Below are 57,671 nucleotides of genomic sequence, written 5' to 3'. Positions count from 1 at the left end.
CAGCTCTTTCTCACCCTGTGGACGGGCGCGTTTCGCCAGATCGGTCAGGAAGTCGAGGACCTGCTGCGGATTTTCCGCCATTTTGGTGGCCAGCGATTTAAAGGCGTAGCTTTCAAAGCCCAGCAGCTGTGCCAGTTCGTGACGCAGCGCGAGGATCTCTTCCATTATCGGGCTGTTATCCCATTTACCTGCGTTTGGCCCCTGGTCAGACGCGCGGGTGGAGTAAGCGCGGTACATCTCTTCGCGCAGCCCCTGGTTATCACAGTAGGTCATCACCGGCAGGTAGCTTGGGATATCCAGCGTTAACAGATAGCCTTCCTGCTCTTTGGCTTCCGCCTGAGCCTTCGCCGCAGCCAGCGCGCTTTCCGGCATACCTGCCAGTTCGGCTTCGTCGGTGACTAACTTCGTCCAGCCCATCGTGGCATCAAGGACGTTATTGCTGTACAAGTTGCCGAGCTCAGACAGGCGGGTGGCAATTTCACCATAGCGCTGCTGTTTTTCCTTCGGCAGGCCAATACCAGAAAGCTCAAAATCGCGCAGCGCGTTATCAACCGCTTTTTTCTGTGCGGTGTTCAGGGTGGCGTAATGATCGCCATCGCGCAGGTCGCGGTAGGCTTTGTACAGCCCCTCATGTTGCCCAACCCAGGTGCTGTATTCAGACAACAGCGGCAGCGTTTGTTCGTAGGCTTCGCGCAGCTCCGGGCTGTTTTTCACCGAATTCAGGTGACTGACCGGAGAGAAAATACGTCCCAGGACATCGTCCACTTCCGCCAACTGCTGGCAGAGATTTTCCCAGGTATACGGCGCGCCCTGCGCAACCACGCGTTCAACGTTTTCGCGGCAATCGTTTAGCGCCTTAGTCACAGCGGGCACGACATGCTCAGGCTGAATTTTAGAAAACGGTGGCAGTTCGAAGGGAGTCAGCAATGGATTGGTCATTAGCGCGGTCCTGTTGAAAAGAGTGAATGAAGCGCGTATCCGGCGCTGTACATATTATTTGTAGAATGGGGTTAAGTGTAGAGGATTTCAATGCTAACCGTGACGGAAAGACGCCCGGTGGTGCTGCGCTTACCGGGCCTACGGGTAATCTGTGCCAATCTGCTGTAAACTGTGGCAAATCGTCATTTCAGCGGAATTTCATTACCCATGCTCAGTTATCGCCACAGTTATCACGCAGGCAACCACGCCGACGTCCTGAAACACACCGTCCAGAGCCTGATCATCGAGTCGCTCAAAGAGAAAGAAAAACCGTTTCTCTATCTGGATACCCATGCTGGCGCTGGCCGTTATCAGCTGAGCAGTGAGCATGCCGAACGTACCGGTGAATATCTGGAAGGGATCGCCCGTATCTGGCAACAGGACGATTTGCCAGCCGAACTGGAACCCTACATTGGCGTGGTGCAGCACTTCAACCGCAGCGGTCAGCTGCGCTACTACCCGGGTTCTCCGCTGATTGCCCGCCAGTTGTTGCGTGAGCAGGACAGCCTGCAATTGACAGAACTGCACCCGAGCGACTTTCCTCTGCTGCGCGGCGAATTCCAGAAAGATGAGCGCGCGCGCGTGGCCAAAGCCGATGGTTATCAGCAGTTAAAAGCGAAATTACCGCCGGTTTCCCGTCGCGGGCTGATCCTTATCGATCCACCCTACGAAATCAAAAGCGACTACCAGGCGGTGGTCACCGGTATTAACGAAGGCTACAAGCGTTTCGCGACCGGCACCTATGCGCTGTGGTATCCGGTGGTTCTGCGCCAGCAAATCAAACGTATGATTCATGATCTGGAAGACACCGGCATTCGCCGCATCCTGCAAATTGAGCTGGCGGTGCGCCCGGACAGCGATCAGCGTGGTATGACGGCTTCCGGCATGATTGTGATTAACCCGCCGTGGAAGCTGGAACAGCAGATGAACAACGTCCTGCCGTGGCTACACAGCAAACTGGTTCCGGCAGGAACCGGGCACACCTCCGTCAGCTGGATCGTGCCGGAGTAATCGCAGCCATCGGTGGAACCTTTTAAATTCAGGTATACAATCGCGAATATTTTGGCGGATGGCATAACGCTTCTCCGCCCTACAATGAACATGAAGGAGCGGTCATGACCAAGCACTATGATTACATCGCTATCGGCGGCGGCAGCGGCGGTATTGCTTCCATTAACCGTGCGGCAATGTACGGCCAGAAATGCGCACTGATTGAAGCCAAAGCGTTAGGCGGCACTTGCGTCAACGTTGGCTGCGTACCGAAGAAAGTGATGTGGCATGCCGCGCAGATCCGCGAAGCTATTCATATGTATGGCCCGGATTATGGTTTCGACACCACTATCAATAAGTTTGATTGGGATAAACTGATCGCCAGCCGTACCGCCTATATCGATCGCATCCATACCTCTTATGATAACGTGTTAGGTAAAAATAACGTCGATGTCATTAAAGGCTTTGCCCGCTTCGTTGATGCTAAAACCATTGAAGTGAACGGTGAAACAATCACTGCCGATCATATTTTAATTGCGACCGGCGGCCGCCCAAGCCATCCGAATATTCCGGGTGTGGAATACGGCATCGACTCCGACGGTTTCTTTGAGCTGCCCGCGCTGCCGAAACGCGTGGCGGTCATCGGCGCTGGCTACATCGCCGTTGAACTGGCTGGCGTGATTAACGGTCTGGGCGCGCAAACACATCTCTTTGTGCGTAAACACGCGCCGCTGCGCAGCTTTGATCCGATGATTGTCGAAACCCTGGTTGAAGTGATGAACACTGAAGGCCCGACCCTGCATACTCACGCTATTCCAAAAGCCGTGGTTAAAAATGCAGACGGCAGCCTGACTCTGCAACTGGAAGATGGTCGTAGCGAAACGGTAGATTGCCTGATTTGGGCGATCGGTCGTGAACCGGCAACCGACGACTTCAATCTGGCTGCAACGGGTGTGAAAACCAACGAAAAAGGCTACATCGTCGTGGATAAATACCAGAACACCAGCGTTCCGGGGATTTATGCCGTCGGCGATAATACCGGTGCCGTTGAACTGACGCCGGTTGCGGTTGCCGCAGGCCGTCGTCTGTCCGAACGTCTGTTTAATAACAAGCCGGACGAGCATCTGGACTACAGCAACATTCCAACCGTGGTCTTCAGCCATCCGCCAATTGGTACTGTAGGGTTAACCGAGCAGCAGGCACGCGAACAGCACGGCGATGACCAGATAAAAGTGTATAAATCATCGTTTACCGCGATGTATACCGCCGTTACCTCTCACCGCCAACCGTGCCGCATGAAGCTGGTCTGCGTTGGGCCAGAAGAGAAGATTGTCGGTATTCACGGCATCGGCTTTGGCATGGACGAAATGCTGCAAGGCTTCGCGGTGGCACTGAAAATGGGCGCCACCAAGAAAGACTTCGATAACACCGTTGCCATTCACCCGACGGCGGCAGAAGAGTTCGTGACCATGCGTTAATCGCACTTCATGAGTGTTAAAGGGCAAAGAGAGGTTAGCTCTTTGCCCTTAGTTACGTTTCCGCTATCAGTTCAAAAGTTGCAGCAGATAGCGGATCAGCTCCAGCAACGCGATTAACGCTCCCAGAACGATGATTGCTTTATCAATCACCCGTTTTCTCCATCAGATGGAGTGAGAATGCACCCGCTTACTCATCCATTGCCTGTCACGGGGCATGCTCCATTGTTAGATGATAACTATCTCACCCCGGCCAGAGCATCGGCCAACGGCACCACCCGTTTCGCCGATCAGGACTTAGAAAGCGTTTAGCGCGCGTCCGGAAGGGATAAGTTACAGAGCCAACTGGATAAGTATACAGTTCTTTTAATCGTAACTGCCAGCGCATTCTTGCAATAGTACCGTTAAGGTAATAGGATTGAAGCGTTAGATGATAACTATCTCACTCCGGCCAGAGCCACCAACTCGGGCTGAAGCGTAAAAAAACCGACGTGAAGTCGGTTTTTTTACGTCCGAATCAGGACCAGGGCAAAGTCTATTTACCCTGCATATACGGCGTATACACCCCATTCAGACTCTCAAGGAATGCCACAATATCGTCGATATCTTCCTGCGGCAGTTCCTTACCGACCTGATAACGCAGCATCAGTTTTACCGCGCCATCGAGCGTCGGTACATCGCCACGATGGAAATAAGGTGCAGTTAGCGCAACGTTACGCAGACCAGGCACTTTCTGACGCAGCTTGTCACGTAATTCATTCGTAACGTTCATCCGGCCAATATCTGCCGCAGTGACTTCACCAAAATTAAAGTCCTTTTTCAGCCCCAGGGGCTCAAATGAGCGTCCGCCTAAAATAATACCACCATGACAGGTCGCACACTTATTATCCTTAAACAGCTGATAACCCTTTTTTTGCTGGGCAGTTAACGCCGTTTCATCACCACGTAGCCATTTATCAAACGGCGAATTTGGCGTAATCAGCGTTTTTTCAAACTCAGCAATCGCATCAGTAATATTGTCACCACTAAATCCCTGCGGATAAACCGCGATAAATTGTTGCTTCAGAAGCGGATCTTTATCCAGTTTCTGGATAATTTCATCCCAGGATTTCGATGCCATTTCAATGGGATTTAACGGCGGGCCCCCCGCCTGAGCTTGCAACGTCGGCGCACGCCCATCCCAGAATTGCTCCACATTAAACACCGAGTTAAATACCGTCGGCGCATTAATAGGACCGACAGCGCCCCCCACGCCGATTGACGTTTTTCTGCCATCCACGCCGCCCGCATTCAGGGCATGGCAATGCGCACAAGAAATCGTGCTATCACCGGAAATCCGTGGGTCATGATAGAGCGAGAAACCGAGCGCCACTTTACGGGCATCTGTCGGGATACTTTCCGGTATCGGTTGAACCGGTTCATTGCGATGTTGAGCTGCCGTATCACTGCTGGCGTAGTACTGCTCACGTTGTTTTGCTACCCAGCCAAGAATCTCTTGGCGTTCAGCATCACTAATCTTACCGGCCCAGTGCAGCGCGGTATAACGCGTCGGCGGCATAGTATCGTACTGCATCACCCATTCAATTTTATTCAGATCGCTTTGCGAAACGGGTTTATCCGCGACCAGTGCCGCACGTACGGCTTCAAGATTGAAGGATTTATATCCCAGTTGAATATCGTAATTCATCAACTGTTTAGCGACAGGAAAAGAAGAATAGAAAGGTAATTCCGCTGAAGGGGTATGACAATAATCGCATCCTTTTTCGCGTAAAAACCCTAATACTTTATTATTTTCTTCCAGCGTAGAAGCCTGGACATCAGCTTGTTTACTACGTTGATTATCGTGATACCACACATAACCGGATAATCCAAAATAACAAATCACGATGCCTGCTATAGCCATCGCGGTAAGACGGGTAATGGTTTTCATTATTTTACCCTCACCGTTGTGAGTTATTGTGACCCAGAAAATTAGAATAATTAATGCACCGTCTTTGTCAGACCTGACCATCATAGGAAATAGGGGGATTACTTTTTTGATAAGTATCAATCAATTACATGGGCGGGAACTATCGATAGAATAGCCTGCGCCTATTATAAGAATGAGCCGTTACCTGGTTCTATTCACACCTCGTTGCAATCGAATGTTCTGAAAATGAAATAGTTTTAGATTGTGAATAATTATAAATTTCTCATTGTTATCATTGGGATAGTTTTATTTCTTTATTGTTGGAAAGCATAAAAACGTGATCGACCGCACGCTTTACTCACCCGGCATCGAAGCGAATGTCTACGCTTAACAGACAACCAGGCAATAGCCTTAGCATTTCAACAGTTACCGGAGGTCTTTCTCATTATGCTCAACCAGAAACTACCCCACGCCCCTTCAGAAGAACTGACGATCGACGTCGATCTACTTTATGAAATGGATCCGTGCGAGTTAAAGCTGGATGAAATGATTGAGGCGGAGCCTGAACCGGAAATGATTGAGGGACTTCCCGCCTCGGACGCGTTAACCCCCGCCGATCGTTACCTTGAGCTTTTTGAACACGTCCAGTCATCAAAACTGTTTGCTGATAGCAAAACCTTTCCAGACTGCGCACCCAAAATGGACCCGCTGGATATTTTGATTCGCTATCGCAAGGTTAAACGCCACCGGGACTTTGACCTGCAACGCTTTGTCGAGAACCATTTCTGGCTGCCGGAAACCCCCACCAGCGAATATGTTTCGGACCCTGAAAGCTCGCTGAAAGAGCATATTGATCAACTGTGGCCCGTGCTGACTCGCGAGCCGCAGGATCATATTCCCTGGTCTTCGCTGCTGGCGCTACCGCAGTCATACATCGTGCCAGGCGGACGCTTTAGCGAAACCTACTATTGGGATTCCTACTTCACCATGCTGGGTCTTGCGGAGAGTGGCCGGGAAGACTTACTGAAATGTATGGCAGATAACTTTGCCTGGATGATCGAAAACTATGGTCACATCCCGAACGGCAACCGCACCTACTATCTGAGCCGCTCCCAGCCACCGGTCTTCGCGCTAATGGTCGAACTGTTTGAAGAGGATGGCGTACGCGGTGCGCGTCGTTATCTTGAACATCTCAAAATGGAGTACACGTTTTGGATGGATGGCGCCGACTCGCTGGTGCTTAATCAGGCGTACCGCCACGTGATCAGAATGCCGGACGGTTCTCTGCTCAACCGCTATTGGGACGATCGTGATACCCCGCGCGATGAGTCCTGGCTTGAAGACGTAGAAACGGCTAAGCATTCAGGCCGACCACCTAATGAGGTTTATCGGGATCTGCGTGCAGGTGCGGCCTCCGGCTGGGATTATTCATCACGTTGGTTGCGCGATGCCGGTCGCCTCGCCAGTATCCGCACCACCCAGTTCATCCCGATTGACCTGAACGCGTTCCTCTACAAGCTGGAAAGTACGATTGCGAACATTTCTGCATTAAAGGGAGAGCGAGATACCGAAGCGTTGTTTCGCCAGAAAGCCAGCGACCGCCGTGCCGCCGTGAACCGCTATTTGTGGGACGACGAAAATGGCTGCTATCGCGATTACGACTGGCGACGTGAGCAAATGGCCCTCTTCTCTGCCGCCAGCATCGTTCCGCTGTATGTCGGCATGGCGACCCACGAACAAGCTGACCGACTCGCCAACACGGTACGCAGTCGCTTACTCACGCCAGGCGGCATTTTAGCAACCGAGTATGAAACCGGTGAACAGTGGGATAAACCCAACGGCTGGGCACCGCTGCAATGGATGGCGATTCAGGGATTTAAACTGTATGGCGATGACCATCTCGGCGATGAGATAGCCCGTAACTGGCTGAAAACGGTTAATATTTTTTATCAGGAACACCACAGGCTAATCGAAAAATACCATATCGCTGACGGCACGCCGCGCGAAGGCGGCGGTGGGGAATATCCGTTGCAGGACGGCTTTGGCTGGACGAATGGCGTGGTGCGCCGATTAATCGGTTTGTACGGTGAACCGTAAATGTCTGACGGCCTGATGCCACGAAATGCATCGGGCCGTTAGTTAATGGCATCGTACAGCGCGGTGTGGATTTTCTGCCATTTCTTGTTCTCTGCATTTGGATCTGCACGCACACGCAGTTGGGCCTGTTCCACATCATACAGCTGACGAGCAACGACCTCCGGTGTCGAGCAGAAACTTTGTAGGTAGCTTTTATGCAGTGACGTCAGTGATGCACCATTCGACATGGCATGACTGATCGTAGTCATAAACTGCTGGCAGGGTTTAGCCTCATCCATCTGTGAGGGATACCGCAGCAGCAGCTTCAGAACTGCGGTGTTCCCTGCGGAAAATGCCTGCTCCGTCCACGCCAGCTTCCAGTCCATCCCCCCTTGCAGGAACAGTGACGTGACGCGGGTATCGTTGCGATCGATAGCCGCTCGCATATTAAAGGTATCCCATGTAATGCCCATTCGGGTCACCGAGTCTCGCGCGGAAGGCGCATCACGCCGCGGCTCTTCCTGCACTATCTCAACAGTTTGCCCTGAAGATGCTTGCGGTGCAGGTGCATTAAATAGCCAGAAAGCGCCCAGCGAGATCGCCAGAACCATGACACCGACAGCCACCCACAGCATGCCGGAAATCAGCTGTTCACGCTCTTCGGCCGTGCGCTGCGCTCGCTTTTCAGGAGGATCGATACTGTCGGCAATTTCCTTTTTATCGCCTCCAGCCTGCTCGTCTTTTTGCCTTGCCGTTTCCCAGAATTGACGAACCGTCGGCTCATCAGATTCCAGATACGATGCAGGATTGATACGCGTTCGGCGCTCTTCAAACGCCCGCTGCACAGAATGCGTAATTTGTTGGTACTGGTAATTTAACAGCATCAGCTGTACTGACGTCAGCGGTTGCTGAGCAATGACAGCGTTTCGCGCCAGTCGGCAATCATCCAGAAACATTCGCAGCGTTAAGCGCGGTTCGACAAACAGCATCAACACTGACGTATCATTAAAAATCTGCGTAAAGTGGCGAACAAATAGCTTCTTATCGACCACCATCAACGCCAGTTCGCTAAACAACATGCCGTCCAGCGCATCACGCCCTTCGCCCAGCTTTAACCAGCGACGCAAGCGTTCGGCGCCAAAGTGCTGCTTCAGGAAACTGTTTAGCGGATGCTGATCTGGCCATACCCGGGCGACGAGGGCTTTGAGCGTTAACTCTATTGCGCGAAGCTGACGCTGCGCCCGCATCTGCGCATCCGGCTCCCCGATTTCGATATCGGTTTGATAGTTCAGGAGCGGCTGTTGCTGGCGTAATTGCTCCAGTGCTGCCACAAAACGCAGCGCGGAAATCAGCTGGTTTTCACTGACATCCTGACCGCTTTCATACTGAGGCACGCTCTGTTGAAGATGGCGTAAACGCAACGTGAACTGGCTGAGTTGTGCATCATTCATCTGCAATCGTCTGGCGACAGCCCCCCAACCGCCCAGGTTCAGTCGGGCCTGATCGAGTTGCTCCAGAAACCAACGCGGATCTTTGCCCTCTGCCACATGTACGCCTAACAGAAGCAAAATTTCCACCGACGCCTGACGGATGATCCCCAAACAGTGTTCAAATGGCGCACATGTCGCCTGTAACGCGCTATTGGTCATTATCTTCCCTAAAAGAGCCCAGAAAGGTGCAGCCTCACGATGTATTTCGTTATCTTTTTATAAACGTGGCACAGCGCAGAATTGTGCCGCTGTAGACCAGAATACATTCATATAACAAATAAATGCGTTTTACAGTGACAACGGCAAAATCATTGAAATTTATTCTGGAGATAAACCCGTGTCTGTGTGGAAAACAGCGCGACAATCCCCAATGACGAAGGGTGACTGGCTATGTCTGGTAAGACGCAGCAACGTATCGGGAAAAGTGCCTGAGATGACAGGATGTTCAGCCGGTTAAAACGTGAATGCCGCCCCTTAAGTCGTAAGACGTTTATGGCCAAAAATGGCCATATGGCAACTACGTCTGTTGATAATTATCTTTATACTGTTTTTCTTTTAAGAGAAATCATTATGCCGCATTGCGCCGCTCATTTTACCTCCGCCGGTATTGGATTTATCAAGCAATGGCAGGGCCTGTCGCTGGAAAAGTATCAGGATAAAAATGGTGTATGGGTCATTGGCTACGGGCATGAAATTACACCCGATGAAACCTTTGTTACCCCCATTTCAATGGCGCAGGCAGAATCTCTGCTGCTCACGGATCTGGATATCTGCAAAGCATTAATACGCACAAATAAACCTCAACTTAACGACCCGTTTCAACAAGAAGTCTTTATTGCGTGGATGTTAAGTGTTGGGATAACGCGCTTTTGTCACGCAGAAATGTGGTCGGTTAATATTTCACAGCCAGATAGCGTCTGACCGTGAAATAAATATCAATTATAGAAATTCATTTAACATCATTGCCGCCTGAGTACGGTTTTTAACTTCCAGGCGCTGATAAAGTGACTCAAGGTGGGCTTTTACCGTTCCGGTACTGATATTTAACAGCCGACCAATTTGTTTATTTGACTCACCAGCCGCCAGCATGGTCAGGATCTCTCGCTGGCGGGCGCTTAATGTTTTTATATTTTGCCTGCTGCTATCGTTTGTCGCTAAGTGATCCCTGGGAAGAAACATCATGCCCATCGCAACGCTGTTAAGCGCCAGAATAAAGGTTTCTGCATCAGAGTCACGTGGTACAATGGCCAGCACGTTTAATTGCATCACATCCTGCAGCCATTTCTTACTGCAATCAGTGGCTGAGATCAGCACCTTCACCGTTGAAAAAGAGTGTGCAATCTGTTGCAACAAGCTGCAGCAAAACTCACCGTCGAGATCACCGTCCAGCATAAGTAGCGCATCCGGGGTGTTTTCCAGTTTTTGCCAAAGGTCATCTGCCTGACTGACACCCTGAACATTCACTCCTGGAATTCGTTGCTGCAAACTTACATTCATTCCATGAATAAATATTGACTGCCTGTCAAACATTATTACCTGCATTATTAACTCTCCGTCTAAAAAAATAGTAGCCTTGAGACGCGAAAGGGTATTCTTCATAAGGAAAAATAAGAACTCACCATTTGGCAGGGGTCATTCTACCGATAAGCAAAGAATAGAAAAGCAAGAGTTATGAATAGTTACAGCTCAAGAAAAAGGATTACACAAAGCGGGCAGAACAGGATAGATTTCTGAGACATTCCTCATTTATCGAGGGTCAGAATTCCTTATTAATATTATTTTTCAAAGAATACATTTTTAGCTTAAAATAAGACATCCTGAACAAATAATAAATATGTTACAAATTACAATATAGCATTAAGTGCTTATTCAACAGCTACCGCAGTCTATTGAATAAGCACGTTGCCGCATTACAGGAACATCCCGCCAGATACCTCAATACGCTGTGCAGTCATCCAGGCGAGTTCATCGCTGAGCAACGCGGCGATGGCATCACCGATGTCATCCGGTAGCCCGACGCGTCCCAGCGCCGTTTGCGAGGCAATATACGCATTCAGTTGCGCGTTATCACGCACATTCCCACCGCCGAAATCAGTTTCAATCGCGCCCGGCGCAATAATATTCGCCGTAATACCGCGTTCCCCCAACTCTTTAGCCTGATACCGGGTAAGCACTTCCATCGCCCCTTTCATGGCGGCATAGGCGCTGTAGCCCGGTAGGGCAAAACGCGCCAGACCGGTCGAGACATTGAGGATCCTTCCCCCTTTGTTCATCAGCGGAAGAAGACTCTGCGTCAGGAAAAATGGCCCCTTAAACTGGATGCTCAGCAGTTGGTCAAATTGCGCTTCGGTGAATGCAGAGTACGGCGCAGTAATGCCGATTCCGGCGTTGTTCAATAAATAATCAAACCCTTCGTTTTGCCACTGCGTCTTTAAGGTTTGCTTCATCTGTTCAACGAAGGATGGGAAAGTTGAAATATCTCCGACATTTAACGGTAATGCCGCTGCTTTTCCACCAGATTGCCGAATTTCATCCACAACCTGCTGCGCCTCTTTTTCATTACTGTTCCACGTCAGGACGATACCCATTCCTTTGTTCGCCAGCTTAAGTGCCGCGTTTTTACCGAGCCCACGACCGCCACCGGTCACTAATGCGATACGTTGCGTCATAAGAAACCTCATTTCAGGTGTTGTGATGATTGAGACAAAGCTTATTAGGTGGTAGAAGAACAATAAATATCGCTAATTGCGCATTACTGTTTCATTCAGAACAACAATAGGGCATGGAAATGGATAAAATTCACGCAATGCAGTTGTTCATCCGCGTCGCAGAACTGGAGAGTTTTTCGCGTGCGGCAGACACCCTTGGACTTCCTAAAGGTAGCGTATCGCGCCAAATTCAGGCCCTGGAAAATCACCTGGGCACGCAGCTTCTGCACCGCACCACCCGGCGCGTTCAGCTGACGCAGGACGGCATGATCTATTACGAGCGTGCAAAAGATCTGTTGAGCAATCTGGATGAACTGGATGGGTTATTCCATCACGATCCAGCCAGTATCAGCGGTAAGCTGCGCGTCGATATGCCGGTTGGCGTGGCGAGAAATCTGGTCATGCCCCGCCTGCCCGCCTTTTTGCATCAATATCCCGGGCTGGAGCTCGAACTCAGCAGCAGTGACCGCCTGGTAGACTTAATTCGTGAGGGTTTCGACTGCGTTGTCCGCGTTGGCACGCTGAAAGATTCAGGCCTGATTGCGCGTCCGCTGGGAAAACTCACGCAGATCAACTGCGCCAGCCCGCAGTATCTCGCCAGATTTGGGTATCCAGAAAGCCTGGAGGATTTAGCCTCGCACGCGGTGGTGCACTATTCGGTCAATTTGGGAACGCGTGCGCAAGGCTTCGAAGTGGCAACAGACAGCGGCGCTAAATGGGTCAAAACCGGCGGCATGCTGACGGTGAACAGCACCGAAACCTATCATGCCGCATGCCTTGCCGGGCTGGGCATTATTCAGGTACCACGCGTCGGGGTGCGTGAAGCCCTTCGCGCCGGTACGCTGGTTGAAGTGTTGCCGCAATATCGGGCCGAACCCATGCCCGTTTCTTTGCTCTATCCACATCGCCGTAACCTTTCCCGCCGGGTACATCTGTTCATGGAATGGTTGACCGGTGTGATGAAAGACTATGTGGATTAGCCCATTTTTCGGGAAGTGGGTGTGAGCGGCTATAATGTCATGAGTAAACAAAATAAGGACTACCGATCGGATGACGCAGGAACACGACGCAAAGCACCCTACGCCTGAACAACAGCAAACCACCACAACGCCGGTGAAAAACGCCACAGCGAACCAGGCGCTGAAAACGGCCATAACCTTCGCAGATAAAATTCAACGTCAACCTGTTATCGCCCACCTGATCCGCGCAGCAGAGCGTTTTAATGACCGAATGGGGAATCAGTTTGGCGCAGCCATCACGTATTTCTCGTTCCTGTCGATGATCCCTATCCTGATGGTGTCGTTTGCGGCGGCCGGTTTTATTCTCGCCTCACACCCCACGTTATTACAGGATATCTTCAGCAAAATATTGCTCAACGTTAGCGATCCGACGCTGGCCTCGACGCTGAAAAACACCATCAATACTGCCGTTCAGCAACGTACCACCGTGGGTCTGGTGGGACTTGGCATCGCCCTCTACTCTGGTATTAACTGGATGGGAAACCTGCGTGAAGCTATTCGTGCACAGTCGCGGGACGTCTGGGAACGCACACCGCAGGATCAGGAAAAAATATGGGTTAAATACCTGCGTGATTTTGTCTCATTGATTGGATTACTGATTGCGCTGATCGTTACGCTGTCGATTACCTCCATTGCCGGTTCTGCCCAGCAAATGATCATCTCGGCACTGTATCTCGACGGTATTGAATGGCTGAAACCCGCGTGGCGATTGATTGGCCTGACGATCTCCATTTTCGCCAACTATTTGCTGTTCTTCTGGATTTTCTGGCGTCTGCCGCGCCATCGTCCACGCAAGAGAGCGTTGATTCGTGGCACATTTATCGCCGCGCTGGGCTTTGAAGCGATCAAAATGATTATGACGTATACGCTGCCATCGTTGGTGCAATCACCGTCGGGCGCAGCATTTGGCTCTGTACTTGGGCTGATGGCATTTTTCTACTTCTTCGCCCGTCTGACCTTGTTCTGCGCAGCCTGGATTGCCACCGCTGAATACAAAGATGACCCGCGCATGCCGGGGAAAACGCAATAGCCACCGCCGGATGAGTTGTGAATTGCCGGATGGCGACGCATGCGTCTTATCCGGCCTACGGGTGAGTTTTGTAGGCCGGATAAGCGCAGCGCCATCCGGCAATTATAATGCCGCCTGCTTTCACCGATTTAGTGAATAAATCCAACCTGTAACTTTTATTTAACCCAAAACCAGTTTTATCATCCAGGTTTTAAATTATGTGAAGCATTTCATAGAAGTGAAAACGCCAGCATAAAAATTATCCCCTTTTTGACTTTATTTTGACCAGACTCAGCGTTTGTTACAGATTGAAATGTCTCTTTTGCTGTGCGTAATATGACCTTTCGTTCGACCCAAAATAAGAAAATATTATGCAAGCAACCGCCACAACACTCGATAACGAACAGGAACACGCCCCGGTCAATTCGCGCAATAAAGTCGTCGTCGCTTCACTCATCGGCACTGCCATTGAGTTCTTCGACTTCTATATTTACGCGACCGCGGCGGTGATCGTGTTCCCCCACATCTTCTTCCCGCAGGGTGACCCCGCGGCGGCAACGTTACAATCGCTGGCTACCTTTGCTATCGCCTTCGTGGCTCGCCCGATCGGCTCCGCCGTATTCGGCCATTTCGGCGATCGTGTTGGACGTAAAGTCACGCTGGTTGCTTCACTGCTTACCATGGGGATTTCAACGGTCGTCATCGGTCTGCTACCGGGTTATGAAACCATCGGCATTTTCGCCCCGTTGCTGCTGGCGCTGGCGCGTTTTGGCCAGGGTTTAGGCCTGGGAGGTGAATGGGGCGGTGCTGCACTGCTGGCGACGGAAAACGCGCCACCGCGTAAACGCGCGCTGTACGGTTCATTCCCGCAGTTGGGTGCGCCTATCGGTTTCTTCTTCGCTAACGGCACGTTCCTGCTGCTCTCCTGGCTGTTGACCGATGAGCAATTTATGAGCTGGGGATGGCGCGTACCTTTCATCTTCTCTGCCGTACTGGTCATTATCGGTCTGTACGTCCGTGTTTCGCTCCACGAATCGCCGGTATTTGCCAAAGTCGCCGCAGCGAAAAAGCAGGTAAAAATCCCGCTGGGCACTCTGCTGACAAAGCATGTTCGCGTAACCATCCTCGGCACGTTCATCATGCTGGCGACCTATACGCTGTTCTATATTATGACCGTCTACTCGATGACGTTCAGTACCGCCGCAGCCCCCGTAGGGCTTGGCCTGCCGCGTAATGAAGTGTTGTGGATGCTGATGATGGCGGTGATTGGTTTTGGCGTTATGGTACCAGTGGCAGGTCTGCTGGCCGATGCGTTTGGTCGTCGCAAAAGCATGCTCATCATCACCACGCTTATCATTTTGTTTGCACTGTTTGCCTTTAAGCCGTTGCTGGGTTCCGGTAACCCGGTGCTGGTGTTCGCTTTCCTGTTGTTGGGATTGAGCCTGATGGGGCTGACATTCGGCCCGATGGGGGCACTGCTGCCGGAGTTGTTCCCGACCGAAGTTCGCTACACGGGCGCATCATTCTCGTATAACGTCTCGTCGATTCTCGGTGCCTCTGTTGCCCCTTATATTGCCGCATGGCTGCAGGGGAACTACGGTCTGGCGGCGGTAGGAACCTATCTGGCATCAATGGCAGCGTTAACCCTGGTCGCCCTGCTGTTAACCCATGAGACACGGCATCAATCGCTGTAATTTGATTGCCTGATGGCGCTATGCTTATCAGGCCTACAGACTGCAATCCCCCGTAGGCCGGATAAGGTGTTTACGCCGCATCCGGCGCTCTCATCACTTCTTCATCTGCGACAGGATCGTCCGGCACTGATTCGCATCCCCCTCTGACGGAGAAATTAGCGCCAGCAGCGCCGCCGCTGGCGTAACCAGCGTTGCCAGCGCGGCAGCCACCGCACCGCGTGCAATCAACGGCCCAGCTTTTACCCCGGCCTGTGGGTTCTTAAATGTCCCGCGAACATACAGCGGTGAACGCAGGGTAATAATACGAATACCCTTGCTCTCCGGGTCGATGGTTAAATCCAGTTGCTCCGATGCAAAGCTTGCCGTACCGGTGACATTGATGACCGCGTTTTCGGTGTCGAAAGCAAAAATTTGTGGACGCGCAACCCCGTTAACAATATCCAGATTCGCTGCCGCGCAGTTTACCCGCACCTCATCATCACCAAATATCTGTCCGACGATATAGTTGCCCAGATTCAGCCCAACGATCTCCATCAGATTGCGACTGACCAATCCATCATTCATCAACAACTTCAGGTTACCGTTGCTGTTACCCAGCAGCGCAGCCACTGAATTTCCGCTACCGCTCAACCTGGCGTCACCGTTCATCTCACCGAGCGTTTTCTGCATCAGCGCCACATCCGGCATCAGCGCTTTTAGCTTCAGGCGGCGAGCCTGAATGTCCGCCTGCCCCCGCATCGGCTTTTTGTCCCCTTCCAGGTGGATGCTGGAGACAATGCTGCCCCCCGCGAGGCCAAATTTCAGCGGCTGTAGGCGCAGGTCGGCATTTTTCAGGATGATATGAGTGGAGAGATCGCTAATCGGCAGACTACTGCCGTGTTCGATACGCCGCCCTTTGAAACGTACGTCGGCGTCCATCACGTTCCATTTGTCGGTTTCAAATCGGTCATACGGCAAGACCTTGTCCGCTGGCTGGACGTTCTTCTCGCCTTTACGCTGCTCAGCGCGTTTTACCCGCTCCGCCCCTTTGCCTGAATCCACACCGATCAGCGGCCCCAAATCTGCCAGCCTCAGTTGGCGCGACTCAACGTCCCCCTTCAGCATGGGTCGCGGTTTACCGGTGGTATAGGTCAACGTTCCGTGAATATCGCTGTCGCCAATGCGGCCATTGAAATCGCGATAATCAAAAACAGAGGATTTTTCCGGATCAATTTTCGCAATCAGACGCCCGTCAGTTTCAAACGGTGGTGTATCCGGGAGCAGCACGCCGGTCAAATCATACAAATCCCCTAGCGAATCTCCCGAGAATTTCAGCCGCAGATCCGCCCCACCCATATTCATCGGATCGTTTATCGTGCCCATAAACGCCACGCGCGTATTGCCCGAACGGAAATCAGCCTGAATCGGGAAAGGGGTTCCTTCGCCGCGCAGCGCCAGCATTCCGCCAATTTTTCCCGTTCCGGTTAGCGGCTCACCGTTGTAGCGGCCCTGGGCTTTCAGACCAAAAATGTAATCCTCAACGCTGGTGCCCCCTTCTTTGCTGTTGGTGCCTGTCACTTCGCTAAACGGTAGCGGCTTGCCTAGTGGATCGACCAGGATCTCAAGCTCCGACTTCGTCACCTTATCGTTAATGGCGATCCGCCCTTGATCGAACAGAATGTTATCCAGCCTGAAAGACCACGCGGGTGGCGGCGCATTGGGATCGCGTTTTTCATCCCCAGCAAAGTTAAAGGTCCAGTTGTTGTTTTCCTCCGACAGCCGAATGAGCCGCGCATCGGGTTTCACCAGCTTGACCCACGGTAACCAGACGGTTTTTGTCAGCAGCGCCAACGGGGCAAGCGTCGCTTCAACACGGGGGAGATGTACCATTGTGACGTCGGGAATATCTGGCGGGTTGCCGAGGATAATATCTTCAGCATGAACATGCGGCCACGGAACCCAACTGCGCCAGCCGGTTTCCTGCTTCTGGCGTTCCCAGACGACGCCCAGATCACCGCGTATGGCGAATGGACGGTTGAGTTCAGTAGAGACTTTCTGGTTGATGGTCGGTTTGAGCCGGTTCCAGTCAAATGTCGCAATCACAATGATGAGCACGACGATCAGCAACAAGAAAAACCCTACTGTAGATATAGCTATTTTGCTTGTTTTTGTCATGTTTTCCTCCTGACTTCCTCCCTTGCCAGTCCTAAAGATAGTCCAGCAGGGCGAAAAGGAGGCACGCTACATCCGCATCAAAGCGACAGAATCACCTCTTCAAGGGTACTCAGCGGTACCGGACGAGAGAGGAAATAGCCCTGAGCAGCAAAAGCCGGTGAGTTTTGCACATCGCGCCACTCTTCCAGGGTTTCAACACCTTCGACAATCACGCCACGGCAATAGCGGTTCATAAGCTGGAGCAGCAAAGTGAAGAGGTTACGGCCTTCCGGCGTCTGACGCAGCATGACAAACAGATCCCGCGCCACTTTAATGTAGTCGTAGCTCACTTCGCTAAGGGCCGAGAAATTGGCCATCCCGGTACCAAAATCATCCAGCCAGAGCGGGCCGAACTCGCACATCGAGGCAAATGACGATCCCTTCGGTAAGCGGATATGCTCTACCAACTCAAAGCGTAACCAGGGCAGGCATTCAATGATTTTCAGGATCTCGGGGTCCTGGCGCATCGCAATGAGCGTCGGGCCATCGACATTGACGGAGGCCAGCAGATCGTGGGCTCTGAAAAAATCACTTTTCAGTTCAAGTTGTTCAAGCTGCTCTTTCACTACCTCAACGCGATGCCGAACAGCAACTTCAGCAAAATAACGGTCTGGCGCAATGCGTTGAGCAGGGTTATCAGGATGGCTCACGACGGTTAGCAGCTCGACGGCCATCAGCCGACCATTGGTCTGGTAAATGGGCTGATAAGTGTAAGCACGCTCGCACTGCAGCCAATAGCGTCGCTCCTGCAAGCATTCGATACTCGCATCTGGCGTAATTAGCTGCTGGGTGACCTGCTTTATCATCTGAGGTGTCCTGTAAATAAGAGTGTGACTGACCGGACTCGTCAAAGGTTATCGGCGCTCAGGCGCAGAACTTTACGTTCAGCAGTACGCAAAATAAAAACAGCGGCAAAAACGACACAGAACACGTTCTGGCTCAAAAAAATAATGGAACGTTGTTTTAATATAGTTGACCACTTAACACCCACAGCGCACACTAGCGCTAATTTTTTCAGAGCAGGTTACGACTATGTCCAGGAAGATTGCCGTGATTGGCGAATGCATGATTGAGCTGTCACAGAAAGGCGCTGACGTTCAGCGCGGATTCGGTGGCGACACGTTGAATACATCCGTTTATATTGCCCGTCAGGTCGATTCTGCGGCCCTTTCCGTACATTACGTCACGGCGCTGGGCACTGATAGTTTCAGCCAGCAAATGCTGGAATCCTGGCAGGGCGAAAACGTCGATACGTCATTAACCCAGCGTATGGAAAACCGTCTGCCGGGTCTCTATTACATTGAGACTGACAGTACTGGCGAACGCACCTTCTATTACTGGCGTAATGAAGCGGCGGCGAAATTCTGGCTGGAGAGCGAACAATCCGACGCCATTTGCAAAACGCTGGCGACATTCGACTACCTGTACCTGAGCGGAATCAGCCTGGCGATTTTAAGCCCGGCCAGCCGTGACAAACTGCTGTCGCTGCTGCGCGAGTGTCGCGCCAACGGCGGCAAGGTCATTTTTGACAATAACTACCGCCCACGTCTGTGGAGCAGCAAACAAGAGACGCAGCAGGTGTATCAGCAGATGCTGGAATGCACCGATATCGCGTTCCTGACGCTGGATGATGAAGACGCGCTGTGGGGTGAAAAACCTGTTGCCGAGGTGATGGCTCGCACTCACGCGGCTGGCGTGCAGGAAGTGGTAGTGAAGCGCGGCGCAGACTCTTGCCTGGTTTCCATCACTGGTGAAGAACTCATCGATGTCCCGGCCGTAAAACTGCCGAAAGAGAAGGTGATCGATACCACCGCTGCGGGAGACTCCTTCAGCGCAGGGTATCTGGCGGTACGTCTGACCGGCGGTGATGCCGTTGATGCCGCAAAACGCGGCCACCTGACAGCAAGCACCGTTATTCAGCATCGCGGAGCGATTATCCCACGCGACACCATGCCGCAATAACGTCGATTATCCGGTCTGCATACCGTAGGCCGGGCAAGCGAAGCGCCCCCGGCATCTCCAATGCCGGATGGCGGCGTAACCGCCTTATCTGGCCTACAGATTATTGTACCGGCGGGATATCCGTCACTTCAGGATGTGATTCATCCGTTTCAACCGACGTTGCCGCTGCGGTAACCGGCACCATAATGCTATCCCATGTCGCCTGCAGATCCTTCATATTGAATTCAGGCTCACCCTTCGGTTGCAGCAGAATTAACGCCATATCTTGCGACAGTTGTTGACGCAGATCCTGGTTCAGCATCTCAACGCTCAGGCCATTAAGGAAGTTCTGGCGTAAACGCTGATACTGTTCCGGCGCAATATCCACAACCTGGTTTTGCAACGAACGCAAACGCTGGCTGATCAAGATATCGGTGTCGGTGCGGCCATAGGTGGCAAACAGCTTTTGCAGCTCCAGATTCTTTTGCGCTACCAGCGCATTGAACTCTTCCTCCGGCAAGCCCTTATCGCGCACTTTGGCCAGCTCACGCGCAATCGTACCGAGGTTCGCGTTCAGCTTATCGTTCGGCGACTCAACGTTGATGGCGCACTGCGCACGCAGGAATAGCACCCGACAATCAAAGCCAAGACCAATGTCTTTGGTATTGTTTTTACTCAGCTCCTGCTGAATGTGCCAGAACAGCGCCTCACGGGCTAAATCCGCGCGCCAGTAACGTAACAGCGCGGCAGATTCACGGATGGGCTGCCACGGCGTATCCCACATAATGGAAAGGCGATCCTGGCGTACCGCATCGGTCATAATGCTCACGGCTTCTGCACGCAGCGGCGAAAGCGTCGGTACTGGCGCAGGCGTTTCACGTTTTCCTTTTAACTCACCGAAGGTTTTATTGATTTGCTCAGCCACGCTACGCGCGTCAACGTTACCGACGATAATTAGCGTCATTGCGTCCGGGGTATACCATTTCTGGTAGAACGACTGAATTTTTGCTGCATCAATCGGCTTTTTCAGCGGATCGGCGGGATCGTGCCCTAACAGCGTGGAGCCTTTCAGACGATAACGCCACCACCCTTCTTTGGTATCCGTCGGCCATGTTGCCACCATATCTTCGCTGCTCAGCGCATGGTTAACCGTTTCAGGGGTAATGGTCAGCTTGCCGGAGATATTCGCCAGATATGAGAGCGACTCTTTCAGCAGGTCATTCCGGCTATTGGGCAAGCTAAGGTTATACAGCGTGGAATCATAGGAAACGATAACGGGCGGCATGGGGCGTTTAGGATCAAACCCCTGCTGCCACAGAGAACGGGCTTGCGTGGCATCAAGGCCACCGCTTTGCGTCAGCGCGATACGTGGGATCGCATGGCTAAAACCACTCTGTTGCGTACTTTCGGTGAGTGAACCGGTATTTACCAGCAGGCGAACCTCAATACGGTCGCTGGGGCGCTGGGGGGTGGCTAACACTTGCCACTGGAGACCATTCGCCAGCGTGCCCTGTTGCCACGCCGGGTCAGGCTGGAGCGCATCTGCCTGCACATAGCCGGCAGAGGCCATCATCAGCAAGCCGCCCGCTAAAAGTCGAATTTTTGTGCCCTGCATGTGAACCCCTGATCAACTATCCTGGTAATAAAAAGACAGCCCTGAGAAGGACCCTCTGAATATGACGTTAAAAACACTTCGTGTTAGACCGCAAGAACATAAAAATGTCACGGAAGAAGTGAAAAAATCCCGAAACCGTCGAACAGACAGTTTCAGGCACAGGGGGTAATTATGCGCAAACGCCCGCAGTCCTGGAAGGGACTACGGGCATAAGTGACGAGATTAAGAGGATAAATCGTGCGTTTTGCCATCCGGCGCACGATTATTCAGCACATCATCAAGCTTTTTGTGGTCCAGTTCTTTCACCCACTTAGCCACAACGACCGTTGCCACACCGTTACCGACCAGGTTAGTCAGCGCACGCGCTTCAGACATAAAGCGGTCAATACCCAGGATGAGCGCCAGACCCGCTACCGGCAGATGCCCTACTGCGGAAATTGTCGCTGCCAGCACGATAAAACCACTTCCGGTCACGCCCGCTGCACCTTTCGAGGAGAGCAGCAGCACCACCAACAGGGTTATCTGATGGAAGATATCCATATGACTATTGGTGGCCTGCGCGATAAACACCGCCGCCATCGTCAGATATATCGATGTTCCATCAAGGTTAAACGAGTAGCCGGTGGGAATAACCAGACCAACGACGGACTTCCGGCAGCCCAGTTTTTCCATCTTATCAAGCATACGCGGCAGCGCTGACTCGGAAGAAGAGGTCCCCAGAACGATCAGCAGTTCTTCACGGATATAGCGTATAAACTTAAAGATGCTGAAGCCGGTTGCGCGGGCAATCGAGCCCAGAACCACGACCACAAACAGGATACAGGTAATGTAGAAGCAGATAATCAACTGACCCAGTTGCACCAGCGTTCCGACGCCATACTTACCGATGGTAAAGGCCATAGCGCCGAAAGCACCGATCGGCGCAAGGCGCATGATCATGTTGATAATGCCGAAAATAACCTGCGAGAAACTTTCAATTACGTTGAAAATCATCTGGCCTTTGCTGCCCAGACGATGCAGAGCAAAACCAAACATCACCGCGAACAACAATACCTGCAGGATGTTGCCGCTGGCGAACGCGCCGATGACGCTACCTGGGATAATATCCATCAGGAAGCCCACGATCCCCTGGTCTTTTGCCTGCTCGGCGTAAATCGCCACCGCTTTGGCATCCAGCGTTGCCGGATCGACGTTCATCCCCGCACCGGGTTGCACCACGTTGACAATGATAAGACCAATGATCAGCGCAATCGTACTAACCACTTCAAAATAAAGCAGTGCAACCGCACCTGTGCGGCCTACTGCTTTCATACTTTCCATACCTGCAATGCCGGTAACGACAGTACAGAAGATAACAGGTGCGATGACCATCTTAATGAGCTTAACGAACGCGTCGCCAAGCGGTTTCATTTGGGCGCCTAATTCAGGGTAGTAATGGCCAAGGAGGATACCAATGGCAATTGCTGTCAGGACCTGAAAGTAAAGGCTTTTGAAGATAGAGGGTTTCATAGGGTGTCCTTAAAGTAAAAACCACAGGTCTTGTAAGGTTTTGTTTAACCTGCGGCCTTAAAGTAACACCCACACAACATGACAGAAATGCACCTGGATCATAATTGATACAAATTTGTTAAAAATTTTGAACTGGCTCGCACAAGCGCTACCTTTTTTAACTTTTGTAATCAGCTGATTCCTTCGCTAAATAGCGTTCTTCGAAGATATCTGCCGGAACCGGACGTGCAAACAGGAATCCTTGCGCGACTTCTACCCCTGCCTGTGATAACCAGTCGCGTTGCGCTTCGGTTTCAACGCCTTCCGCAATCATTTGCAAATTGAGACTATGAGCCAGCTGAATAATGGCAGAAATCATACTGCTATCTTCTGGCAGGCCTTCAACAAACATCTTATCGATTTTGAGCACATCAACTGGCAGTGACTTCATGTGCTGCAACTGCCGCAGACCCGCATAGCCCATACCAAAATCATCCAACGCAATGCGTACCCCCGCATTGCGCAGCGGACGCAGGATAGCGACAGCGGCGTTTGGATCATCTATATGCCGGCTTTCGGTAACTTCCAGAATCAACGTGCCGGGCTTAATACGATAGCGGTTTAGCAATTCCAGCAGATCCGACACCATACTGGGGTGCATCAGCTGTAGCGCAGACAGATTCACCGACAGCGGTAACATCAGACCACGTTCCTGCCAGGCCGCAAGCTGGCGACAAGACTCCTCCAGCACCCAATATCCAACCGTCACCATCAGACCACAGGATTCAATCCTGTCGATTAACCCTTCAGGTAATTCCCAGCTTCCGTCTGCCTGCTGCATCCGCAATAAAGCTTCGGCACTCAACATCTTGCCGCTGGCGATCTCTACCTGCGGTTGCATCCACAGCGCAAATTGCTGGTGATCAAGCGCGGTCAGAATGTCGTTCTCTTCGGTCAAACGCTGCTGTGCTTCTTCCATTTGCTGCGGATCAAAGAATTGGATCTGGTTTTTACCCTTGCGACGCGAGGTTAGCACTGCTGATAGCGCGCGACTGTATAGCTGTTCCGCCGTCAAATCGCCGTAGAACATTGCCACCCCAATATTGCAGCTCGGGCGTAGCTGAATACCCTGAATGGGCAACCGTTCATTCATGATAGTGAGTACTTGCTGACCTAATGTGATTGCATGCCAGGGTTCCTTCACACCGTGCGCGATAATCGCGAAGTCATAACCGCTTACCTGAGTAAGCACCATTCTGGGTGCCAGCACCGATCTCAGTTTCTCAACCAGCGTCAACAGCAGGATTTCCCGCTGGGTCTCGGTCAATACGCCGGCGGTATCACGCAGGGTTTCACAGGTGACAATCATCAGCGCAGTTGTTTGCGGGCCAGTAACAATCTGCTCAAGTAGCCCCATTAAGAACGTCTTATTTGGCAGTTCAGAGACCGGAAAGCGCATCGAATTGTCGTTCTGCTCTTCACTGTGGCGCAGGACCAGTTGCTGATTCAGGTTGTAGCTACGCACCAGCATCCCAATCTCATCATCCTGATGCATAGGCGGCAATGCCAGTTGATAGCCGATCAGATCCTGCTGCGGAATATCGTTCAGTTCGCGAGCAATTTTACGTAACGGGTGCACAATCAGGCGGTTAATGCACCAGGAAATGGCTACCGACAGGATTAACGACAAAAGTAAGTAAATGGTCACTAACGTTGAAAGCGTGCTCGTCACGAATTTGTACATGCGGTATGAATCCGCCTGTAACACCAGATACGCCAGCGGCTGTGGGTTGGCAGAGCGCTCAAGAGAATAGACCGGGAGCGAAATCTGCACCGGCAGTTCAAACAGTCGGGTCACCGGAACCGGAACGGGGCGTTCAGGGATAAAGCTCATCCGCAATGCCTGAAACTGGTTGGGCAGTACCACATCCGCGCGGCTGACCACGCCAGCGGGCTGGATACGGCTTAAAATCATTTCCGCTTCGGGGATATCCCCCTTCAGGATGGCGGCCGACAGAGGTTCACGGACGGAGCGAGCGATGCTTTCCAGTTGCGTAGCCGTGTTATAGCGGTTCTGCTGAACCAAATGGAACAACAAAACGGTGCAAAAAATAAAAACAAACACCATGACAACGGCCGCAACCATCGCCATCTGCTTAATTGTTAACGAGCGACTGACACGCAAACTGACTCTCCACGGATAGACAAAAACTGCCGTCAGAGTATACCCCATCGTAGCGGTATTAAGAGAGGCGGTATCTGAAAACTTCCCAGCGTGCATTATCGCGACAGGATAGGCACCTGGCGACGAGATTTATCTGCATTTAACGCGAAAAAGGCCGCAAGATTAAATCCTGCGGCCTGGTTCGGGCGCATGTTGCCATTACGGCAGGCAGACCCCCATGAAGCACATTACTTCCGGTTATGTAGCCAGTTCACAATCAGGCTGGCGATAATGCCAGCGATGATCGGTGCTGCCAGATCGTGCCAGAAGGCTGTGCCCAGTTGCATGAGCGTCATATAGCCGCCTGTGTGTCAACGCAAAGTAGAAGTGGCACCTTCACTGCGAAACAGAGATGTCCTGCTTTGTTTCAGAGAATGCGTTTGACCGCCTCGCTATACACTTTCGAGCGTTCTCTTTTCCCAACAGAAATCACGAAGACGACTACTTTCTCGTCTATAACCTGGTATACAAGGCGATAGCCTGAAGACCGGAGCTTAATCTTGTAACAATCAGGCATACCACGAAGCTTATTCACTTCAATCCGGGGTGACTCAAGTACTTCAGCCAGCTTCTTTTTCAACTGCTCACGTACTGTCGAACCCAGCTTTCGCCATTCCTTTAGTGCGCGCTCGTCAAAATCCAGTAAATACGCCATCAGAGCTCATCCAGAGTCACACGTACTGGCTTAGGATTGCGAAGACGCTCTTTCACTATCTCCACGAGTTCAGCGTCTTCATCACTCAGGAGTGTCTGTTTGAACGGCAAACGTTCATTGTCAGCGATATATTCAAGCATGAGACGAAGCGCTTCAGAGGGAGTAACACCCATTTTTTCAAGCGCTGCGTAAGAACGCGCTTTAAGTTCATCGTCAATACGCAGGTTAATGCTACCCATGTCTTACCTCTGTTGTAATTACAAATGTCATTACAATTATTGCACCACAAAATGCTTATAGCAAGCTACAAAGGTAGTCTGAAATCGAGACATCAGAAAGGCGATTACTGTCCGCTTTATGCCAGGAGTGGACGTGGAGAACAACAGTCTTAGTTGGTCAACGAGGAGCAGGTTAGCGGTTGTTGTCAAAGCCAGGCTTGATAGGTTTAAATATTGCATTCACAATGGTAGGGATTCTACACATGAAAAAACAATTGTTACTGCTTATATTGCTCATCACTTCCCAATCGTGGGCAAATCAACCCTTCCCGGGGGAGCAAGCTAAACAAATGGCTGAAGCAGCATGCCTATACCAATACAATGTCATCTACTCTCGCTTTACTTTGGGTTTTTCTGAGGAAAAAGCAATTCAGGCATCGTCTAAAATATTGACTAATTATTTGGAGAGTCATAAAGAAAATGCAGGGGATTTTTTTCTCTCCTCGATTCGTAGAAGCACAATTGCACAATTACGGGAGTTAGAAGTAAATAAAGCGGCAGTTCAGCAACTAAGAACTCCCCCACCAGATTTTAAAGATAAGTTTTTATCCTCTTGTAATGAAATGAAAAAAGAGCAATTGGAAACTATGCATGTTTTTGGTTAAATTCAGCATACATACATACATACATACTGATGTGCTTATTTTTCGGCCATCGCATTTATTACTTTTGACCGTCGCTCGTAGCGGATCTCGCGGCGCTTCAGGCGGTCCGATTCGTGCCAGGAGAGGAAGTTTGCAACATGGTTTGTGCCCATTGAGTAGAGGAATTTCGCGCATATTTAAGCTGAATACTGGGCGTTACAAACACCCTCGCTGTGATTTTCTCAGATGAGGATATAAGTGGTTTAAATGCAAAATCCCTAGCCCTTGAATGTCATTAACGATCTATTTGTAATAAAGAAGTGGTATATTCCTTAAAGCTTGAAATTATTTTATTAATTTCGATTTTTTCTATAGTTATATCTTCTATAACAGGGTGCTTTATATCTTGCCAAACGCGTCTCTCACCATGTGAGACTAATTCAAATACCTTACCACCTAAGATTCTAACGAAATTTTTGTTCGAAACGGCAAAAAAACATGCTCCAGATTCTAAAATGATCGTGGGTGAAGCATTGAACTTACAAATTCCATCAGGATATTCATCCTCTGACGTGGGCTGTGGGTAAGCCATTTTATACAGATATTCAAAAGCTTTATCCGTAGATGCATTAAATATTTCATCATCACATGGCATAGCTATAAGAGCATTTTCAGAATCAATAACATCATCATAATCAACGAATAAGGTCGATGTGCGGATATCATTAGGATACATACTCCCGTTCAAAAAGAAATAAAAAAAACCATTCTTTATAGAATCGCCCCACTGCGGAACGTATTCAATCCAGATTGCAAAGCGATAGGGATCACCAAAAATCATAATATTCCTTTACCGAATAGTTGATCGATTTAGAGAAGTTCTGTTCGAAGCACATCAATGCTCTTAAGAATTTATGGTCTTTTTATATAGTAACCACTCATCCCAGGCATTTTGCGCATCAATATCGGGATAGCCTCGGCTTTCGATCATGTCCTTGGCAATCTCAGCAGGTAACTCAATAGCAGTAGCATCATCACGGATTGACTCAACATCCTCTCGTGTCAATTCTCGTCCGAAGTCCTTCTCTTTGGCTTCAAGCAGCACAACAAGGGCAGGAATAAACACAATAGCCATGATTTGCAATACTCCGTAAATGATTAAATTTAATTCATTTTGGCATAGATATCATGTCAATACATACCTTATAGCCACTGCATAACTGGAAAAATTTTATATTTGAGTTCGTTCGTGAGGTGTAAACGTCCGCTCCTCGCTCGTTGCTGACATTAACTAAGACGATTTACCATAACACCTCATTACGCGTACCGCTCAGACGGGCTGAGAGCGTTTCTGGCATATCCCCGGTAAAAGAAGTAACAAACCACCCGAAAATGAACGCCAGAAACGCAACTTAAGAATCTACCCGATGAATGGATATGCACTCAACTGAATAGCTCCTGGTTTCAATCTATTTTATCGGGATCAGACTTCTTTTTGGGTAATTTCGGGGGCTTCACTTGCTGATGACTTTGCGTTCGGCGCGTGAGCCAGGGATGGTCAGCTTTAGGTTTGACATAGTATTTTGAGCGTAAATCAATGCGGGCATTATCCACTCGTTCATGGACACTCTTTTCATCATCCAGTGGTATAGGCTCCGGACCATCAACATACTTTTCCCAGCCCAGCGCTTTCCCGTCATAAAGAACCTTAATTTCACCGTCAAAATTCTCGCATACCGTAACAACTGAATGCCTAAGTCGATATCCCCGGCCCTCACTGCGTACCTGAAACGCACTGCTTTTGTACTGGAAAGTGAGGTTTTTAGACAGAACGCGCTTCGCCTGCAGGCTGAAGATATAACCCAGTTCCTCTTCAGAATGGTGTACATCAAGATGCGCGTTATCAGCAGTACGAGGCGACGTAGCGAACCGGTTGTTATAGGCTTCAATAAAGGTCGGCAACCATGCGTTTGCTGTTTCAATATCACTGATACCCTGAAGCCGCATTTCTTTGACCAGCCTGTCCTGTAGAGTCTGATTGGCGCGCTCAACCCGCCCTTTTGCCTGCGGGCTGTTGGCATGGATAGGCTCGATACCCAGCGTCTTTATCGCACGAGTGAACTGAGTCAACTCACCTTCCCGCTCCGGGTTATTTACCCTGAATATACTGTGCCTGTCAGAGTAGAGAGCCAGCGGTACGCCATGATCATTAAGGTAACCCCGGAGGGTTTCCATATAAGCCCGGGTTGTTTCAGCTGGAGCGAAGCGCAGCGCCATCAAAGCACTGGTGGCATCATCAATAAAAACGATCAGTGTGCATCTGGGGCCTCGATTTTCAAACCAGTCATGAGGTGAGCCATCAATCTGGATCAGTTCACCGTAGGATGGACGTCGCATGCGGCGTTGATAAATACGGGCAATTTTACGACGGCGCTCACGCCATAGCCCCTCCTCTACCATCCACTTTCTGAGAGTTTCAACGGATAAAGATAAACCGTGTATCTCGCGCAATTTTTCGCACGCAAGTGTAGGTCCGAAATCGGCGTAGCTGCCTTTAAGGAGTGAAATTACTGTTGCTCTGAATTCGATAGAAAAGGAATTATTGGGACGCTTTCCACGGCGGCGAGAAACTAGACCAGAAGACCCTTCATTTCGATAACGTTGCACCAGACGTTTAACCTGCCGAATAGAAATGCCAATGCGTGCCGCAGCTTGTTCCTGAGTAATATGGCGAGTAAGTGACTCCTGAATAATCTGAAGTCGGTTGAGTTCCTTATGGCTCATCGTAACAGTCTCTTTGATCATGAAAAATCCCCCAGAGAATTGTCTGGGGACATTTTAGAATGGTTCAAAGGGGACATTACAGCTTGGTGTTAACAATATAGCCGCCTGTGTTGCAATGGCAACTGTTCGCGGCTATTCTTGAGTTGTTGAGGTTCAAGTTAGCCCCCGTTTTGTTGCCAGGTTTATACCGAACAACGTGCGGGGGTTTTCTCTTTCCAGCAACCTATGCCGCCGGGGATCAAGCCCCCGCAACATCGCGCCTCACCGGGTAAACCCGGCTTGCTGCTGATTCTACGGTAACCTTTTCGCCCTGGCACCCCGGCGCCATCCACTCTGCGTGAAGCCTCGCAATTACGGCGCTACAAATTCGATATGACTGGAAAGATTGTTGCCAGTTGGCAACTTTCCTGACGCTCCTCTGAAACAAAAACCATCTAATTCATTGATATTTAAATCTTAATTTTCTGGCACAGCAATTGCTATTTGAGTGTGAGCTGTTCTGTTCCGAATTAAAGGAGATATCATGTCTGACTGTCGTACTTACGGATTCAATACCCAGATCGTTCACGCGGGGCAACAACCCGACCCCTCAACCGGCGCGCTCAGTACGCCTATCTTCCAGACTTCAACGTTTGTTTTTGACAGCGCCGAACAGGGTGCCGCCCGCTTTGCGCTCGAAGAGTCCGGGTACATTTATACCCGTTTGGGTAACCCCACCACCGATGCGCTGGAGAAAAAACTGGCAGTTCTGGAAAGGGGTGAAGCCGCGCTGGCAACGGCATCCGGCATTTCCGCCATCACCACAACGCTGCTGACGTTGTGCCAACAGGGCGACCATATCGTTTCCGCCAGCGCGATTTATGGCTGTACTCACGCATTTCTGTCGCACAGCATGCCGAAGTTCGGCATTAACGTGAGTTTTGTCGACGCCGCGAAACCGGAAGAAATCCGCGCCGCGATGCGCCCGGAAACTAGAGTTGTGTATATCGAAACGCCCGCCAACCCGACGCTCTCATTGGTTGATATCGAAACAGTGGCGGGTATTGCCCACCAGCAAGGCGCTTTGCTGGTCGTGGATAACACCTTTATGTCGCCATATTGTCAGCAGCCTCTGCAATTGGGCGCAGACATCGTGGTTCACAGTGTAACCAAGTACATTAACGGACACGGTGATGTGATTGGCGGCATCATTGTCGGGAAACAGGAGTTTATCGACCAGGCGCGGTTTGTCGGTTTGAAGGATATTACCGGTGGCTGTATGAGCCCTTTCAACGCCTGGCTAACCCTACGCGGCGTTAAAACATTGGGCATTCGTATGGAACGTCACTGTGAAAACGCGCTAAAAATTGCCCGTTTCCTGGAAGGACATCCCTCCATTACCCGCGTGTATTATCCAGGTCTGACTTCGCACCCACAGTATGCGCTGGGCCAACGGCAGATGAGCCTGCCAGGGGGAATTATCAGCTTTGAAATTGCCGGCGGCCTCGATGCTGGCAGACGGATGATCAATTCTGTAGAATTGTGCCTCCTCGCGGTCAGTCTCGGTGATACCGAAACCCTCATTCAGCACCCAGCGTCTATGACACATTCGCCCGTTGCGCCTGAGGAACGGCTTAAAGCAGGTATTACCGACGGACTTATCCGTCTTTCTGTCGGTCTTGAAGATCCAGAAGATATTATTAACGACCTTGAACACGCCATCAGAAAGGCAACATTCTGACCATTACGACCTGAACCGACGACGCTCGGTTCAGGTCGTTGAGCATCAAGGCACAACAGTCTGGCTATACGCGCACTCCTTTTTTGGGGAGAACGGGTATTTTGGGCAGGGGGTTCTATGCAGGACAACACAATACAATTAAGCAACAATACAGCAACCGCCGTACCATTCTCAAAGAAAATACCGTTTACAAAATACGATTTTGGCTGGGTATTACTGTGCATCGGCATGGCAATTGGTGCGGGTACAGTTCTGATGCCGGTACAAATTGGCTTAACCGGCATTTGGGTTTTTATTGTCGCCTTTATTATCGCTTACCCGGCAACGTATATTGTGCAGGACATTTATTTAAAAACATTATCCGAAAGTGAAACCTGCAATGACTACACCGATATTATAAGTCATTACCTTGGAAAAAACTGGGGTGTATTCCTCGGTGTAATTTACTTTTTGATGATTATTCATGGAATATTCATCTATTCATTATCGGTTGTTTTTGACAGTGCCTCATATATAAAAACCTTCGGGCTAACCGATACCGACCTTTCGCAATCAATCATCTATAAAGTCGCTATTTTTGCGGTACTGGTCGCCATTGCTTCCGGTGGAGAAAAACTACTGTTCAAAATCTCCGGTCCGATGGTGGTGGTAAAAGTCGGCATTATCATCATCTTCGGCTTTGCGATGGTCCCTCACTGGAACTTCAGCAATATCAGCGCCTTTCCTGAAGCATCGGTCTTCTTTCGCGATGTGCTGTTGACTATCCCATTCTGCTTCTTCTCGGCGGTGTTTATTCAGGTGCTGAACCCCATGAACATTGCCTACCGCAAACGGGTGGCTGACCGGGTGCTGGCAACGCGCATGGCCATTCGTACCCACCGCATCAGCTACATTACGTTGATTGCAGTAATCCTGTTTTTCTCATTCTCATTTACCTTTTCGATTAGCCACGAAGAGGCCGTTTCAGCCTTCGAACAGAATATTTCTGCACTGGCTCTGGCGGCGCAGGTCATTCCTGGTCAGATTATTCACATCACCTCAACGATATTGAATATCTTTGCTGTTCTGACCGCATTCTTCGGTATTTACCTGGGCTTCCATGAAGCGATTAAAGGGATTATCCTTAACGTACTTAGCCGTGTAATTGATGTTGAGAAAATAAACCCACTAGTACTTACATTGGGTATTTGCACGTTTATCGTTATTACGCTGGTGATTTGGGTATCGTTTCGCGTATCGGTACTGGTGTTCTTCCAGTTAGGCAGTCCGCTATATGGAATTGTGTCGTGTATTATTCCGTTTTTCTTGATCTATAAAGTGGCGCAACTGGAAAAACTGCGCGGGCTAAAAACCTGGCTAATCCTGATCTATGGGGTTTTACTGTGCCTGTCACCACTGTTAAAACTGATTGAATAACCCGATGACAGCGCCGTCAATGTCTGGCGGCGCTTAACTCACGCTCTCAAGCTGGTAGCTACGAATTTTGTTCAATACCGTGGTATGCGATACGCCCAGCGCCTTAGCAATATGCCGCGACGACACATTCTCTTCCACCATCTGCTCAATTAACTGACGCTCGGCGTACTGGACCTGTTCTTTAAACGGACGTTGGGTGTGGCGCAATTCGCCTGACGACAGATTCGCCATCCCCAGGTCTTCCCGGGTTATAACATCAGATTCGGCCATCAGCATCAGACGAATAATCGTGTTTTCAAGCTCGCGTACGTTACCCGGCCAACTGTGCTGATGCAAAGCGTCAAAACAGGCTTTATCCAGAATAATTCGCCGTTGGAACTCCTTCGCGTATTTCTGCACAAAGTGGCGGATCAGCAGACTGATATCCTGCGGGCGCTCGCGTAAAGGTGGAATGGTGAGTGATAGTACGTTGATGCGGTAATAGAGATCGGCGCGCAGCAGACGTTGCTCCACCATCTCTTCCAGATTCGCGTTAGTCGCCACAATAATACGCGCATTAACCGGAATGGTTTGTGCCCCGCCAACACGACGGATCCCCCCATCCTGAAGGACACGCAACAATTTGGCCTGTAAGCTCAGCGACATTTCACCAAACTCATCCAGAAAAAGGGTGCCTTTATCAGCCATTTCAAACAGCCCTTTTTTGCCTTTACAGTCCGCACCACTGAAGGCTCCTTTCTCATAGCCAAAAAATTCACTTTCCATTAGCGACTCGGGAAGCGCTGAACAGTTAACCGGAATAAACGGATAAAAACGCCGTGGCCCGGAATTATGGATGGCCCGGGCAAGCAGTTCCTTACCAGTTCCGGTTTCACCACGAACCAAAACGGTATATTTGCTATCCGCGATTCTGATCGCTTTTTCTATCAGCAGTTGCATGCTCTGGCTGCTGCAAATAATGTCAGAAAAATAACGCGGACGTTCCGGTTCAGACATCGACAGTTCGCTTATCTCTTCGCACAGATAAGCAACGTTAATAATATCAGCGCGCTGGCTTAAGCAGGATTGTACGCAGGAAATATCCTGCAACTGGCGACACCAGGATTTAATCAGAATGCGTCCAGGCGTAACTTTCATGGAGATGATATTGATATCACAGCAGGAAAATTCCTTCAGGACATCCTCAACCATCGACAGACGATCAATTGTTTTAATATCCCAGCGTATCGTGACCACATTTGCTCCTGGTAGTTAGCAACTGCGAAGTAGATATTTCTGTGACGAAAGCCAACCTGACTACATTCTAGACACTATGGAATAATGTTCTGCCAATGGACTCACATTGTGGGAGTAAAAACGAATTATAAAAAAACCGGAGCACAAGGCTCCGGTTATTGGGTCATAACCCACGTTTATTGCTGCGGGTTTTCATCCTGGTCAACGGCAAAGCACGCCACCAGTTGACCGCCGTAGTCTTTCAGCTGTGGCTGTAGTTGGGTACAAGGGCCAAAGCGACGGCGGCAACGGGCGTTAAACGCACATCCCGGTGGCGGATTCAGCGGGCTTGGCAGCTCGCCGGTCAGCTTAATACGCTCGCGGCGGTCATCCGGATTCAGGCGCGGTGTCGCAGAAAGCAGCGCCTGCGTATACGGATGGCGTGGATTATTGAAGATCTGATCCTTGGTGCCCTTCTCCACACAACGGCCCAGGTACATCACCATCACTTCATCCGCAATATGTTCCACTACCGACAGGTCGTGCGAGATAAAGACGTAGGACAGCCCCAGCTCCTGCTGCAGATCCATCATCAGGTTCAACACCTGCGCGCGTACGGATACATCCAGCGCGGAAACGGGTTCATCGGCAATCACCACGTCCGGGTCAAGCATCAGGCCACGGGCAATCGCAATACGCTGACGCTGACCGCCGGAGAACATATGCGGATAGCGGTCGTAGTGCTCGGTTTTCAGTCCCACTTTCGCCATCATCGCCAGCGCTTTTTCACGACGCTCCTCTTTGCTGAGCGTGGAGTTGATCAGCAACGGCTCTTCCAGAATCTGCCCAACTTTCTTACGTGGGTTCAGGGAACCGTAGGGGTTCTGGAATACTATCTGGATTTTCTGCCGACGCAGCTTCTGCGCATGCGGGTCGTGCTTGAGTAAATCCTGTCCCTGGTAATACAGCTCACCGCCGGTCGGGATTTCAATCATCGTCAGCAGACGGCCAAGGGTGGATTTCCCACAGCCCGACTCACCTACCACCGCCAGCGTTTTACCGCGATCCAGAGTAAAGGAAACACCATCCAGCGCTTTCACCAGGCGTTCCGGGGCGAACATGCCCTTCTTCACTGGGTAGTGTTTTTTCAGATCAATAGCCTGCAACAGCGGCTGTTGCGCGGCGGCCTTTTGCGTACTCATAGCCCAGGCCTCCCGGCATCATCAAGTGGGTAGTGGCATTTCGACTGACGACCGCCTTCCAGCAGGTTCAGTTCAGGTTCTTCAGCGCGGCATTTGTCGGTCGCATAGGGGCAACGCGGGTTCAGCAAACAGCCGTTCGGGCGATCATATTTACCTGGCACCACGCCCGGCAACGAGGCCAGACGCGCTTTGTCCTGAGCAAACTCCGGCAACGCGCGCAGCAGCGCCTGGGTATAGGGATGGCGCGGCGCGCGGAAAATATCCTGTGCGGCCCCGGTTTCCACGACTTGCCCAGCGTACATCACGATGATTTTGTGCGCCGCTTCGGCCACCAGCGCCAGATCGTGAGTGATCAAGACCAACGCCATGTTCTCTTTTTGCTGCAGTTCCAACAGCAGCTCGATAATCTGTGCCTGAATGGTCACATCCAGCGCCGTTGTCGGTTCGTCGGCAATCAGCAGCTTCGGACGACAGGCAATCGCCATCGCGATCATCACACGCTGGCTCATCCCACCGGACAACTGGTGCGGATAGACATCCAGGCGCGAGGCCGGATCGGGGATCCCCACCAGCGTCAGCAGGTCAATCGCCCGCTGAATACGCGTTTTTTTGTTGCCGCCCTGGTGCACCTTGATGGCTTCCATAATCTGGTAGCCGACGGTGTAGCACGGGTTAAGGCTGGTCATCGGGTCCTGGAAGATCATTGCTACTTCCGCACCCACCAGTTGGCGACGCTCTTTCTCAGAGATGCGCTTCAGGTCGCGACCATTAAACTCCAGATTTTCGGCCATCACGCGGCCTGGGTAGTCAATCAGTCCCATAATCGCCAGCGAGCTGACGGACTTACCAGAACCAGATTCCCCAACAATGCCAACCACTTCACCCTGGTTCACACTGTAGCTAATGCGGTCCACGGCGCGGAATTCGGAACCCACATCACCAAAGTGCACCGATAATTTATCTACATTTAATAACGCCATCTCGAACCTCTTACTGCTTCAGTTTGGGATCGAGCGCGTCACGCAGACCGTCACCCATCAGGTTAAATGCCAGCACCGTCAGCAGGATCGCCAGACCCGGGAAGGTCACGACCCACCAGGCGCTTTGCGCAAACTGCAACACGTCAGAGAGCATGGTGCCCCACTCCGGCGTCGGCGGCTGTGCGCCCATCCCCAGGAAGCCGAGGGCAGCCATATCGAGAATGGCGTTAGAGAAGCCAAGCGACGCCTGAACAATCAGCGGCGCAAGACAGTTAGGCAGAATATTGACGAACATTTGGCGCATCGCGCCGGCTCCCGCCACGCGGGATGCGGTGACGTAGTCGCGGTTAACTTCCACCAGCACAGCGGCGCGCGTCAGACGCACATAGTGCGGCAATGCCACAAACGTCAGCGCCAGCGCAGCGTTGCCTATCGAGGGGCCAAATACCGCCACCAGCACCAGCGCCAGTAACAGGCTCGGCAATGCCAGCATGATATCGACCACACGCATGATGACGTTATCGACAATTCCACCAAAGTAGCCAGCGATCAGCCCAAGAACCACGCCCATCAGCAAGGAGAGTACAACCACCAGACAGCCAACCAACAGCGACAGACGCGCCCCGTACATCAGGCGGGACAGCACGTCGCGGCCCACATCATCAGTACCAAACAGATGCGCCATGGAACCGCCTTCCTGCCATGCCGGAGGAGCCAACAGCGTATCGCGGAACTGGTCTGCCGGGTTGTACGGCGCGAGAACGTTGGCAAAGACCGCAATCAGGATCATCACCACCACGTACACCAGCCCAACAACTGCGCCTTTGTTGCGTTTAAAATAGTGCCAGAACTCCTGCAGCGGGGTCATGGGCACCGGTGCTGCAATAACTTTATTTTCAGTAACCTGTGACATGATGGCCCCTTACTTCTTATGCCGAATACGCGGGTTCACCACGCCGTACAGCAGGTCTACCAGCAGGTTGACGAGGATAATCATCGTCGCGACCAGTAATACCCCGCCCTGCACTACCGGATAATCGCGGCGTTGCAGCGCATCGATCAGCCAGCGTCCCAGACCCGGCCACGAGAAGATGGTCTCAGTCAGGATCGCCCCAGCCAGCAATGTACCGACCTGCAGGCCGATAACGGTCACAACGGGCAGCATGGCGTTGCGCAGAGCATGAATGATGATGACACGCATCCGGGTCAGGCCCTTGGCGCGCGCGGTACGGATGTAATCCTCACCCAACACTTCCAGCATCGATGAACGGGTCATACGCACAATGACCGCCAGAGGGATAGTGCCCAGCACCATTGCCGGCAGGACCATATGCGCCAGCGCATCAATAAAGTTGCCCTCTTCACCCCAGATAGCGGTGTCGATTAGCATAAAGCCGGTCAGGGGGTTGGAATCATCAAGGAACACCATGTCGCTCACCCGACCGGAAACCGGCGTCAGGTTCCACTGCACGGAGACCAGCATGATCAGCATCATGCCCCACCAGAAAATAGGCATGGAGTAACCGGTCAGCGCCAAGCCAACGGCGGTGTGATCGAAAATAGAGCCGCGCTTAACGGCAGCAAGAACACCCACCGGGATACCTACTGCGACGGCGAAAATCATCGCGCAGACGCCGAGTTCCAGTGTCGCTTTGAAGCGAGGCACGAACTCTTCCCACACCGGTAAGCGGCTTTTCAGCGAGATACCTAAATCACCATGCATAACCCCCCAGATATAGTGGAGGTACTGCTGCCACATCGGTTTATCCAGACCGAGTTCAGCCAGCAATTGAGCGTGGCGCTCAGGGGAGATCCCACGTTCACCCGCCATGATCATGACCGGATCGCCGGGGATCATATGGACGAAGGCAAAGGTGAGAAGAGTGATACCGATAAACGTGGGGATGACGAGTCCCAAACGTCGGAGAATGAACTGCAACATAACCCGGATTCTCTCTAATGACGCACGGCCTGGAACCGTGAGTCTGTATTGCTCACAAATCTTATCCCACGCAAACTGCATCGTGGGTAAAGCATTACGCCGGATGGCGCTGCGCTTATCCGGCCTACACAATACCGGGGCGCAGCGCTTCCTTGATTGCTTTTAATTATTCGACAGAGACGTTTTCGAAGTGGTGTTTGCCTAATGGATCAACCACATAGCCTTTTACTTCTTTACGCACTGGTTCATACACGGTGGAGTGAGCAACAATCAGAGCCGGGGCTTGATCGTGCATAACAACCTGTGCTTGCTTGTACAGTTCAATACGTTTGTTGTGATCGTCGGTCGCTCGCGCCGGTTGGATCAGGTCTTCAAACGGCTTGTAGCACCAGCGAGAGTAGTTGGAACCGTCTTTCGCTGCCGCACAGCTGAACAGGGTGGCGAAGAAGTTGTCCGGATCCCCGTTGTCACCGGTCCAGCCCATCATCACAGCCTGATGCTCACCCGCTTTGGCGCGTTTCAGGTACTCGCCCCACTCGTAGGTCACAATCTTGGCCTGAACGCCAATTTTCGCCCAGTCAGCCTGAACCATTTCCGCCATACGGCGCGCGTTCGGGTTGTAAGGACGTTGTACCGGCATAGCCCACAGTTCAACGGTAAAGCCTTTGTCCTGACCGGCTTCCTTCAACAGCGCTTTGGCTTTCTCAGGATCGTAGGTGTAGTCTTTAACGTCGTCGTTATAGCCCCACATGGTTGGTGGGATCAGGTTTTTCGCGGCGACGCCAGCGCCCTGATAAACCGCTTTAATGATCGCTTCTTTGTTCACCGCGTAGGTCAGCGCCTGACGAACTTTCACGTCATCAAACGGTTTCTTCTCGGTGTTGAAAGAGAGGTAGCCAACGTTCAGACCGGCCTGCTCCATCAGGTTGATATTTTTATCCTGCTTCATGCGCGCGATATCAGCCGGGTTCGGGTACGGCATCACCTGGCACTCGTTCTTCTGCAGTTTGGCATAACGCACGGAAGCGTCAGGCGTAATGGAGAAGACCAGACGGTCGATTTTAGGCTTAGTGCCCCAGTAACCTTCGAATGCTTTATACAGAATACGGGAGTCTTTCTGGTACTGCTGCAGCTGGAACGGACCGGTACCGATTGGGTTCAGATCCACTTTCTCCGGGGAACCGGCTTTCAGCATGTTGTCTGCATATTCTTTGGAAAGAATAGAAGCGAAGTCCATCGCCAGGTCAGCCAGGAACGGTGCTTCCGGGCGAGTCAGCACGAACTGAACAGTTTTATCATCCACTTTTTTCACTTCGGCGATCAGGTCTGGCAGACCCATCCCTTCGAAGTATTCATAGCTGCCGCCAGACACTTTGTGGTACGGGTTCTGGGCATTTTTCTGACGATCGAAAGAGAACACCACGTCATCGGCGTTTAAATCGCGCGTCGGTTTGAAATCTTTGTTGTCCTGCCACTTCACGCCAGGGCGAAGGTGGAAGGTATAGGTTTTACCGTCTTCGCTGATTTCCCACTTCTCAGCAAGGCCCGGGATCACTTCAGTTGTACCGGTTTTGAACTCGACCAGGCGGTTATAGATCGGCACGGAGCTGGCATCATAGGTGGTACCAGAGGTGAAAAGCTGTGGGTTAAAGCCTTCAGGAGATCCTTCTGAACAATAAACCAGAGTTTTAGCCTGTACGCTTGCTGCGACGGTCATAGCCACCAGGCTCAGACCAAGCTTCAGCATCCCTGACTTCTTCAAGGAAATACTCATTCTTCTGCTCCAAATGTGATGTTTGTTGTTTTACCCTTTGCAGTGGGTTTGCACCGCCTGGCCTTTTTTGTTTTTTACCCGGCCGGGTCGGCGTTAAGAGGATGGGGATTCCGTTCACATAAGCGACTGAGTTGCAGTGCAGATTCTCCATGAAATGCCCCTCATGCCCTACAATCTGTCAACAGAATGTGAAAACGTCAATACAGGTAACCACGATTTACATCAACGGTGAGAATTGGCAAACAAAGATTAAAAAAAGTGCAAGCGGGTATTTTCAGCAGGGAAATTTGTGCTACGCGCACTATGCCAGAATAAACATCTTCATATTCAGAAACATTTAGTGATTAACATTTATGCAAATTATGAAAATTTTCTCAACACATGCTGCATATCTGAGCGATTAATACCATGAACGTTAAAACGCACAGCGGAAAATGCTGGGTTCAGCCATAAGTAACGCAAAAAAAGATTCAAGCAAATATAAAAAAAGGCAATGGAATATGTCACAGAATCGTTAACAGTCAGTGGGAAGTGGTGCACAATTTTTGCAGATAAAATGAAGGTCAAAGGTGGGGTTGGAATAACACCATACACGCCGGGATGAAACTGAGCCTGTAGGCCGGATAAGGCGTCTGCGCCGCCATCCGGCGATGCCAAAATGCTGCAATATTTTGCCTGATGGCGCTGCGCTTATCAGGCCTACAAAGCAAAAAACCCTGCTCGCTGAGCAGGGTTTTGAATTTGGTCGGTGATAGAGGATTACTCGCCACTGCGGGCCGTTGCTGGCGCAACGTTCTCTCGCTCCGCTCGAGTCGAACCTCTTGCCCCCGGAGGTTCTCATCCTCGTGGATTCCGGAAAATAAAAAGCCCGCTCAAAGAGCGGGCTTTTCTAATTTGGTCGGTGATAGAGGATTCGAACCTCCGACCCCTTCGTCCCGAACGAAGTGCGCTACCAGGCTGCGCCAATCACCGAATGCGGGGCGCATCTTACTGCTCAGCTGCACGCCCGTCAATCCCTTAGTATCAAAATGCCATTCGATCGGCGAGAAAGTCAGCAGCCCACTACTGGACTACAGCCTTCTTGTCGTCCGGGACATGACACCAGTTGTTATTCTCATTTATACCGCCATTTGGCGAGGTATAACCGAGGCAACCGAGAATAGTGTCGTACAGTTCAACATGGCGACGCGGAACCTTTATATCAGCCTCCTGCTTAAGGTGGGCGAAGGCTTTCGCATGATCGGGGTCTTCCAGATACTTATCAGACATCCACACCATCATAGGAACGCGGAACTGCTCTGGCGGTGCCATTTTACGTGGCGTACCGTGCAGGTGCTCCCGTTCGTTAATCGACTCACCGTGATCGGCAGCATAGAACACAATCGCTTTCTTATCGCGCAGCTGGTCAAACACTTTGGTGATAAAGTGGTCAACATAGGTCACCGAGTTATCAAATGAGTTAATCATCTGCGCTTTCGAACAACCGCTGTCAACATTGACACACTCCGGCTTCCACTGGGCGTACTCACGGGTATAGCGCTGCGTGTAGTTAAAGTGCGAGCCTTTGGTATGCAGGATAATCAGGTGCTTACCATTATCGTCCGGTTTGATTGATTGCTGCATCTCAGAGATCAGCAGCATATCGTCAACCGTTTTGCCACGGTTACGCGGCTCAGCGCCAATCTGCTCACGATATGCGATGTTCTCAGCCATCGTGTTGCTGTAAAACCACATCTCACTTTGCATCGCGTAGAGATCGGTATTAAAACCTAGCTGGCTGAGTACGGAAAAGACGTTTTGTTCTTTCAGCGTACGCTGCGGGTTTTCCTCTGCTCCGCCTTCACGAACAAACATACAGCGTAGCGAAAGTTTGGTTGCCGTATCACACGAATATCCGCGGAAAGCGGCCAGGTTTTTTTCCTGAGCCAGCCTTGGCGTAGTATTTCTCTCGTAGCCAAAAATACCCATATGATCCCAGCGGGTCGTTTCGCCGATAATAAAGACCACGTAGGTGTCGTCGAGGTTTTTGGGCGCAACATAGGTAAACTTCTTCGCCGGGTTCATCAGCGATTTGTTGTCTGAAGATTCATCCACCTGCGCCCAGGCATACAGACCCAGCGCGGACAGCCAGTTTGAAGGCAAATATGAATTTGCCACTACGCCACCGTAGCTGGGCAAATCAATACCGGTTTCCCGTTCTACTGATCTCTGCTGTATTCCAAGTAAACGAATCGGCGCCCACACCATCAAACCAGCCAACAGAACAACGGCCACACTACGCCATCTCATACCTGGCGTACGTATTTGTTTTAGCAGGGTATAGCGGCAGCGGTTACTCCAGATAAGCAGCAACGGCAAAATGCTGACCGACACCAACCACACGATAAAATGCCAGCCGACAACTTCTTTTGATAAATCAATATCGGTTGTCATGACCGAGGCAATAATGCCGTAGCCAATGACCACATTCAGGAAGGTCATGTAATAGCTGGCACCAGCGGAACACAGCACCACAAAGGTAGCCAGTACGCGCCATGCTCGCCGACCAAACAGAGACAACAGACGAAGTAAAAAGAAGGTAACCAGCACGGTGCCGGCCAATTCAACAACCGCAGAGATTCCTTTCAACGCGGTAAATTCCTGCACATAGCTGCCGAAGCGGCGATAAAAAACTGCGCAGTTCATAAACAGACCGATATAGATCGCAAGCAAGAAGCTAAGCTTTTGCTGCGTCATCGATTTAATGTATCTCATGCAAAAAAACCCTGGGAATCGGGATAAAAACACCCTGTGAAGTGGTCAATCGACCAAACAGGGGAAAATGCGACAACAGCAGAGATGAAATGTCTACGGGCGCGGCTAAGTAGACCACAGGAGAGGAGAAAAGTGCTTATGGTGAATGCAAACAGCGCATATATTTTTGTAAATATATGCGCCGGGTATAAATAAGACCGCTAATAGATTCAGGCGTGAGCCTCGGTATAGACGCTACGCTGCGGCTGACGAATGGTGGTAGAAAGCGCCAGCGAGATGATTAACAGCGCAAAGATAACGCAGAAGGTGACATAGAAACCGCCGAACAGCGAGGCGATAATTGACCCGCAGATGCTGCCAATGCCGAAGCCCAGGTAGATGACCCCATAGTTTTTCGCCAGGTTATTCAGGCCGAAGAACTCACTCACCAGTGACGGGAAGACCGTAATGGTGCCACCGAAGTTGAAGGCGACACAGGCAATGGCTGCGAAGAATGTCACTTCATTCAGCGGAGCAAAAAGCAGCGCCGCCATACCCACCAGCGAAACGACCTGACCGATGGTGATCACGCGAATACGGGAGATTTTATCGGACAGAATCCCCAGAACCAGACGACCTGACAGGTTCGCGATAGAAATAACGGTTACCGCATTCGCCGCTGTTGCCACATCCATTTTTGCCAGACTTTGGGCGATATCTTTCGCGACACCAATCACGTAAAGCCCGCTCATGCACGCCGTCAGGAACATCACTGCCAGCATCCAGTACTGTGGTTTACGCATGGATTGCGCCAGCGTGTAGTCATTCTCTACCACGCCATTTACGGCTTTAACTTCCTGGTTTGGCGCATCTTTCATCAGCGTGGAGCCAAAGACAATCATCACCAGTACAATCGCGCCCCAAATCATAAAGGTCTTTTCCAGACCCACAGTGCTCAGCAGTTGGCTGTCGATAAATTTAAAACCGAGGCTACCCAGGCCGTAAGAACCGATGGCGAAGGCGGAAATCAGCCCCTTACGCTCAGGGAACCATTTCACGCAGTTGGACAGGGTTAACAGGTACCCTGCACCGTCAGCCAGGCCAACCAGTACACCGGCACTCAGCCACAGCATAATCAGGCTGTCAGAATGCGCGGTTAAGAAGAAGCCCACACCCAGTAAGATACCCGATGCCATGGTGACGCGTTTCACACCGAAACGTTCCTGAAGCTTCCCGGCGATGGAAGAAGAGATCGCCAGACCCAGACTCAGCAAACCAAAGGAAAATGCAACCTGACTCACCGGTGCATCGAGCTTTGAAGAGAGTGCGCCATTGAACAGGCTCCAGGTATAAACAGAACCTAATGCAAATTGGGTAATGATGGTGCCGATCAGTGTCAGCCACCGGGTACGCTGATAATCAGAAGTTTTCATGGCAGTCTTCCTGCATATACAAAATGGGAAATTCTCTGCCGACAACCATACCGAAACGCTTTTATGACCTGGGGAAAACGGCATGAAATGCCATCAGGACGGAATGAAATGCCTGGATTGCGGAATGAATGACGAGACAAAAAGTCGGGTTACTGAATTTTATTGCCGGAGTTAGTGCACGCTATCGCTGTAATGCGTGTGATTATTGATCCCAACATGTAACAGAGATGTTTTATCCAGGCTTTTTTTCGTTAAAATTTGGCGTTCACTCCCATCGTGTACAGATAATCGCTGTTATTCGTACTGTTTTCTGCCTGAGAAAGTGCCGCATAGGCAGCCATATGCTGATTCAGCAGCATATCTGCACCCACAGTAACATCGACCCAGTTACCATCCTGACTCGCCGCCGTCATGCGGCTGAGACCCGATTGCGCCTTCCAGATATTCTCGCCAAATTGCTGGTTATAACTGATTTGCGCCCATGGCCGTACATCGCCAAACTGCGAGTCGACCCGCCAGCCCAGGGTACTGACGCTGGCATGCCACATCGGATCGGTCAGCGTTAGCGAAGTCACACTGTCGCCAAATTCGTTGTAGGTAGAGGTGGCTGAACCATCATAATGCAGGGCTGCGACGGGTCCCGTCGTCACCTTACGGGAAAGGGGAAAATTCCAGCCCACGCTCATACCGCTGGTCGCATCCAGAGCCGTTTGGTCCGCCAGATTCACCACCGGCCCCGCCACGTTCTGGGTGGAGCGAATGCGCTCTTCCAGAATGTCGTTATAACGTGGTTGGTGATCGCTGTCCCATGTATAGCGTTCCGACGTATGACCGGACAGCGCATCAACGATATATTCTTGTTGCCAGCCATATGCCGTATTGGCAAACAGCGCACAGACGATGACGTTCGCCAGAGTTAACCTCTGACGACCACTACTGTTTCTTATAATCATCAACGCGACTCCAGAAAAGAGCCGAATTCGGCGATATTATTGTCATTGTTTAAAGGATATCGGGCACATGAGACCCTGTATTAAATATTGTCTTTTTAGCGGGCGCGTCAAGGCGGGCCGAATGAAATTTTTACGCCAGTAAAAACAGCGAGGAAGAGTATGCAGCGTTGCGGCTGGGTCAGTCAGGATCCACTATACATTGCCTATCATGACAAGGAATGGGGCGTCCCGGAAACCGATGGTAAAAAGCTGTTCGAAATGATCTGCCTTGAAGGCCAGCAGGCTGGGCTGTCGTGGATAACGGTGCTGAAGAAACGGGAAAACTATCGCCTGGCATTTCACCACTTCGATCCTGTAACCGTTGCGGCGATGACCGAAGAGGATGTAGAAAGGCTGGTACTGGATGCCGGTATTATCCGCCATCGCGGAAAAATTCAGGCCATTATCGGTAACGCTCGCGCTTACCAGACGATGGCGCAAAATGGAGAGTCATTTAGCGAGTTCGTCTGGTCATTTGTTGATAACCAACCGCAACTGACCCGCGCCGCTAACCTGAGCGATATCCCCACCTCAACGCCTGCGTCAGATGCGCTGTCTAAGGCGTTAAAAAAACGTGGGTTTAAGTTTGTCGGCACCACCATCTGTTACTCCTTTATGCAGGCGTGCGGGCTGGTCAACGATCATGTCACCAGCTGCATCTGTTACCCAGGAGAACGACATGATTCGTGAATCAAAGGCTGACGATCTACCGTCGATTCTGGCGCTGTGGATGGAAAGCACGATCCATGCCCATCCGTTTATCGAAGAACGCTACTGGCGTGAGAGTGAGCCTATCGTACGTGATGTCTACCTGCCCGCCGCGCAAACCTGGGTGTGGGAAGAAAACGGTGTGCTCAAAGGTTTTGCCAGCGTGATGGAAGAGCGCTTTTTAGGCGCGCTGTTTGTCAAGCCTGCCGCCATCAGAAGCGGTATCGGTAAAGCGCTGGTGCAACATGTGCAGCAGCGCTTTTCGTTGCTCAGCCTGGAGGTCTACCAGAAGAACCAATCAGCGGTAAACTTTTACCACGCACTGGGCTTTCGCATTGAAGACAGCGCATGGCAGGAAGAGACTCACCATCCAACCTGGATTATGGGCTGGCAGGTGGATCAAACGCGGTAAGTGTCAGAGTAGGCCCACTGTACTTCTCCAGCCACGCCAACGCAGTGTTGCCCGCGCAGCCATTCCCCAGCTTCGAGCTGGGGAGATCTTTGGTCAGCACGTTGACGGCGCCATTTTTACAAATACCGTCAGCTGTCGGTTCCAAATCAGGCCAGGCGCCTTCATGAATACAGATGACGCCAGGTTTGATGCCTTCCGTCACCACGGCACCCGCCAGGATATGCCCGCGGTGGTTCCACACCCTGACCGTATCGCCATCTGCAATCCCCCGCGCTTGCGCATCCTGCGGGTGAATCGTCACTGGCTCCCGATCCGCCACCGCATACTGTTCGCGTAACGCACTGTAGTTGAGCTGGCTGTGCAAACGGTGAGCCGGATGGGCAGAGAGCACCTGCAGTTGGTCGGGTTCGGCATTGCCGAACCACTCATCAGGCTCCAGCCACATCGGGTGTCCTGCACAATCTGCATAGCCGTAACCTGCAATTTTTGCAGAATAGATTTCAATTTTTCCACTGTCCGTTTTCAGCGGATGCGCCTGTGGATCGCGGCGAAAATCAGCAAAACGGATGAACTGCGTATTGGCGGCGTTTTCCGGCATTTCGATCAGTGCATTCTTTTGCCAGAACTCAGCGAAGGGCGGCAGTGTAACCTGCTGGCTGGCACCACACTGCGCAGCAATGTCGTAAAAAGTTTCCAGCCACGCCAGTTCGCTTTTCCCCTCAGTGAATCGGGCATAACCGCCCTGTTCCCAGCGCTCGCTAAGCTCGGCAAAAACATCAAAATCGTTGCGCGCTTCAGCCTGTGGCGGCACGACCTGCTTCATCGGCACCAGGTGCTGGTTGCTGTAGTCTCCGGTCATGGTCAAATCGTTACGTTCAAAAGAGGTGGTCGCGGGTAACACGATATCGGCATGCTTCGCCGCAGCAGTCCAGAAACACTCTGAGATAACCACCAACTCCGGCTTTTGCCAGGCGCGGATCAAACGGTTGGTATCCTGATGATGGGTGAAGTTGGCGCCGCCTGCCCACCACAGCATGCGGATGTCCGGGAAATGCCGATCCATACCGTTGTGCTGATAGAAACCGCCGGGGTTTTCCAGCGCCTCAACGATACGCGCCACCGGGATTTTATCCACCGCGTCGGTGCCGCCTTTAACGCTACCCTGCATTGAAGCCAGCACCGCAGCCCGGCGCGTCGGGTTCCCGCCGTTGGCAAAATGATACGACAGTCCAAAGCCACCGCCGGGCGTCCCAATCTGCCCAAGCATGGCGGCCAGGGTAACGATCATCCAGTGTTTCTGCTCGCCATACTGCTGACGCTGCATACCCCAGCCGGCCATCAGCATGGTGGTATTTTGGTGAAATATTGCCGCAAGTTCGCGTATTTTCGCTGCCGGAATACCACAAATTTCAGCAGCCCATTCTGCAGTTTTCGCTATTCCATCAGATTTACCCAGCAGGTAGTCAGCGAACGAATCATATCCGGTTGTACAACGGGCGAGAAAATCCTCGTCGTGCCAGTCGTTTTCCACCAGCGTATGCGCGATGCCCAGCATCAGCGCCACGTCGGTCCCCATATGCGGGGCAATCCATTCCATCTTTTCGCCAAAGAATTCGACACTTTCCGATCGCATCGGATCGATGCAGATCAGTCGCTTGCCGCTGTCGCGCAAAGCCTCAAAGTAAGCGAGCCCCTGTTCGTCGGAGGCATTCCAGGCAATCTTCAGTGTATTCAGTGGATTAGCGCTCCATAACACCACCACCTCGCTGTTCTCCAACACCACAGGCCAGCTGGTCTGCTGCTGGTAAACTTCATTGCCGCCGACCACGTAAGGCATGATCGCCTGCGCAGCCCCCGTCGAATAATCCCCCAGATGCCCGGTATAACCGCCTGCCAGCGCCATATAGCGCTGTAGCAGGGTCGCCGCTTTGTGTAACACGCCGTTAGAGCGCCAGCCGTAGGAACCGGCAAAAATCGAGGCCGGGCCGTAGCTGTCACGGATGCGTTTATGCTGCGTATGGATAAGATTCAGCGCGTCGTCCCAACTGACGCGAACAAATTCATCCTGCCCACGCACGCCCTGGGGATTCTCCGGCGAGGCGAGAAAGCCTTTACGCACCATTGGAAAACGTACCCGCGTTTTACTGTGCACCTGGTCGCGCACCACGGTTTGCAAAGAGTTGGGATGGGCGGTGGGCAGCGCGCCACGCGAAGAGAAAACCGTCTCTCCATCGGTGTCGACGAGAACAGGTCCCCAGTGGGCGGCGGTTAACACCGGGTAATGTGCGGGTGAATTAGCCAAGATGGCGCTCCTGAATGCGATGTGACGGCTTATTGTTATGCCGTTCAATGTTACTTACAAATTTCAGAGTCTTCCCTGGAATTTTCTTCATGTTCACACGTCATAATCAACCGCCACGGTCGCTGTGGTAAAGAAGAAAAAAGTCATTAAGGAATTAAGATGAAGAAACGTGTTTTTGTTATTGCTGCCATCGTGAGCGGCGCCCTGGCGGTTTCTGGCTGCACAACAAACCCTTACACCGGCGAGCGAGAAGCAGGGAAATCCGGCATTGGCGCGGGTATTGGCTCTCTGGTCGGCGCGGGCATTGGCGCACTCTCTTCTTCGAAGAAAGATCGCGGTAAAGGCGCACTGATTGGCGCAGCGGCGGGTGCGGCCGTTGGCGGCGGTGTCGGTTATTACATGGACGTGCAGGAAGCCAAACTGCGCGACAAAATGCAGGGAACGGGCGTCAGCGTGACGCGTAGTGGCGATAACATCATTCTGAATATGCCGAATAACGTCACCTTCGACAGCAGCAGCGCCAACCTGAAACCTGCTGGTGCCAACACCCTGACCGGCGTGGCAATGGTACTGAAAGAGTACAATAAAACCGCCGTCAACGTGCTGGGCTTCACCGACAGCACCGGCAGCCAGGATCTGAATATGCGTCTGTCTCAGCAACGCGCGGACTCCGTGGCCAGCGCCTTAATCACGCAAGGGGTTGCCGCTAATCGTATCCGCACTCAGGGCATGGGTCCGTCAAATCCGATCGCCAGCAACAGCACGGCGGAAGGTAAAGCGCAGAACCGTCGCGTAGAGATTACGTTGAGTCCTGTGCAGTAATCGTTGAGCCGGGTGGCGGCTTCGCCTTACCCGGTCTACGTTCGACATGTAGGCCCGGTAAGCGCAGCGCCACCGGGCAAATTACTTGCTTCGTCAGATTTTCCCGCTAAGGTATTCACACGAAATTCAGGGAAATCAGCGATGAGCAAATCAACACGGGCAACCATCAGCGATGTGGCGAAGGCCGCAAAAACCGGCAAGACCAGCATTTCACGCTATCTCAACGGTGAAAAGCATCTGCTTTCCGACGCGCTATTGGCCCGCATTGAACAAGCCATTGCCGATCTCGACTACCGTCCCAGTCTGATGGCAAGAGGCCTGAAACATGGGCGTACCCGCCTGATTGGCCTGATTATCGCTGATATAACCAACCCCTACTCCGTCAACGTGTTAAGTGGTATTGAAGCCGCCTGCCGTGACAAAGGCTTTACTCCACTGGTGTGCAACACCAACAACGAAGTGGATCAGGAGCTGCATTATCTCGACCTACTGCGCAGCTACCAGGTCGAAGGGATTGTGGTCAACGCCGTAGGGATGCGCGAAGAGGGACTAAACCGCCTGCAGCAGTCTGCGCTGCCGATGGTGCTGATTGACCGCAAAATTCCGGATTTCGCCTGTGATATGGTCGGGCTGGATAACACCCAGGCGGCAACGGTTGCCACGGAACATCTGGTTGAGCAAGGTTTTGAAGCCATTCTGTTCCTCAGCGAACCGTTGGGTATGGTGAATACCCGCCGCGAGCGCCTGAGCGCTTTTCGCGCCACCCTCGCACAGTACCCCGGCGTTATCGCGCAAAATGCCGAAGTCCCGCTAACAGACAATACGCAACTCGATGACACATTGCGCCAGTTTCACCAGCAGCATCGGGGAATGCGCAAAGCCGTTATCTCAGCCAACGGCGCTCTCACACTGCAGGTTGCCCGCGCCCTGAAACGCATTGGCCTTAACTGGGGCAGCGATATCGGCCTGCTCGGTTTTGACGAACTGGAATGGGCCGAACTGGCGGGCGTTGGTATTACCACGTTGAAACAACCCACCTGGCAGATTGGCTACACCGCCGTTGAGCAGGTTGTACGCCGGATCGATGGCGGCTCTGCTGCCATTCAGGAACAGGTCTTCTCCGGCGAACTGATCGTTCGCGGCTCTACCGCCCGTTAAATTTCCTTCGTGATGGTGATCATAAATTCGACATCATAAGCTTTTCTTTGGAACCGGTTCCATCTAGCGTTATAGAAAGAACGCTAGTCTGGAGTTTCCATGAAAAGAAAAATTATGGTGGTCACTGCCGCCTACGGCCACGAGCAGATACGAGCCGCAGGCGGGCAAACGGCAATATTGCCCGTCATTGCCGAAGCCGGTGCTGACGGCGTCGAAATCCGCCGCGAATTGCTGACCGACGCCGAGCTGCACACGCTGTCTACGGTGGCATCTGCTATCGAAATCTTCGGCCTGCTGGCCTGTTACTCAGCGCCTGAGCCGTTGTTCCTTGAGGACGGTAGCCTCAATCCCCGACTTCCTGCACTACTTGAAGAAGCACAGGCCCTGCAGGCACTGTGGCTAAAAGTCTCCCTCGGCCATTTCTCCCATACCGAACAGTTCAAGGTGTTACGTGAATGGCTGGACAACAGCGGAATGGAACTGGTTGTCGAAAACGATCAGACCGCCTGCGGACGCCTGAAGCCGATGCAGCGCTTTAACGAAGCCTGCCAGACGCAAAATCTGCCGATATCTCTGACCTTCGATATGGGCAACTGGCTGTGGGTGGGCGACTCCCCGGAACAGGCGGCGCAGAAACTGGCGTCAACCGTTGGGTATATCCATGTCAAAGCCGCCGTTGCACATCGCGACAGCTACCGTGCCGTACCGCCTGATGCAGCCGATCCGCGCTGGCTGGCGCTGTTGAAAACGCTGCCCGGCGATGTTCCACGCGGCATTGAGTTTCCCCTGGAAGGGCAGGATTTGACGGCGGTTACCCGCCGTTACGTCGAGTTGTTACGCGAGGAGTAACGCATGAAAAAGTCACTGGATGTGGTCACGATTGGTGAAGCGATGGCGATGTTTGTCGCCACGCAAACCGGCGAACTGGCAGATGTGGAGCAGTTTATCAAGCGCGTTGCTGGCGCTGAACTTAATGTGGCAACCGGACTTGCTCGCCTGGGTCTGAACGTAGGCTGGGTAAGCCGCGTAGGTAACGACAGTTTTGGCCGTTTTATTATTAAGTCGCTGGAGAAAGAAGGGATTGATGCGCAGGGAGTCACTCTGGACGGGCGCTACGCTACCGGCTTTCAGCTTAAATCTAAAGTCGAAAATGGAACCGATCCCATTGTGGAATATTTCCGCAAAGGTTCTGCTGCCAGCCACCTCAGCGTTGAGGATTTTCACGAAGCCTACTTCGCCAGCGCGCGCCACCTGCACCTGAGCGGCGTCGCGGCGGCGCTTTCGGCCAGCTCTTATGAACTGCTGGCCCATACCGCCCGCACGCTGAAAGTGCAAGGGAAGACCATCTCGTTCGACCCGAATTTACGCCCGGTACTGTGGAAAAGCGAAGGCGAGATGGTGGAAAAACTCAACCGACTGGCATTCCAGGCTGACTGGGTACTGCCGGGGTTAAAAGAGGGCATGATTTTAACCGGTCAGCAGACGCCTGAAGCCATCGCCGACTTTTATCTGCGCCACGGGGTGAAGGCCGTGATCATCAAAACCGGGGCTGATGGCGCCTGGTACAAAACCGCCAGCGGTGAACAAGGCTGCGTCGCACCGGTAAAAGTCGACAACGTGGTCGATACGGTCGGCGCAGGCGATGGCTTTGCCGTGGGCGTTATCAGCGCCCTGCTGGAAGGGCGCTCGCTGCATCAGGCGGTGACTCGTGGCAATAAAATTGGCGCACTGGCCATTCAGGTTCAGGGCGACAGCGAAGGATTACCCACACGTGAACAATTAGGGGAATAAATTCCCGGCCAACTCTGTCTCTGTACCCTACATTCAGAGGCGGCGTATCAGCATAACCAGAGGGCAGTCTATGAATAGCTCAACCAATGCAGCAAAACGCTGGTGGTACATCATGCCAATCGTGTTTATCACGTACAGCCTGGCGTACCTTGATCGCGCGAACTTCAGCTTCGCTTCCGCAGCCGGTATCAACGAGGACCTCGGTATTACCAAAGGGATCTCCTCCCTGCTGGGGGCTCTGTTTTTTCTTGGCTATTTCTTCTTCCAGATCCCAGGCGCAATTTACGCCGAACGCCGCAGCGTACGTAAACTGATTTTTATCTGCCTGATTCTGTGGGGCGCCTGCGCGTCACTGACCGGGATGGTCAGCAATATTCCAATGCTTGCCGCCATCCGCTTTATTCTTGGCGTCGTTGAAGCCGCCGTGATGCCCGCAATGCTGATTTATATCAGTAACTGGTTTACGAAGTCCGAGCGTTCGCGTGCTAATACCTTTCTGATCCTCGGTAACCCAGTCACCGTCCTGTGGATGTCCGTGGTTTCCGGGTATCTGATCCAGGCGCTGGGCTGGCGGGAAATGTTCATCATCGAGGGCTTCCCGGCCATCATCTGGGCGTTCTGCTGGTGGGTGCTGGTAAAAGACAAACCGTCTCAGGTCGGTTGGCTGTCAGAATCTGAAAAAGCCGCCCTTCAGGCACAACTGGAAAAAGAGCAGCAAGGAATCAAAGCCGTACGGAACTATAGCGAGGCTTTCCGCTCACGTAACGTCATCCTGCTGTGTATGCAGTATTTCACCTGGAGTATTGGCGTCTATGGTTTTGTCCTGTGGCTGCCGTCAATTATCCGCAGCGGCGGTGCCAACCTGGGTATGGTAGAGGTCGGTTGGCTTTCGTCTGTTCCGTATCTGGCGGCGACGGCGGCGATGATCCTCGTTTCCTGGGCTTCCGATAAACTGCAAAATCGTAAGCTGTTTGTCTGGCCACTGCTGCTGATTGCCGCTTTCGCCTTTATTGGCTCCTGGGCCGTTGGCGCAGACCATTTCTGGATTTCTTACACACTGCTGGTTATCGCCGGTGCGGCCATGTATGCCCCTTATGGCCCCTTCTTCGCCATCATTCCTGAGATGTTACCGCGCAACGTCGCTGGGGGAGCAATGGCATTGATCAACAGCATGGGCGCATTAGGCTCATTCTTTGGCTCCTGGTTTGTCGGCTACCTCAATGGCACCACCGGCAGCCCGTCCGCCTCATACATTTTTATGGGGGTAGCGCTTTTTGTCTCAGTATGGCTAACTCTGATCGTTAAGCCTGCTAATAATCAACAGCTACCTATTGGCGCACGCCACGCTTAAATTTTAACTTACGGAGATTCGCATGAAGCCGTCCATTATTCTCTATAAAGCGTTACCTGACGATTTACTGCATCGCCTGGAAGAACATTTTACTGTCACTCAGGTGCCTAACCTGCGTTCAGAAACCGTAGCACAGCACGCCGAAGCCTTTGCCAGCGCGGAAGGTCTGCTGGGCTCCAGTGAAGCCGTCAATACCGCACTGCTGGAGAAAATGCCGAAACTGCGCGCGACCTCCACCATTTCCGTAGGCTATGACAACTTCGATGTTGAGGCCTTAAACGCACGTAAGGTGCTGCTGATGCACACGCCAACGGTGCTGACAGAAACCGTGGCGGACACGGTAATGGCACTGGTGTTAAGCACCGCTCGCCGCGTGGTGGAAGTCGCTGAACGCGTGAAGGCAGGCGAATGGACAAAAAGCATCGGGGCCGACTGGTTTGGTACCGATGTTCACCACAAGACGCTGGGCATTGTCGGCATGGGACGCATTGGGCTGGCGCTGGCGCAACGCGCGCATTTCGGCTTTAGCATGCCGATTCTCTACAACGCACGCCGCCATCATCAGGAAGCGGAAGAGCGTTTCAACGCGCGCTACTGTGACCTGGATACGCTGCTGCAGGAATCGGATTTTGTTTGCCTGATTCTGCCGTTAACGGACGAAACCCACCATCTGTTCAGTACCGAACAGTTTGCCAAAATGAAGTCTTCTGCCATTTTCATTAACGCCGGGCGTGGCCCGGTGGTGGATGAAAATGCACTGATCGCCGCCCTGCAAAGCGGGGAGATTCATGCCGCGGGCCTGGATGTGTTTGAACAAGAGCCGTTGCCGTCAGACTCACCGCTGCTGTCGCTGCCGAATGTGGTGGCGGTACCGCATATTGGTTCAGCCACGCATGAAACGCGCTATAACATGGCGGCTTGTGCTGTGGATAACTTAATTGACGCACTGCAGGGGAAAGTTGAGAAGAACTGCGTGAATCCGCAAGTGGCCAAATAACACAAAAGGCCGGGTAGCATTGATGCTCACCCGGCCTTTAATTTGTCTTACCGTACGACGATTACTGCGCGGCATTCACCGCAGCAGTCCATGCCTGATTAAATGCCTGATGCTGCGCCGCCAGCGGGCCAATCAGCGTATTGTACTGACTGGCCTGTTGTGAGGTTGGGAACTGGATGCCGTTCGCAACAAAGCTCACTTGTGTATCCTGCTGCGCGATGAAATCGCCCACCTGCACCAACTGCTGCGTGAAAACTTGCGCGGCTGGGATCAGTGGCTGTAACGCCTCTGCAGGTACAGTGACGACTTTATTGTAAACCTGGTCAAAGACCGGCTTCAGATCCTCACCCTGCTTCAGCGCGCCATGGGCAGCATCTGCCTGTAGCTTCGCATTCTGCAACTGTTGTCCTAACACGCCCAGCGCGCCATTTGCCTGACGCAGCGGTTCACGCTGAGTCATATAATCCTGAGGAACACGGATTGCGTTTACGCTATCAACAACCGGGCGCAGACCGGAGTCCATTGCCTGATTAACCTGCTGTGAATAGCCATAAAGAATCGCGTAATCGGACACAAACGGGCCAAACTGTTTTTTCTGATCGGCAGTCAGCGTCGGTAAACGCTCTCCGCTACGCATTGCAGTATTCTGCAGAAAATCGATAAACGCTTTGCGTTGATCGCCTTCTTTATCAAAACACCCACTCAGGCCAACTACCATTAAGAGCGCCAAAACAGGCGCAAACCAGCGAGAGCAGGACTTACCTGTCGCCATTTTAATACTCCTTTCACCCAAAAATGCGCACAACGACACCCGCGTGCCTGACGTTGACAAGGATAGTCCAGGTCAGCCCCGCAAGATACCCTTTCCGCGTAATCTTGTGGGGGAAAATAACCGTTCTCACCACCCTGCATTTTGCGAAACAATGCTCCATTCACATAACGGCGCTCTATTTTAGTCATCTTTACAATCGGGATCGATCGTTCGAGATCCCGACCTTTATCAGTTTGTTAGCCTGCGAAATATTGTTGCCCACCGTTTGCTGAAACGAATCCATCTCTCAAACCCCAAATCCGACTTCATTTTTTGCGACTACTCTTAATGAGCTTCGAGAAAATTCACGATCCCGCTGTGTGATTAATAGGAGTTCTCAATGGAATACAAAGATCCTATGTTTGAACTGCTAAGCAGTCTGGAGCAGATTGTTTTTAAAGATGTATCGCAGACCGTCACTCTGACGCAAAAAACCAACCCTTTCACCGAATTTGAACAGCTACGACGAGGGACAGGTTTAAAAACAGATGATTTTGCCCGGGTAATGGGCGTGACGGTCGCGATGGTTCACGAATGGGAGTCTAAACGCGTAAAGCCTTCCAGTACCGAATTGAAGCTGATGCGTCTGATTCAGGCAGACCCGAGATTAAGTAAGCAATTGATGGATTGAGCTATTTTTTAATTTTACTTCATAACGGTCCTGTAAAAGGGCCGTTCCCATACCGAGGTTATCCACAAAAAAGAAAATAGTAGTTGCATCCACATGCGTAAAATGAGTTAATGCCCTCAACGGTTTGACGTACAGACCATTACAGCAGTTAGTAAGGCAAGTCCCTTCAAGAGTTATCGTTGATACCCTCGTAGTGAGCATTTCCTTTACTGTTAAAAAATCTGTAAAGCACGCCATATCGCCGAAAGGCACACTTATTTTTTAAAAGGTAATACACTATGTCCGGTAAAATGACTGGTATCGTAAAATGGTTCAACGCTGACAAAGGTTTCGGCTTCATCACTCCTGACGATGGCTCTAAAGACGTGTTCGTACACTTCTCTGCTATCCAGAACGATGGCTACAAATCTCTGGACGAAGGTCAGAAAGTTTCCTTCACCATCGAAAGCGGCGCTAAAGGCCCGGCAGCTGGCAACGTAACCAGCCTGTAAGCTTAAAAAGCTCAAAATTCTGAATCCCTGCCCAACGGCGGGGATTTTTTTTATCTGTACTTCCTAAAATACCTCGCCCACACGCGTCTTTGCATTACTTTACCCGTCGCCCCTTTGACCTTTCCCTAAGGGCAAGCTTTATAGTGAGCCAGTCTGTATTCCACAATGTTCACAAGGAATTGAAGCTATGTCGAAATCCTCATTGCTGCTGGTTTTAGGTTTACTCACCACCGGTAGCGCGTTCGCAGCAACCCCTGAAGCCACTTTTTTGGCGGAACACGGGCTCAGCGGGAAATCCGTCGAGCAAATCGTCGAGGCGATTGACCAATCTCCCCAGAGCCGACCACTGCCCTACTCGGCATCCATCACCAGCACTGAACTAAAGCTCTCTTCGGGCGATCAGATCTATACCCTGCCGCTCGGCGATAAGTTCTATCTGTCGTTTGCCCCCTATGAGTGGCAAACACATCCTTGCTTCAACCACAGCCTTTCTGGCTGCCAGGGCGAAATGCCGGAGCAGACATTCAATGTCAAAGTCACTGATAACAAGGGTGATGTAGTGCTACAAAAAGAGATGAAGAGCGGTCGAAATGGCTTCGTCGGGGTTTGGCTACCGCGCAATATGGCAGGCACCATCGCAGTAAGCTACAACGGTAAAACAGCGGAGTATCCTATTAAGACCATGGAAGACAGCCAGACCTGTCTGACTAAATTACAGCTGCGCTAACAACATAAAAAAATGCCGGATGGCGCAATGCTTATCCGGCCTACTGGTGTTTATCTCGTAGGCCGGATAAGGCGAAGCCGCCATCCGGCATTTTCTAAGTCAGCTCAGGACCGTTACTGCAGCAGCGAAATATCCGCCACGCGCAGGAACAGTTCGCGCAGTTTTTCGAGCATGGAGAGACGGTTGATACGCAGATCTTTATCTTCTACGTTGACCATCACTTTCTCGAAGAACGCATCAACCGGCTCACGCAGTTCCGCTAACTCAACCAGTGCTTCCTGGTAATGGCCAGCGGCGAAAACAGGCTCCAGCTTATCGCGCAGCACCACAACCTGCATCGCCAGCGCAATTTCTTCCGGCTCTTTCAGCGTTGCCGCATTCACACGGTCATTCAGCGTCTCTTCAGACTTCGCCAGAATATTTGATACGCGCTTGTTCGCGGCAGCCAGCGCGGACGCGGCCTCCAGCGTACGGAAGTGCGAAACTGCCTTCATACGTGCGTCGAAATCAGCCGGACGAGTCGGACGACGCGCCAGCACGGCCTGAATGGTATCGACGGTGTAACCTTCGTCCTGATACCAGGCGCGGAAGCGACCGAGCATAAAGTCGATAACGTCATCAACCACTTTCGCGTTGGTCAGCTTGTCGCCATACAGACGAACAGCCTCTTCCGTCAGCGTTTGCAGATCCAGATTCAGGTTCTTCTCAACGATGATACGCAGCACGCCCAGCGCGGCACGACGCAGCGCAAACGGATCTTTGTCGCCTTTCGGATGCTGACCAATACCGAAGATACCCGCCAGGGTGTCCATCTTGTCAGCAATCGCCACGGCACAAGCCACCGGGTTAGACGGCAGGTCATCACCGGCAAAACGCGGCTGATACTGCTCGTTCAGCGCCACAGCAACATCTTCCGCTTCGCCATCGTGACGCGCGTAGTGCATTCCCATCAC

54 protein-coding genes, 1 tRNA gene and 1 other RNA gene (2 of these 56 running past the window's edge) are annotated in these 57,671 nt (G+C 51.7%); 23 read left to right on the top strand and 33 right to left on the bottom strand.

The genetic code is table 11. The features are described from left to right. Window positions 1–939, bottom strand: partial view of an oligopeptidase A gene (gene prlC, locus IB196_RS01120; protein ID WP_149691844.1) — the 5' portion only. The gene continues 1,104 nt to the left of window position 1, outside the view; only the first 939 of its 2,043 coding nucleotides appear in the window; its start codon is at window positions 937–939; its stop codon lies off the left edge, out of view. Window positions 940–1,146: 207 nt separating this feature from the next. Here prlC and IB196_RS01115 point away from each other — a divergent pair, with 207 nt between their 5' ends. Together IB196_RS01115 and gorA are read left to right on the top strand one after the other, a co-directional pair. Further along, on the top strand, window positions 1,147–1,989 hold the full coding sequence (locus IB196_RS01115) for a 23S rRNA (adenine(2030)-N(6))-methyltransferase RlmJ (RefSeq protein ID WP_005122498.1): 843 nt from the start codon (window positions 1,147–1,149) through the stop codon (window positions 1,987–1,989). A gap of 104 nt (window positions 1,990–2,093) precedes the next feature. Continuing rightward, window positions 2,094–3,446, top strand: coding sequence for a glutathione-disulfide reductase (gene gorA, locus IB196_RS01110; RefSeq protein ID WP_005122497.1), 1,353 nt, complete (start codon window positions 2,094–2,096; stop codon window positions 3,444–3,446). Window positions 3,447–3,512: 66 nt separating this feature from the next. On the opposite strand, the gene dinQ is transcribed toward gorA, so the two are convergent. After that, window positions 3,513–3,596, bottom strand: a complete 84-nt coding sequence (gene dinQ / locus IB196_RS01105) for a damage-inducible type I toxin DinQ (RefSeq protein ID WP_003837776.1) — start codon at window positions 3,594–3,596, stop codon at window positions 3,513–3,515. A 27-nt stretch (window positions 3,597–3,623) separates the two neighbouring features. Between dinQ and IB196_RS01100 the strand changes: the two genes are divergently transcribed. Further along, window positions 3,624–3,755 (top strand): hypothetical protein, encoded by a 132-nt coding sequence (locus IB196_RS01100; protein ID WP_005122496.1) that lies wholly within the window; start codon window positions 3,624–3,626, stop codon window positions 3,753–3,755. 223 nt (window positions 3,756–3,978) lie between these two features. Here the strand turns inward: IB196_RS01100 and IB196_RS01095 are convergent, their stop codons facing one another. After that, a complete protein-coding gene (locus IB196_RS01095) occupies window positions 3,979–5,373 on the bottom strand; it encodes a cytochrome-c peroxidase (protein ID WP_188231988.1) in 1,395 nt (464 codons plus the stop codon). Between the two features lie 426 nt (window positions 5,374–5,799). On the opposite strand from IB196_RS01095, the gene IB196_RS01090 reads away from it, so the two are divergent. Beyond that, a complete protein-coding gene (locus tag IB196_RS01090) occupies window positions 5,800–7,449 on the top strand; it encodes an alpha,alpha-trehalase (RefSeq protein WP_188231987.1) in 1,650 nt (549 codons plus the stop codon). A 38-nt stretch (window positions 7,450–7,487) separates the two neighbouring features. Here the strand turns inward: IB196_RS01090 and IB196_RS01085 are convergent, their stop codons facing one another. Further along, window positions 7,488–9,077, bottom strand: coding sequence for an STY4199 family HEPN domain-containing protein (locus IB196_RS01085; RefSeq protein WP_005122488.1), 1,590 nt, complete (start codon window positions 9,075–9,077; stop codon window positions 7,488–7,490). A gap of 411 nt (window positions 9,078–9,488) precedes the next feature. Between IB196_RS01085 and IB196_RS01080 the strand changes: the two genes are divergently transcribed. Then, window positions 9,489–9,839, top strand: coding sequence for a lysozyme (locus tag IB196_RS01080; protein WP_040231649.1), 351 nt, complete (start codon window positions 9,489–9,491; stop codon window positions 9,837–9,839). Window positions 9,840–9,857: 18 nt separating this feature from the next. On the opposite strand, the gene IB196_RS01075 is transcribed toward IB196_RS01080, so the two are convergent. After that, window positions 9,858–10,460 carry a response regulator transcription factor gene (locus tag IB196_RS01075; RefSeq protein ID WP_005122485.1) on the bottom strand — a complete coding sequence of 201 codons (603 nt, stop codon included), beginning with the start codon at window positions 10,458–10,460 and terminating at the stop codon, window positions 9,858–9,860. Window positions 10,461–10,828: 368 nt separating this feature from the next. Next, complete coding sequence (locus tag IB196_RS01070) at window positions 10,829–11,587, bottom strand: SDR family oxidoreductase (protein ID WP_040231646.1); 759 nt, start codon at window positions 11,585–11,587, stop codon at window positions 10,829–10,831. 119 nt (window positions 11,588–11,706) lie between these two features. Between IB196_RS01070 and IB196_RS01065 the strand changes: the two genes are divergently transcribed. The 3 genes from IB196_RS01065 (at window position 11,707) to IB196_RS01055 (ending at window position 15,348) form a co-directional block, all read left to right on the top strand. Beyond that, window positions 11,707–12,606 carry a LysR family transcriptional regulator gene (locus IB196_RS01065; protein ID WP_005133858.1) on the top strand — a complete coding sequence of 300 codons (900 nt, stop codon included), beginning with the start codon at window positions 11,707–11,709 and terminating at the stop codon, window positions 12,604–12,606. A 70-nt stretch (window positions 12,607–12,676) separates the two neighbouring features. After that, window positions 12,677–13,675, top strand: a complete 999-nt coding sequence (yhjD, locus tag IB196_RS01060) for an inner membrane protein YhjD (RefSeq protein WP_040231645.1) — start codon at window positions 12,677–12,679, stop codon at window positions 13,673–13,675. A gap of 350 nt (window positions 13,676–14,025) precedes the next feature. Then, window positions 14,026–15,348: an MFS transporter gene (locus IB196_RS01055; protein ID WP_005133855.1), complete on the top strand. Its 1,323-nt coding sequence runs from the start codon at window positions 14,026–14,028 to the stop codon at window positions 15,346–15,348. A gap of 93 nt (window positions 15,349–15,441) precedes the next feature. On the opposite strand, the gene IB196_RS01050 is transcribed toward IB196_RS01055, so the two are convergent. Together IB196_RS01050 and pdeH are read right to left on the bottom strand one after the other, a co-directional pair. Beyond that, a complete protein-coding gene (locus IB196_RS01050; protein WP_155021701.1) occupies window positions 15,442–17,502 on the bottom strand; it encodes an AsmA family protein in 2,061 nt (686 codons plus the stop codon). A 77-nt stretch (window positions 17,503–17,579) separates the two neighbouring features. Beyond that, on the bottom strand, window positions 17,580–18,347 hold the full coding sequence (gene pdeH, locus IB196_RS01045) for a cyclic-guanylate-specific phosphodiesterase (RefSeq protein WP_005133851.1): 768 nt from the start codon (window positions 18,345–18,347) through the stop codon (window positions 17,580–17,582). 226 nt (window positions 18,348–18,573) lie between these two features. On the opposite strand from pdeH, the gene IB196_RS01040 reads away from it, so the two are divergent. Next, entirely contained in the window at window positions 18,574–19,503 is a 930-nt protein-coding gene (locus IB196_RS01040; protein ID WP_149691849.1) for a sugar kinase, read from the top strand. 100 nt (window positions 19,504–19,603) lie between these two features. On the opposite strand, the gene IB196_RS01035 is transcribed toward IB196_RS01040, so the two are convergent. From IB196_RS01035 to relB, 6 genes are all read right to left on the bottom strand, one after another. Next, window positions 19,604–21,097 (bottom strand): pitrilysin family protein, encoded by a 1,494-nt coding sequence (locus IB196_RS01035; RefSeq protein ID WP_005133848.1) that lies wholly within the window; start codon window positions 21,095–21,097, stop codon window positions 19,604–19,606. Window positions 21,098–21,319: 222 nt separating this feature from the next. Next, a complete protein-coding gene (gene dctA / locus IB196_RS01030) occupies window positions 21,320–22,606 on the bottom strand; it encodes a C4-dicarboxylate transporter DctC (protein WP_005133846.1) in 1,287 nt (428 codons plus the stop codon). Window positions 22,607–22,763: 157 nt separating this feature from the next. Next, complete coding sequence (gene hmsP, locus IB196_RS01025) at window positions 22,764–24,770, bottom strand: biofilm formation regulator HmsP (protein WP_040231638.1); 2,007 nt, start codon at window positions 24,768–24,770, stop codon at window positions 22,764–22,766. 227 nt (window positions 24,771–24,997) lie between these two features. Continuing rightward, complete coding sequence (locus IB196_RS01020) at window positions 24,998–25,105, bottom strand: type I toxin-antitoxin system toxin Ldr family protein (RefSeq protein WP_040231637.1); 108 nt, start codon at window positions 25,103–25,105, stop codon at window positions 24,998–25,000. Window positions 25,106–25,176: 71 nt separating this feature from the next. Then, window positions 25,177–25,464 carry a type II toxin-antitoxin system RelE/ParE family toxin gene (locus tag IB196_RS01015; RefSeq protein ID WP_188231986.1) on the bottom strand — a complete coding sequence of 96 codons (288 nt, stop codon included), beginning with the start codon at window positions 25,462–25,464 and terminating at the stop codon, window positions 25,177–25,179. Then, window positions 25,464–25,703 carry a type II toxin-antitoxin system antitoxin RelB gene (gene relB, locus IB196_RS01010; protein WP_000534858.1) on the bottom strand — a complete coding sequence of 80 codons (240 nt, stop codon included), beginning with the start codon at window positions 25,701–25,703 and terminating at the stop codon, window positions 25,464–25,466. Before relB ends, IB196_RS01015 begins: the two co-directional genes overlap by 1 nt. Window positions 25,704–25,945: 242 nt before the next feature. On the opposite strand from relB, the gene IB196_RS01005 reads away from it, so the two are divergent. After that, entirely contained in the window at window positions 25,946–26,347 is a 402-nt protein-coding gene (locus tag IB196_RS01005; RefSeq protein ID WP_188231985.1) for a hypothetical protein, read from the top strand. A gap of 274 nt (window positions 26,348–26,621) precedes the next feature. Here the strand turns inward: IB196_RS01005 and IB196_RS01000 are convergent, their stop codons facing one another. From IB196_RS01000 to IB196_RS00990, 3 genes are all read right to left on the bottom strand, one after another. After that, entirely contained in the window at window positions 26,622–27,167 is a 546-nt protein-coding gene (locus tag IB196_RS01000) for an Imm42 family immunity protein (protein ID WP_188231984.1), read from the bottom strand. Window positions 27,168–27,230: 63 nt separating this feature from the next. Next, complete coding sequence (locus IB196_RS00995; RefSeq protein WP_188231983.1) at window positions 27,231–27,461, bottom strand: hypothetical protein; 231 nt, start codon at window positions 27,459–27,461, stop codon at window positions 27,231–27,233. Window positions 27,462–27,790: 329 nt separating this feature from the next. Continuing rightward, the gene (locus tag IB196_RS00990) at window positions 27,791–29,131 is read right to left on the bottom strand and encodes an ISNCY family transposase (protein ID WP_123924670.1); all 1,341 of its coding nucleotides are present in this window, start codon (window positions 29,129–29,131) and stop codon (window positions 27,791–27,793) included. 502 nt (window positions 29,132–29,633) lie between these two features. On the opposite strand from IB196_RS00990, the gene megL reads away from it, so the two are divergent. After that, window positions 29,634–30,830, top strand: coding sequence for a methionine gamma-lyase (gene megL, locus IB196_RS00985; protein WP_005133841.1), 1,197 nt, complete (start codon window positions 29,634–29,636; stop codon window positions 30,828–30,830). Window positions 30,831–30,947: 117 nt separating this feature from the next. Next, window positions 30,948–32,246, top strand: a complete 1,299-nt coding sequence (locus IB196_RS00980) for an amino acid permease (RefSeq protein WP_040231636.1) — start codon at window positions 30,948–30,950, stop codon at window positions 32,244–32,246. Window positions 32,247–32,279: 33 nt separating this feature from the next. On the opposite strand, the gene IB196_RS00975 is transcribed toward IB196_RS00980, so the two are convergent. The 13 genes from IB196_RS00975 to IB196_RS00915 all read right to left on the bottom strand — a co-directional run bounded on the left by IB196_RS00975 (window position 32,280) and on the right by IB196_RS00915 (window position 44,478). After that, window positions 32,280–33,482 carry a sigma 54-interacting transcriptional regulator gene (locus tag IB196_RS00975; protein WP_040231634.1) on the bottom strand — a complete coding sequence of 401 codons (1,203 nt, stop codon included), beginning with the start codon at window positions 33,480–33,482 and terminating at the stop codon, window positions 32,280–32,282. Window positions 33,483–33,658: 176 nt separating this feature from the next. After that, on the bottom strand, window positions 33,659–34,663 hold the full coding sequence (gene dppF, locus IB196_RS00970; RefSeq protein WP_005133838.1) for a dipeptide ABC transporter ATP-binding subunit DppF: 1,005 nt from the start codon (window positions 34,661–34,663) through the stop codon (window positions 33,659–33,661). After that, window positions 34,660–35,643, bottom strand: coding sequence for a dipeptide ABC transporter ATP-binding protein (gene dppD, locus IB196_RS00965; protein WP_005133837.1), 984 nt, complete (start codon window positions 35,641–35,643; stop codon window positions 34,660–34,662). Before dppD ends, dppF begins: the two co-directional genes overlap by 4 nt. Before the next feature lie 10 nt (window positions 35,644–35,653). Beyond that, window positions 35,654–36,556 (bottom strand): dipeptide ABC transporter permease DppC, encoded by a 903-nt coding sequence (dppC, locus tag IB196_RS00960; RefSeq protein ID WP_003837734.1) that lies wholly within the window; start codon window positions 36,554–36,556, stop codon window positions 35,654–35,656. 9 nt (window positions 36,557–36,565) lie between these two features. Continuing rightward, the gene (gene dppB, locus IB196_RS00955; RefSeq protein ID WP_003837733.1) at window positions 36,566–37,585 is read right to left on the bottom strand and encodes a dipeptide ABC transporter permease DppB; all 1,020 of its coding nucleotides are present in this window, start codon (window positions 37,583–37,585) and stop codon (window positions 36,566–36,568) included. A gap of 166 nt (window positions 37,586–37,751) precedes the next feature. Beyond that, complete coding sequence (gene dppA / locus IB196_RS00950; RefSeq protein WP_040231632.1) at window positions 37,752–39,359, bottom strand: dipeptide ABC transporter periplasmic-binding protein DppA; 1,608 nt, start codon at window positions 39,357–39,359, stop codon at window positions 37,752–37,754. Continuing rightward, window positions 39,274–39,510 (bottom strand): hypothetical protein, encoded by a 237-nt coding sequence (locus tag IB196_RS00945; RefSeq protein ID WP_167335598.1) that lies wholly within the window; start codon window positions 39,508–39,510, stop codon window positions 39,274–39,276. Before IB196_RS00945 ends, dppA begins: the two co-directional genes overlap by 86 nt. 209 nt (window positions 39,511–39,719) lie before the next feature. After that, window positions 39,720–40,016: a hypothetical protein gene (locus tag IB196_RS00940; RefSeq protein ID WP_040231631.1), complete on the bottom strand. Its 297-nt coding sequence runs from the start codon at window positions 40,014–40,016 to the stop codon at window positions 39,720–39,722. Window positions 40,017–40,101: 85 nt separating this feature from the next. Continuing rightward, window positions 40,102–40,220, bottom strand: a non-coding RNA gene (locus tag IB196_RS00935) — RtT sRNA. Window positions 40,221–40,254: 34 nt separating this feature from the next. Then, window positions 40,255–40,331 (bottom strand) — tRNA-Pro (locus IB196_RS00930). Between the two features lie 90 nt (window positions 40,332–40,421). Continuing rightward, on the bottom strand, window positions 40,422–42,113 hold the full coding sequence (eptB, locus tag IB196_RS00925; protein ID WP_188231982.1) for a kdo(2)-lipid A phosphoethanolamine 7''-transferase: 1,692 nt from the start codon (window positions 42,111–42,113) through the stop codon (window positions 40,422–40,424). A 209-nt stretch (window positions 42,114–42,322) separates the two neighbouring features. Continuing rightward, window positions 42,323–43,525, bottom strand: coding sequence for an MFS transporter (locus IB196_RS00920; RefSeq protein ID WP_149691853.1), 1,203 nt, complete (start codon window positions 43,523–43,525; stop codon window positions 42,323–42,325). Between the two features lie 251 nt (window positions 43,526–43,776). Beyond that, window positions 43,777–44,478, bottom strand: a complete 702-nt coding sequence (locus IB196_RS00915) for an autotransporter outer membrane beta-barrel domain-containing protein (protein ID WP_005133832.1) — start codon at window positions 44,476–44,478, stop codon at window positions 43,777–43,779. 159 nt (window positions 44,479–44,637) lie between these two features. Between IB196_RS00915 and tag the strand changes: the two genes are divergently transcribed. Beyond that, a complete protein-coding gene (tag, locus tag IB196_RS00910) occupies window positions 44,638–45,207 on the top strand; it encodes a DNA-3-methyladenine glycosylase I (RefSeq protein ID WP_040231626.1) in 570 nt (189 codons plus the stop codon). Further along, the gene (locus IB196_RS00905; protein ID WP_040231624.1) at window positions 45,197–45,637 is read left to right on the top strand and encodes an N-acetyltransferase; all 441 of its coding nucleotides are present in this window, start codon (window positions 45,197–45,199) and stop codon (window positions 45,635–45,637) included. The genes tag and IB196_RS00905 overlap by 11 nt, the downstream gene beginning before the upstream one ends. Here the strand turns inward: IB196_RS00905 and IB196_RS00900 are convergent. Continuing rightward, a complete protein-coding gene (locus IB196_RS00900) occupies window positions 45,606–47,939 on the bottom strand; it encodes a molybdopterin guanine dinucleotide-containing S/N-oxide reductase (RefSeq protein WP_188231981.1) in 2,334 nt (777 codons plus the stop codon). The genes IB196_RS00905 and IB196_RS00900 overlap by 32 nt on opposite strands. Before the next feature lie 159 nt (window positions 47,940–48,098). On the opposite strand from IB196_RS00900, the gene IB196_RS00895 reads away from it, so the two are divergent. The 6 genes from IB196_RS00895 (at window position 48,099) to ghrB (ending at window position 54,058) form a co-directional block, all read left to right on the top strand. Continuing rightward, window positions 48,099–48,761 carry an OmpA family lipoprotein gene (locus tag IB196_RS00895; protein ID WP_046670997.1) on the top strand — a complete coding sequence of 221 codons (663 nt, stop codon included), beginning with the start codon at window positions 48,099–48,101 and terminating at the stop codon, window positions 48,759–48,761. Window positions 48,762–48,902: 141 nt separating this feature from the next. Next, complete coding sequence (locus IB196_RS00890; RefSeq protein ID WP_005133828.1) at window positions 48,903–49,919, top strand: LacI family DNA-binding transcriptional regulator; 1,017 nt, start codon at window positions 48,903–48,905, stop codon at window positions 49,917–49,919. A gap of 99 nt (window positions 49,920–50,018) precedes the next feature. Beyond that, window positions 50,019–50,768 carry a sugar phosphate isomerase/epimerase gene (locus tag IB196_RS00885; protein WP_155021703.1) on the top strand — a complete coding sequence of 250 codons (750 nt, stop codon included), beginning with the start codon at window positions 50,019–50,021 and terminating at the stop codon, window positions 50,766–50,768. Window positions 50,769–50,771: 3 nt separating this feature from the next. Continuing rightward, window positions 50,772–51,710 (top strand): sugar kinase, encoded by a 939-nt coding sequence (locus IB196_RS00880; RefSeq protein ID WP_101742804.1) that lies wholly within the window; start codon window positions 50,772–50,774, stop codon window positions 51,708–51,710. Window positions 51,711–51,780: 70 nt separating this feature from the next. Beyond that, entirely contained in the window at window positions 51,781–53,061 is a 1,281-nt protein-coding gene (locus IB196_RS00875) for an MFS transporter (RefSeq protein WP_188231980.1), read from the top strand. Window positions 53,062–53,083: 22 nt separating this feature from the next. After that, a complete protein-coding gene (ghrB, locus tag IB196_RS00870) occupies window positions 53,084–54,058 on the top strand; it encodes a glyoxylate/hydroxypyruvate reductase GhrB (protein WP_005133822.1) in 975 nt (324 codons plus the stop codon). A 61-nt stretch (window positions 54,059–54,119) separates the two neighbouring features. On the opposite strand, the gene IB196_RS00865 is transcribed toward ghrB, so the two are convergent. Continuing rightward, window positions 54,120–54,830: a DUF3053 domain-containing protein gene (locus IB196_RS00865; RefSeq protein ID WP_040231621.1), complete on the bottom strand. Its 711-nt coding sequence runs from the start codon at window positions 54,828–54,830 to the stop codon at window positions 54,120–54,122. 379 nt (window positions 54,831–55,209) lie between these two features. Between IB196_RS00865 and IB196_RS00860 the strand changes: the two genes are divergently transcribed. The 3 genes from IB196_RS00860 to cueP all read left to right on the top strand — a co-directional run bounded on the left by IB196_RS00860 (window position 55,210) and on the right by cueP (window position 56,718). After that, entirely contained in the window at window positions 55,210–55,500 is a 291-nt protein-coding gene (locus IB196_RS00860; RefSeq protein ID WP_005133819.1) for an HTH-type transcriptional regulator, read from the top strand. Window positions 55,501–55,778: 278 nt separating this feature from the next. Next, entirely contained in the window at window positions 55,779–55,991 is a 213-nt protein-coding gene (cspA, locus tag IB196_RS00855; protein ID WP_000014594.1) for an RNA chaperone/antiterminator CspA, read from the top strand. 187 nt (window positions 55,992–56,178) lie between these two features. Continuing rightward, window positions 56,179–56,718: a copper-binding periplasmic metallochaperone CueP gene (gene cueP / locus IB196_RS00850; RefSeq protein ID WP_005133818.1), complete on the top strand. Its 540-nt coding sequence runs from the start codon at window positions 56,179–56,181 to the stop codon at window positions 56,716–56,718. Between the two features lie 113 nt (window positions 56,719–56,831). Here the strand turns inward: cueP and glyS are convergent, their stop codons facing one another. Then, a protein-coding gene (glyS, locus tag IB196_RS00845) for a glycine--tRNA ligase subunit beta (RefSeq protein WP_188231979.1) crosses the window boundary here: on the bottom strand, window positions 56,832–57,671 show its final stretch. Its footprint extends 1,290 nt past the window's final position; 840 of the gene's 2,130 nt are visible here — the last part of the coding sequence; the start codon falls outside the window, past its right edge; the stop codon is at window positions 56,832–56,834.

The organism is Citrobacter sp. C6_1, from assembly GCF_014596835.2.
GTDB lineage: Bacteria > Pseudomonadota > Gammaproteobacteria > Enterobacterales > Enterobacteriaceae > Citrobacter > Citrobacter pasteurii.
The sequence above is the reverse complement of the archived record's forward strand: the minus strand, read 5'-3'. Positions and strand labels throughout refer to the sequence as shown.

What these genes read in the sequence shown, in the direction of transcription:
- IB196_RS01050 (WP_155021701.1), bottom strand. Translation starts at nt 17,502, where the DNA reads ATGACAAAAACAAGCAAAATAGCTATATCTACAGTAGGGTTTTTCTTG.
- ghrB (WP_005133822.1), top strand. Translation starts at nt 53,084, where the DNA reads ATGAAGCCGTCCATTATTCTCTATAAAGCGTTACCTGACGATTTACTG.
- IB196_RS01070 (WP_040231646.1), bottom strand. Translation starts at nt 11,587, where the DNA reads ATGACGCAACGTATCGCATTAGTGACCGGTGGCGGTCGTGGGCTCGGT.
- yhjD (WP_040231645.1), top strand. Translation starts at nt 12,677, where the DNA reads ATGACGCAGGAACACGACGCAAAGCACCCTACGCCTGAACAACAGCAA.
- IB196_RS00885 (WP_155021703.1), top strand. Translation starts at nt 50,019, where the DNA reads ATGAAAAGAAAAATTATGGTGGTCACTGCCGCCTACGGCCACGAGCAG.
- megL (WP_005133841.1), top strand. Translation starts at nt 29,634, where the DNA reads ATGTCTGACTGTCGTACTTACGGATTCAATACCCAGATCGTTCACGCG.
- gorA (WP_005122497.1), top strand. Translation starts at nt 2,094, where the DNA reads ATGACCAAGCACTATGATTACATCGCTATCGGCGGCGGCAGCGGCGGT.
- IB196_RS00990 (WP_123924670.1), bottom strand. Translation starts at nt 29,131, where the DNA reads ATGATCAAAGAGACTGTTACGATGAGCCATAAGGAACTCAACCGACTT.
- IB196_RS01000 (WP_188231984.1), bottom strand. Translation starts at nt 27,167, where the DNA reads ATGATTTTTGGTGATCCCTATCGCTTTGCAATCTGGATTGAATACGTT.
- dppC (WP_003837734.1), bottom strand. Translation starts at nt 36,556, where the DNA reads ATGTCACAGGTTACTGAAAATAAAGTTATTGCAGCACCGGTGCCCATG.
- IB196_RS01005 (WP_188231985.1), top strand. Translation starts at nt 25,946, where the DNA reads ATGAAAAAACAATTGTTACTGCTTATATTGCTCATCACTTCCCAATCG.
- IB196_RS00860 (WP_005133819.1), top strand. Translation starts at nt 55,210, where the DNA reads ATGGAATACAAAGATCCTATGTTTGAACTGCTAAGCAGTCTGGAGCAG.
- IB196_RS01080 (WP_040231649.1), top strand. Translation starts at nt 9,489, where the DNA reads ATGCCGCATTGCGCCGCTCATTTTACCTCCGCCGGTATTGGATTTATC.
- cueP (WP_005133818.1), top strand. Translation starts at nt 56,179, where the DNA reads ATGTCGAAATCCTCATTGCTGCTGGTTTTAGGTTTACTCACCACCGGT.
- cspA (WP_000014594.1), top strand. Translation starts at nt 55,779, where the DNA reads ATGTCCGGTAAAATGACTGGTATCGTAAAATGGTTCAACGCTGACAAA.
- IB196_RS01090 (WP_188231987.1), top strand. Translation starts at nt 5,800, where the DNA reads ATGCTCAACCAGAAACTACCCCACGCCCCTTCAGAAGAACTGACGATC.
- IB196_RS00890 (WP_005133828.1), top strand. Translation starts at nt 48,903, where the DNA reads ATGAGCAAATCAACACGGGCAACCATCAGCGATGTGGCGAAGGCCGCA.
- tag (WP_040231626.1), top strand. Translation starts at nt 44,638, where the DNA reads ATGCAGCGTTGCGGCTGGGTCAGTCAGGATCCACTATACATTGCCTAT.
- IB196_RS00945 (WP_167335598.1), bottom strand. Translation starts at nt 39,510, where the DNA reads ATGGAGAATCTGCACTGCAACTCAGTCGCTTATGTGAACGGAATCCCC.
- dppD (WP_005133837.1), bottom strand. Translation starts at nt 35,643, where the DNA reads ATGGCGTTATTAAATGTAGATAAATTATCGGTGCACTTTGGTGATGTG.
- pdeH (WP_005133851.1), bottom strand. Translation starts at nt 18,347, where the DNA reads ATGATAAAGCAGGTCACCCAGCAGCTAATTACGCCAGATGCGAGTATC.
- IB196_RS00865 (WP_040231621.1), bottom strand. Translation starts at nt 54,830, where the DNA reads ATGGCGACAGGTAAGTCCTGCTCTCGCTGGTTTGCGCCTGTTTTGGCG.
- IB196_RS01100 (WP_005122496.1), top strand. Translation starts at nt 3,624, where the DNA reads ATGCACCCGCTTACTCATCCATTGCCTGTCACGGGGCATGCTCCATTG.
- dppA (WP_040231632.1), bottom strand. Translation starts at nt 39,359, where the DNA reads ATGAGTATTTCCTTGAAGAAGTCAGGGATGCTGAAGCTTGGTCTGAGC.
- IB196_RS00880 (WP_101742804.1), top strand. Translation starts at nt 50,772, where the DNA reads ATGAAAAAGTCACTGGATGTGGTCACGATTGGTGAAGCGATGGCGATG.
- IB196_RS00920 (WP_149691853.1), bottom strand. Translation starts at nt 43,525, where the DNA reads ATGAAAACTTCTGATTATCAGCGTACCCGGTGGCTGACACTGATCGGC.
- IB196_RS00980 (WP_040231636.1), top strand. Translation starts at nt 30,948, where the DNA reads ATGCAGGACAACACAATACAATTAAGCAACAATACAGCAACCGCCGTA.
- IB196_RS01035 (WP_005133848.1), bottom strand. Translation starts at nt 21,097, where the DNA reads ATGCAGGGCACAAAAATTCGACTTTTAGCGGGCGGCTTGCTGATGATG.
- IB196_RS01095 (WP_188231988.1), bottom strand. Translation starts at nt 5,373, where the DNA reads ATGAAAACCATTACCCGTCTTACCGCGATGGCTATAGCAGGCATCGTG.
- dctA (WP_005133846.1), bottom strand. Translation starts at nt 22,606, where the DNA reads ATGAAACCCTCTATCTTCAAAAGCCTTTACTTTCAGGTCCTGACAGCA.
- IB196_RS00895 (WP_046670997.1), top strand. Translation starts at nt 48,099, where the DNA reads ATGAAGAAACGTGTTTTTGTTATTGCTGCCATCGTGAGCGGCGCCCTG.
- dppF (WP_005133838.1), bottom strand. Translation starts at nt 34,663, where the DNA reads ATGAGTACGCAAAAGGCCGCCGCGCAACAGCCGCTGTTGCAGGCTATT.
- IB196_RS00915 (WP_005133832.1), bottom strand. Translation starts at nt 44,478, where the DNA reads ATGATTATAAGAAACAGTAGTGGTCGTCAGAGGTTAACTCTGGCGAAC.
- IB196_RS01055 (WP_005133855.1), top strand. Translation starts at nt 14,026, where the DNA reads ATGCAAGCAACCGCCACAACACTCGATAACGAACAGGAACACGCCCCG.
- relB (WP_000534858.1), bottom strand. Translation starts at nt 25,703, where the DNA reads ATGGGTAGCATTAACCTGCGTATTGACGATGAACTTAAAGCGCGTTCT.
- IB196_RS01015 (WP_188231986.1), bottom strand. Translation starts at nt 25,464, where the DNA reads ATGGCGTATTTACTGGATTTTGACGAGCGCGCACTAAAGGAATGGCGA.
- IB196_RS01065 (WP_005133858.1), top strand. Translation starts at nt 11,707, where the DNA reads ATGGATAAAATTCACGCAATGCAGTTGTTCATCCGCGTCGCAGAACTG.
- IB196_RS00905 (WP_040231624.1), top strand. Translation starts at nt 45,197, where the DNA reads ATGATTCGTGAATCAAAGGCTGACGATCTACCGTCGATTCTGGCGCTG.
- IB196_RS01020 (WP_040231637.1), bottom strand. Translation starts at nt 25,105, where the DNA reads ATGACGCTCATGCAACTGGGCACAGCCTTCTGGCACGATCTGGCAGCA.
- IB196_RS01085 (WP_005122488.1), bottom strand. Translation starts at nt 9,077, where the DNA reads ATGACCAATAGCGCGTTACAGGCGACATGTGCGCCATTTGAACACTGT.
- IB196_RS01115 (WP_005122498.1), top strand. Translation starts at nt 1,147, where the DNA reads ATGCTCAGTTATCGCCACAGTTATCACGCAGGCAACCACGCCGACGTC.
- IB196_RS01040 (WP_149691849.1), top strand. Translation starts at nt 18,574, where the DNA reads ATGTCCAGGAAGATTGCCGTGATTGGCGAATGCATGATTGAGCTGTCA.
- IB196_RS01075 (WP_005122485.1), bottom strand. Translation starts at nt 10,460, where the DNA reads ATGCAGGTAATAATGTTTGACAGGCAGTCAATATTTATTCATGGAATG.
- dppB (WP_003837733.1), bottom strand. Translation starts at nt 37,585, where the DNA reads ATGTTGCAGTTCATTCTCCGACGTTTGGGACTCGTCATCCCCACGTTT.
- IB196_RS00995 (WP_188231983.1), bottom strand. Translation starts at nt 27,461, where the DNA reads ATGGCTATTGTGTTTATTCCTGCCCTTGTTGTGCTGCTTGAAGCCAAA.
- eptB (WP_188231982.1), bottom strand. Translation starts at nt 42,113, where the DNA reads ATGAGATACATTAAATCGATGACGCAGCAAAAGCTTAGCTTCTTGCTT.
- IB196_RS00875 (WP_188231980.1), top strand. Translation starts at nt 51,781, where the DNA reads ATGAATAGCTCAACCAATGCAGCAAAACGCTGGTGGTACATCATGCCA.